The sequence below is a fragment of the Segetibacter sp. 3557_3 genome, from assembly GCF_004354985.1.
In the GTDB taxonomy this organism is placed as follows: domain Bacteria; phylum Bacteroidota; class Bacteroidia; order Chitinophagales; family Chitinophagaceae; genus Segetibacter.
In genome coordinates, this window is the sequence record NZ_SMSK01000011.1 from 115,344 (window position 1) to 173,014 (window position 57,671).

Annotated in this window: 48 protein-coding genes (2 of these 48 cut by a window edge); 25 read left to right on the plus strand and 23 right to left on the minus strand. The window is 44.9% G+C overall.

Features of this window, described 5'->3' with window-relative positions:
• From nrfD to EXU57_RS16240, 12 genes are all read left to right on the plus strand, one after another.
• Positions 1 to 927: the 3' portion of an NrfD/PsrC family molybdoenzyme membrane anchor subunit gene (nrfD, locus tag EXU57_RS16185; RefSeq protein WP_133269273.1), read on the plus strand. 558 nt of this gene lie to the left of the window's left edge; 927 of the gene's 1,485 nt are visible here — the last part of the coding sequence; its start codon lies beyond the left edge, outside the window; its stop codon occupies positions 925 to 927.
• Positions 928 to 1,022: 95 nt separating this feature from the next.
• Positions 1,023 to 1,613: a DUF3341 domain-containing protein gene (locus tag EXU57_RS16190; RefSeq protein WP_133269274.1), complete on the plus strand. Its 591-nt coding sequence runs from the start codon at positions 1,023 to 1,025 to the stop codon at positions 1,611 to 1,613.
• A 20-nt stretch (positions 1,614 to 1,633) separates the two neighbouring features.
• Positions 1,634 to 2,329 (plus strand): c-type cytochrome, encoded by a 696-nt coding sequence (locus EXU57_RS25175; RefSeq protein ID WP_165958176.1) that lies wholly within the window; start codon positions 1,634 to 1,636, stop codon positions 2,327 to 2,329.
• Positions 2,330 to 2,367: 38 nt separating this feature from the next.
• Entirely contained in the window at positions 2,368 to 3,603 is a 1,236-nt protein-coding gene (locus EXU57_RS16200) for a quinol:cytochrome C oxidoreductase (protein WP_133269276.1), read from the plus strand.
• Positions 3,604 to 3,645: 42 nt separating this feature from the next.
• Positions 3,646 to 4,764, plus strand: a complete 1,119-nt coding sequence (locus EXU57_RS16205; protein WP_133269277.1) for a cytochrome c oxidase subunit II — start codon at positions 3,646 to 3,648, stop codon at positions 4,762 to 4,764.
• 54 nt (positions 4,765 to 4,818) lie between these two features.
• The gene (locus EXU57_RS16210; protein ID WP_133269278.1) at positions 4,819 to 6,642 is read left to right on the plus strand and encodes a cbb3-type cytochrome c oxidase subunit I; all 1,824 of its coding nucleotides are present in this window, start codon (positions 4,819 to 4,821) and stop codon (positions 6,640 to 6,642) included.
• Positions 6,643 to 6,736: 94 nt separating this feature from the next.
• Complete coding sequence (gene cyoE / locus EXU57_RS16215) at positions 6,737 to 7,633, plus strand: heme o synthase (RefSeq protein WP_243745624.1); 897 nt, start codon at positions 6,737 to 6,739, stop codon at positions 7,631 to 7,633.
• A 47-nt stretch (positions 7,634 to 7,680) separates the two neighbouring features.
• A complete protein-coding gene (locus tag EXU57_RS16220) occupies positions 7,681 to 8,259 on the plus strand; it encodes a heme-copper oxidase subunit III (protein ID WP_243745625.1) in 579 nt (192 codons plus the stop codon).
• Between the two features lie 86 nt (positions 8,260 to 8,345).
• The gene (locus tag EXU57_RS16225) at positions 8,346 to 9,020 is read left to right on the plus strand and encodes a cytochrome c oxidase subunit 3 (RefSeq protein ID WP_133269279.1); all 675 of its coding nucleotides are present in this window, start codon (positions 8,346 to 8,348) and stop codon (positions 9,018 to 9,020) included.
• Between the two features lie 35 nt (positions 9,021 to 9,055).
• Complete coding sequence (locus tag EXU57_RS16230) at positions 9,056 to 9,481, plus strand: cytochrome C oxidase subunit IV family protein (RefSeq protein WP_133269280.1); 426 nt, start codon at positions 9,056 to 9,058, stop codon at positions 9,479 to 9,481.
• 78 nt (positions 9,482 to 9,559) lie between these two features.
• On the plus strand, positions 9,560 to 10,282 hold the full coding sequence (locus tag EXU57_RS16235) for an SCO family protein (RefSeq protein WP_133269281.1): 723 nt from the start codon (positions 9,560 to 9,562) through the stop codon (positions 10,280 to 10,282).
• Positions 10,283 to 10,289: 7 nt separating this feature from the next.
• Positions 10,290 to 10,844 carry a DUF420 domain-containing protein gene (locus tag EXU57_RS16240; RefSeq protein ID WP_133269282.1) on the plus strand — a complete coding sequence of 185 codons (555 nt, stop codon included), beginning with the start codon at positions 10,290 to 10,292 and terminating at the stop codon, positions 10,842 to 10,844.
• A gap of 55 nt (positions 10,845 to 10,899) precedes the next feature.
• Here EXU57_RS16240 and EXU57_RS16245 read toward each other — a convergent pair whose 3' ends face one another.
• The 3 genes from EXU57_RS16245 to trmB form a co-directional block, all read right to left on the minus strand.
• On the minus strand, positions 10,900 to 11,298 hold the full coding sequence (locus EXU57_RS16245; protein ID WP_133269283.1) for an MGMT family protein: 399 nt from the start codon (positions 11,296 to 11,298) through the stop codon (positions 10,900 to 10,902).
• A gap of 203 nt (positions 11,299 to 11,501) precedes the next feature.
• Positions 11,502 to 11,711 (minus strand): DUF5522 domain-containing protein, encoded by a 210-nt coding sequence (locus EXU57_RS16250; protein ID WP_133269284.1) that lies wholly within the window; start codon positions 11,709 to 11,711, stop codon positions 11,502 to 11,504.
• Positions 11,689 to 12,402, minus strand: a complete 714-nt coding sequence (trmB, locus tag EXU57_RS16255) for a tRNA (guanosine(46)-N7)-methyltransferase TrmB (RefSeq protein WP_133269285.1) — start codon at positions 12,400 to 12,402, stop codon at positions 11,689 to 11,691. Before trmB ends, EXU57_RS16250 begins: the two co-directional genes overlap by 23 nt.
• Positions 12,403 to 12,545: 143 nt before the next feature.
• On the opposite strand from trmB, the gene EXU57_RS16260 reads away from it, so the two are divergent.
• The gene (locus tag EXU57_RS16260) at positions 12,546 to 13,544 is read left to right on the plus strand and encodes an aldo/keto reductase (RefSeq protein ID WP_133269286.1); all 999 of its coding nucleotides are present in this window, start codon (positions 12,546 to 12,548) and stop codon (positions 13,542 to 13,544) included.
• Here EXU57_RS16260 and EXU57_RS16265 read toward each other — a convergent pair.
• From EXU57_RS16265 to EXU57_RS16275, 3 genes are all read right to left on the minus strand, one after another.
• On the minus strand, positions 13,541 to 14,935 hold the full coding sequence (locus tag EXU57_RS16265; RefSeq protein WP_133269287.1) for a sialate O-acetylesterase: 1,395 nt from the start codon (positions 14,933 to 14,935) through the stop codon (positions 13,541 to 13,543). The genes EXU57_RS16260 and EXU57_RS16265 overlap by 4 nt on opposite strands.
• A 449-nt stretch (positions 14,936 to 15,384) precedes the next feature.
• A complete protein-coding gene (locus tag EXU57_RS16270; protein WP_133269288.1) occupies positions 15,385 to 17,556 on the minus strand; it encodes a TonB-dependent receptor domain-containing protein in 2,172 nt (723 codons plus the stop codon).
• Positions 17,557 to 17,836: 280 nt separating this feature from the next.
• Positions 17,837 to 18,124, minus strand: a complete 288-nt coding sequence (locus tag EXU57_RS16275) for a hypothetical protein (protein ID WP_133269289.1) — start codon at positions 18,122 to 18,124, stop codon at positions 17,837 to 17,839.
• 526 nt (positions 18,125 to 18,650) lie between these two features.
• On the opposite strand from EXU57_RS16275, the gene EXU57_RS16280 reads away from it, so the two are divergent.
• Positions 18,651 to 19,118 carry an Lrp/AsnC ligand binding domain-containing protein gene (locus tag EXU57_RS16280; protein ID WP_133269290.1) on the plus strand — a complete coding sequence of 156 codons (468 nt, stop codon included), beginning with the start codon at positions 18,651 to 18,653 and terminating at the stop codon, positions 19,116 to 19,118.
• A 339-nt stretch (positions 19,119 to 19,457) separates the two neighbouring features.
• On the opposite strand, the gene EXU57_RS16285 is transcribed toward EXU57_RS16280, so the two are convergent.
• The 3 genes from EXU57_RS16285 to EXU57_RS16295 form a co-directional block, all read right to left on the minus strand.
• Positions 19,458 to 20,606 (minus strand): glycosyltransferase, encoded by a 1,149-nt coding sequence (locus tag EXU57_RS16285; RefSeq protein ID WP_133269291.1) that lies wholly within the window; start codon positions 20,604 to 20,606, stop codon positions 19,458 to 19,460.
• A 162-nt stretch (positions 20,607 to 20,768) separates the two neighbouring features.
• The gene (locus EXU57_RS16290) at positions 20,769 to 21,581 is read right to left on the minus strand and encodes an alpha/beta fold hydrolase (RefSeq protein ID WP_133269292.1); all 813 of its coding nucleotides are present in this window, start codon (positions 21,579 to 21,581) and stop codon (positions 20,769 to 20,771) included.
• Between the two features lie 370 nt (positions 21,582 to 21,951).
• Positions 21,952 to 22,983: a radical SAM/SPASM domain-containing protein gene (locus tag EXU57_RS16295; RefSeq protein ID WP_207955504.1), complete on the minus strand. Its 1,032-nt coding sequence runs from the start codon at positions 22,981 to 22,983 to the stop codon at positions 21,952 to 21,954.
• 136 nt (positions 22,984 to 23,119) lie between these two features.
• On the opposite strand from EXU57_RS16295, the gene EXU57_RS16300 reads away from it, so the two are divergent.
• From EXU57_RS16300 to EXU57_RS16310, 3 genes are all read left to right on the plus strand, one after another.
• Positions 23,120 to 23,647 (plus strand): hypothetical protein, encoded by a 528-nt coding sequence (locus EXU57_RS16300; protein WP_133269293.1) that lies wholly within the window; start codon positions 23,120 to 23,122, stop codon positions 23,645 to 23,647.
• Between the two features lie 326 nt (positions 23,648 to 23,973).
• Positions 23,974 to 24,753, plus strand: a complete 780-nt coding sequence (locus EXU57_RS16305) for a glycoside hydrolase family 25 protein (protein ID WP_133269294.1) — start codon at positions 23,974 to 23,976, stop codon at positions 24,751 to 24,753.
• A gap of 51 nt (positions 24,754 to 24,804) precedes the next feature.
• On the plus strand, positions 24,805 to 25,035 hold the full coding sequence (locus EXU57_RS16310) for a hypothetical protein (protein WP_133269295.1): 231 nt from the start codon (positions 24,805 to 24,807) through the stop codon (positions 25,033 to 25,035).
• 26 nt (positions 25,036 to 25,061) lie between these two features.
• Here the strand turns inward: EXU57_RS16310 and EXU57_RS16315 are convergent, their stop codons facing one another.
• Both EXU57_RS16315 and EXU57_RS16320 read right to left on the minus strand, forming a co-directional pair.
• Positions 25,062 to 25,967, minus strand: a complete 906-nt coding sequence (locus EXU57_RS16315) for a prohibitin family protein (RefSeq protein WP_133269296.1) — start codon at positions 25,965 to 25,967, stop codon at positions 25,062 to 25,064.
• A 131-nt stretch (positions 25,968 to 26,098) separates the two neighbouring features.
• Positions 26,099 to 27,088 carry an aspartate-semialdehyde dehydrogenase gene (locus EXU57_RS16320; protein ID WP_133269297.1) on the minus strand — a complete coding sequence of 330 codons (990 nt, stop codon included), beginning with the start codon at positions 27,086 to 27,088 and terminating at the stop codon, positions 26,099 to 26,101.
• Positions 27,089 to 27,560: 472 nt separating this feature from the next.
• On the opposite strand from EXU57_RS16320, the gene EXU57_RS16325 reads away from it, so the two are divergent.
• Positions 27,561 to 30,170: a lamin tail domain-containing protein gene (locus EXU57_RS16325; protein WP_133269298.1), complete on the plus strand. Its 2,610-nt coding sequence runs from the start codon at positions 27,561 to 27,563 to the stop codon at positions 30,168 to 30,170.
• 109 nt (positions 30,171 to 30,279) lie between these two features.
• Here EXU57_RS16325 and EXU57_RS16330 read toward each other — a convergent pair whose 3' ends face one another.
• The 4 genes from EXU57_RS16330 to EXU57_RS16345 form a co-directional block, all read right to left on the minus strand.
• The gene (locus tag EXU57_RS16330; RefSeq protein ID WP_133269299.1) at positions 30,280 to 31,203 is read right to left on the minus strand and encodes a PfkB family carbohydrate kinase; all 924 of its coding nucleotides are present in this window, start codon (positions 31,201 to 31,203) and stop codon (positions 30,280 to 30,282) included.
• Between the two features lie 417 nt (positions 31,204 to 31,620).
• A complete protein-coding gene (locus EXU57_RS16335; RefSeq protein ID WP_133269300.1) occupies positions 31,621 to 33,078 on the minus strand; it encodes a RagB/SusD family nutrient uptake outer membrane protein in 1,458 nt (485 codons plus the stop codon).
• A 19-nt stretch (positions 33,079 to 33,097) separates the two neighbouring features.
• Positions 33,098 to 36,283 carry a SusC/RagA family TonB-linked outer membrane protein gene (locus EXU57_RS16340; RefSeq protein ID WP_133269301.1) on the minus strand — a complete coding sequence of 1,062 codons (3,186 nt, stop codon included), beginning with the start codon at positions 36,281 to 36,283 and terminating at the stop codon, positions 33,098 to 33,100.
• A 185-nt stretch (positions 36,284 to 36,468) separates the two neighbouring features.
• Positions 36,469 to 38,814 carry an efflux RND transporter permease subunit gene (locus EXU57_RS16345; protein ID WP_133269302.1) on the minus strand — a complete coding sequence of 782 codons (2,346 nt, stop codon included), beginning with the start codon at positions 38,812 to 38,814 and terminating at the stop codon, positions 36,469 to 36,471.
• Positions 38,815 to 39,295: 481 nt separating this feature from the next.
• Between EXU57_RS16345 and EXU57_RS16350 the strand changes: the two genes are divergently transcribed.
• From EXU57_RS16350 to purH, 3 genes are all read left to right on the plus strand, one after another.
• Entirely contained in the window at positions 39,296 to 40,489 is a 1,194-nt protein-coding gene (locus EXU57_RS16350; RefSeq protein WP_243745626.1) for an ATP-grasp domain-containing protein, read from the plus strand.
• A gap of 262 nt (positions 40,490 to 40,751) precedes the next feature.
• The gene (locus EXU57_RS16355) at positions 40,752 to 42,842 is read left to right on the plus strand and encodes a ComEC/Rec2 family competence protein (RefSeq protein ID WP_133269303.1); all 2,091 of its coding nucleotides are present in this window, start codon (positions 40,752 to 40,754) and stop codon (positions 42,840 to 42,842) included.
• 70 nt (positions 42,843 to 42,912) lie between these two features.
• Entirely contained in the window at positions 42,913 to 44,448 is a 1,536-nt protein-coding gene (gene purH / locus EXU57_RS16360) for a bifunctional phosphoribosylaminoimidazolecarboxamide formyltransferase/IMP cyclohydrolase (RefSeq protein ID WP_133269304.1), read from the plus strand.
• A gap of 202 nt (positions 44,449 to 44,650) precedes the next feature.
• Here the strand turns inward: purH and EXU57_RS16365 are convergent, their stop codons facing one another.
• The 7 genes from EXU57_RS16365 to mutY form a co-directional block, all read right to left on the minus strand.
• Positions 44,651 to 45,964 (minus strand): polysaccharide deacetylase family protein, encoded by a 1,314-nt coding sequence (locus EXU57_RS16365; protein WP_133269305.1) that lies wholly within the window; start codon positions 45,962 to 45,964, stop codon positions 44,651 to 44,653.
• 6 nt (positions 45,965 to 45,970) lie between these two features.
• On the minus strand, positions 45,971 to 47,350 hold the full coding sequence (locus EXU57_RS16370) for a LutB/LldF family L-lactate oxidation iron-sulfur protein (RefSeq protein WP_133269306.1): 1,380 nt from the start codon (positions 47,348 to 47,350) through the stop codon (positions 45,971 to 45,973).
• 163 nt (positions 47,351 to 47,513) lie between these two features.
• The gene (locus EXU57_RS16375; RefSeq protein ID WP_133269307.1) at positions 47,514 to 48,104 is read right to left on the minus strand and encodes a DUF3109 family protein; all 591 of its coding nucleotides are present in this window, start codon (positions 48,102 to 48,104) and stop codon (positions 47,514 to 47,516) included.
• A gap of 421 nt (positions 48,105 to 48,525) precedes the next feature.
• On the minus strand, positions 48,526 to 49,161 hold the full coding sequence (gene gldD / locus EXU57_RS16380) for a gliding motility lipoprotein GldD (protein WP_133269308.1): 636 nt from the start codon (positions 49,159 to 49,161) through the stop codon (positions 48,526 to 48,528).
• The gene (gldE, locus tag EXU57_RS16385; RefSeq protein WP_133269309.1) at positions 49,158 to 50,498 is read right to left on the minus strand and encodes a gliding motility-associated protein GldE; all 1,341 of its coding nucleotides are present in this window, start codon (positions 50,496 to 50,498) and stop codon (positions 49,158 to 49,160) included. Before gldE ends, gldD begins: the two co-directional genes overlap by 4 nt.
• 80 nt (positions 50,499 to 50,578) lie before the next feature.
• A complete protein-coding gene (locus EXU57_RS16390; RefSeq protein ID WP_133269310.1) occupies positions 50,579 to 51,013 on the minus strand; it encodes a single-stranded DNA-binding protein in 435 nt (144 codons plus the stop codon).
• 242 nt (positions 51,014 to 51,255) lie between these two features.
• Entirely contained in the window at positions 51,256 to 52,323 is a 1,068-nt protein-coding gene (gene mutY, locus EXU57_RS16395; RefSeq protein WP_243745627.1) for an A/G-specific adenine glycosylase, read from the minus strand.
• A 241-nt stretch (positions 52,324 to 52,564) separates the two neighbouring features.
• Between mutY and EXU57_RS16400 the strand changes: the two genes are divergently transcribed.
• From EXU57_RS16400 to EXU57_RS16410, 3 genes are all read left to right on the plus strand, one after another.
• Positions 52,565 to 52,855, plus strand: a complete 291-nt coding sequence (locus EXU57_RS16400) for an HU family DNA-binding protein (protein ID WP_133269312.1) — start codon at positions 52,565 to 52,567, stop codon at positions 52,853 to 52,855.
• 21 nt (positions 52,856 to 52,876) lie between these two features.
• Positions 52,877 to 53,722 (plus strand): tetratricopeptide repeat protein, encoded by an 846-nt coding sequence (locus tag EXU57_RS16405; RefSeq protein WP_243745628.1) that lies wholly within the window; start codon positions 52,877 to 52,879, stop codon positions 53,720 to 53,722.
• A 327-nt stretch (positions 53,723 to 54,049) separates the two neighbouring features.
• On the plus strand, positions 54,050 to 55,603 hold the full coding sequence (locus tag EXU57_RS16410) for an Rne/Rng family ribonuclease (RefSeq protein WP_133269313.1): 1,554 nt from the start codon (positions 54,050 to 54,052) through the stop codon (positions 55,601 to 55,603).
• A gap of 175 nt (positions 55,604 to 55,778) precedes the next feature.
• Here EXU57_RS16410 and EXU57_RS16415 read toward each other — a convergent pair whose 3' ends face one another.
• Positions 55,779 to 56,468, minus strand: coding sequence for a zinc metallopeptidase (locus EXU57_RS16415; protein ID WP_133269314.1), 690 nt, complete (start codon positions 56,466 to 56,468; stop codon positions 55,779 to 55,781).
• Positions 56,469 to 57,000: 532 nt separating this feature from the next.
• Between EXU57_RS16415 and radA the strand changes: the two genes are divergently transcribed.
• Positions 57,001 to 57,671, plus strand: the 5' end (the start) of a protein-coding gene (gene radA / locus EXU57_RS16420; protein ID WP_133269315.1) for a DNA repair protein RadA. Its footprint extends 706 nt past the window's final position; 671 of the gene's 1,377 nt are visible here — the first part of the coding sequence; the start codon lies at positions 57,001 to 57,003; the stop codon falls past the right edge of the window.

The following is a 57,671-nucleotide window of genomic DNA, read 5'->3' on the forward strand; positions in this document are numbered from 1 at the left end:
ATGGCAACAGTAAGGGATCGTGCTAAAACAAAACTTCGCAAACTTTTATACGGTATTGCATCATTTGGCTGGACAGGTAGTACAAAACACTGGCAACGTCATGAAAGCTTATCGCTTGTACTGGCTGGTTTAAGTACACCACTTGTACTATCGGTGCACACCATTGTATCCTTCGACTTTGCCACTTCGGTTATTCCCGGATGGCACACCACCATCTTCCCTCCTTACTTTGTTGCGGGTGCAATCTTCTCCGGTTTTGCAATGGTGCAAACACTGCTGATCATTGTAAGAAAGGTACTGTCATTGCAGGAGTATATTACGGTTGGTCACATTGAAGCGATGAACAAGGTTATCGTGTTAACAGGTACGATCGTAGGTTGTGCATACCTTACTGAGCTCTTCGTAGCATGGTATAGTGCCAACGATTACGAACAATATGCATTCTTCTACAGTCGTGGTAATATCTTCAGTCCATACGGTTGGAGTTACTATGGAATGATGTTCTGTAACGTGGTTTCGCCACAGTTGTTCTGGTCTCAGAAGCTCAGGAGAAACATTGCCTTCACATTCTTTATGAGCGTTCTCATAAACATTGGTATGTGGTTCGAGCGTTTCGTGATCATCGTTACTTCGCTCTACCGCGATTACCTGCCTAGCAGCTGGCCCTATTACTATAGTCCAACCATTTGGGAAATCGGATTTTACCTCGGTACGTTCGGGTTGTTCTTTACCTGTTTCTTCCTGTTCTCCAAATACTTCCCGGTTATTGCGGTAGCAGAGATCAAACATGTTCTTAAAACCTCAGGTGAAAACTACAAGGCTAAGGTTACTCCAATTGAAGAGTTGCCGGCAAGCGAATTTGCACATGAGTATGCTCATGTGGCACAGCCGGAACATGGCAGGGCCTCTTCGGGAATGGAGCATTGATCCCCCGTTGTGTAACATTACCAGGAATAAAGCTCTCCGGAGCATAACTGAATAAAGGGAGCCTCTTCGGGGGTAACCGGTCAAAGCTTAAAATTATGGCAAGAAAAAAATTTGTAGTTGGAAGTTTCGATGATGAGGAGGTTTTGTTTCCGGCAGTAAAGAAGATGCGGAACGCCGGCTATAAGATACACGATGTGTATACCCCCTTTCCAGTGCATGGTCTCGACCACGCTATTGGTCAACGCGAAACAAGCCTACATACCGCAGGTTTTATCTATGGTGCTACAGGTACCATCACTGCGCTTTCCTGTATGAGCTGGATCTTCACTGCCGACTGGCCTTTAAATATCGGTGGAAAGCCCCATTTGCCATTACCTGCTTTTATTCCAATCATCTTCGAAACCACGGTTTTGTTTTCAGCAGTGGGCATGGTACTCACATTTTGTTACCTCTGTCAATTGGCGCCTTTTGTAAAAAAGCACCATTTTCACCCACGTGCTACCGACGACTTGTTCGTGATGGTAATTGAGTGTACATCTAAAACAAATGTTGAGGACCTTAAGGGTTTTATGGCAAGTACAGGGGCGGTTGAAGTAAATGAACAAAACGTAGAGGCCGGCTGGTGGCTTGGCAGGTACGATAAGGATCAGAAATTGTATGCTGACGAAAGTGCTGCTATTGCCTAATGAACTTTAAGATCAAGAAAATGAAGAAACTATTTATAATAAGCCTTTTTTCCTCTGCTGTTGTGCTTTTTGGTTGCGAAACCTACCAACGTAAGCCGGCCAGGCAATATATGCCGGACATGGGTGCGAGCCGGGCTTATGAGACCTATTCTCAAAACGGCCGGCCAGAAAACCAGAATTTCAATTACAACAACATGCCGGTTTCTGGTACAGTCAACAGGGGTGAGGAACTACCTTATCACCTGGGTAACGACAGCGCGGGTTATAGCATGAGCGCTACAGTTACAAATCCGCTTAAGCCGGTTACCGGTAAGGATAGCATAGAAACACAGCGTCTTTATATGATCAACTGTGCTATATGCCACGGATCAAAACTTGATGGTAACGGACCATTGTATGCCAGCGGTAAATACCCGGCCAAACCTGCTACCCTTGTTGGTGATGCGAACATTGAGAAACTTAGTGAAGGCACCATTTTTCACGTTCAGACATATGGTAAAAACCTGATGGGCAGTTATGCTTCACAGCTCACCCGCAAACAGCGGTGGATGATTGCGAACTATATCAAGCAAATGCAGGCAGCAGGTAAAGGCAGTAATGCTACAGGAAGCGAGACGGCCGCTACCGATACTTCAGCAACAGGTACAGGCGGAGGAGCAGCTACAGGTACCGGCACAGGAGCAGCAACGGGCACAACCACAGGTGGGGGTAGATAACTTATACGAAAAACTAACGGCAAACAAAATTTTCTACAATGGCATCTATAAGAGGGCAATTTGAAGTAACGGGACGAATGAGAACCTGGTCTATGGGATTGATAGCAGTGGGACTGCTTGCATTTCTTATAGGTCTTTTCACCCGCGGCTTTAGCTCAAATGCTGAGGAGCAGGGCGTGTTTTGGGGAACTGTTCTTTACAACAGCGTGTTCTTCATGTTGGTTTGTAATGCAAGCATGTTTTTTATCTGTGTAACTACACTAGCACATGGTGGTTGGCAGGTGGCGTTTCGCCGGGTTCCGGAAGCGATTTCAGCTGTTGTACCCATTTTTGGAACAATAGCAGCAGTTGTGTTGTTATACATTGTATTCGGTGTTGGACATGGCGGGCATCACCATCCGGTCTATCATTGGCTCACACGTGGTGACGACCAGATATTGGCTGAAAAGAAGGGGTTTCTTAATGCACCATTTTTTGTGATCTGGACTTTGTTGTCGATTGGTTTGTGGAGTTACCTGGGTGCACGCATGCGGAAGTTGTCGAGAGAGTCTGATGAAGGCAGCATGACGCTTGAACAAGGTAAACGCTGGATCTGGAGAAATACCGTTATGGCGTCCTTGTTTACCGTGTGGTTTGGTTTAACAGTTGGTTCGACTGTACCGTGGCTGTGGATGATGAGTATAGATGCGCACTGGTATAGCACCATGTACAGTTGGTATACATTTGCAAGTTCTTTTGTTTCGGGTGTTGCGTTGATAGCACTTTGGGTAATATTCCTGAAGAACAGGGGTCTGCTCGAATATGTTACTGAGGAGCACCTTCATGATCTCGGTAAGTTCATGTTCGCGTTTTCAATATTTTGGACCTACCTCTGGTTTTCTCAGTATATGTTGATTTGGTATAGCAATATGCCGGAAGAGACCATATACTTTAAACACAGGGTGCAGGGAGCCTGGAGGGGCGTGTTTTTCTTCAATTTAATCGTGAACTTCGTCTGTCCTTTGCTAATTTTGATGAAGCGTTCAACCAAGCGGAATTATACGCTTATGACCTTTATGGCGGTACTGATTTTATTTGGTCACTGGATCGATTTCATGCAGATGGTAATGGGAAGTGTGTCTAAAGATCACCTGACGTTAAGCTGGCTCGACTTCGGTATTCTTGCCCTCTACATTGGAATGATTATCCTTTTTGTAGGCAAAGCACTTACCAAAGCGCCATTGGTTGCAAAGAACCACCCTTACCTGAAAGAGAGCATCATACATCATACATAGAGAACGGACGGGATTGTATTTAGTAAGAAAATTTAAGAAGTAATGTCACTTTATTTTACCATCGCAGCAGTCATTCTACTTTTTGTGATCATTTTCCAGATTGCAAAAGCGAGTGAGTATGTTGATATATTGAAGGGAGAAGAGCGGTCGCGTAAGCACAACAATAAGATCAATGGTTTCCTGATGATCGTTTTCCTGGTGCTAGGGCTCATCGGTGTATATTATTGCCATGAGATATTGAAAGGAAGGTTACTGGGGGAGAGTGCTTCGGTTGAAGGTGAAAAGGTAGACTCGATGATGAACCTGACCATCATTGTGACCGGTATCGTGTTTTTTATTACGCAAATACTTTTATTCTGGTTTTCTTACAAGTACCAGGAGAAAGAGAACCGGAAAGCCTTCTTCTTCCCGCACAACAATCGTCTTGAAGTAATCTGGACCGTTATTCCAACCATTGTTCTCACCGTTCTTGTGATTATCGGTTTACGTAACTGGTTTTTGTTTACCGGCGATGCCCCTCAAAACGCAATGGTTGTTGAGGTTACGGGTAAGCAATTTGGCTGGATCTATCGCTACCCGGGTAAGGATAATGAATTTGGTAAGAAGTATTTTCGCAACATCGACGATGCAACAAACTGGGTCGGTCTTGTTTGGGCAGATAATGCCGAAATGAATCAAAAGGCTGATCCTGCTGCGAAAGATGATATCGTGCTTCAGCAAACGATGTACGTCGTGAAGAACAAGCCGGTTAAACTGGTTATCGGTTCGCGTGATGTAATTCACGATGTTGGTCTTCCTCACTTCAGGCTGAAAATGGATGCTGTTCCTGGTATTCCAACATCGCTTTGGTTCACACCTAAGTTTACTACCGCAGAAATGCAGAAGAGTTCAGGTAATCCAAACTTTGAATACGAGATTGCTTGCGACCAGATTTGTGGAAACAACCACTTTGCCATGAAAGGCATCATCAGGGTTGTAACCCAGGAAGAGTTTGATGTTTGGCTGGCGCAGCAAAAGCCGCTTTACTTAACTGCTTTCCCCGATAATAACCCGGCTACTGTGCCTGGATCCCCGGCAACAAACCCGGCGGGAGCTGCACCTGCGGATAGTGCTAAAAATGCAACGGCAGTAACCATGGTTTCAAACGAAAGAAAAAACTAAAAGAATCCAAACAATTGTTTTTGCCCGGCGGTTTAAACAAATAAATAAATTGGTATGAATAACGAAGGAGTTATAGGCACACAAACGGATGTAGGACACGTTCATGCTGCTCACCACGATCATGATGGCGATCATCATCATCACCACGAAACTTTTATTTCCAAGTACATCTTTAGTATGGATCACAAGATGATCGCTAAGCAATTCCTGATTACCGGAATGGTTTGGGCTATCATCGGTGGATTAATGTCGGTATTGTTCCGGATGCAATTGGGTTACCCCGGGGAGTCTTTTCCAATATTGGAGACCCTGCTTGGTAAATGGGCCAAAGGCGGTACAATCACTCCCGAAGCATATTATGCATTGGTAACAACCCACGGAACCGTGTTGGTGTTTTTTGTACTGACAGCAGGTTTAAGTGGAACTTTTGCAAACTTTCTCATCCCGCTTCAAATTGGTGCAAGGGATATGGCTTCACCCTTTATGAATATGCTTAGCTACTGGTTCTTCTTTGCAGCAGGTGTAGTTATGTTGTCTTCAATCTTTGTTGAAACTGGTCCATTTAGCGGAGGTTGGACAGCCTATCCACCGTTAAGCGCACTCGGATCGGCTTCTCCCGGATCTAAGACCGGTATGGACCTGTGGCTGATTAGTATGGCCCTGTTTGTAGTGAGCAGTTTGTTGGGTGGTTTGAATTACATAGCTACAATCCTTAACATGCGTACCAAAGGTATGAGTATGACCAGGTTGCCGCTTACCATCTGGGCCCTGTTCTTTACTGCAATCCTTGGTGTATTATCTTTCCCGGTATTGTTATCAGGATTTATCCTCCTGATCTTCGATCGTAACTTTGGTACCAGCTTTTACTTAAGCGATATATTTATTCAGGGTGTGGGTGCTTTACCTAACGAGGGTGGAAGTGCTATTCTTTACCAGCACTTGTTCTGGTTCCTGGGTCACCCCGAGGTATACATCATCATCCTGCCAGCGATGGGTATTGTGTCGGAGGTAATGAGTACCAACGCCCGTAAGCCGATCTTCGGTTACATGGCGATGCTTGGTTCCCTCTTTGCTATTGCTGTTCTTGCGTTTGTGGTTTGGGCGCATCATATGTTCGTATCTGGTCTCAATCCGTTTCTTGGCTCCTTCTTCGTACTCCTTACCTTGTTGATCGCGGTACCTAGTGCAATTAAGGTGTTCAACTGGTTAACGACGTTGTGGCGCGGTAATCTTCGCTTTACTGCAGGAATGCTTTATTCCATTGGGTTTGTAAGCATGTTTATTTCGGGAGGTCTAACGGGTATCTTCCTTGGAAACTCTGCCCTTGACATTCATCTTCACGATACTTACTTCATCATTGCCCACTTCCATATCGTAATGGGTGTAGCTGGTATATTCGGGATGTATGCTGGTATCTATCATTGGTTTCCTAAGATGTTTGGCCGTTATCTGAACAATACCCTGTCTTATATCCACTTTTGGGTTACACTTGCCGGTGCTTACCTTATCTTCTGGCCAATGCACTACGAAGGTTTGGCGGGTATGCCGAGAAGGTATTATGACTATTCCAACTGGGAAAGCTTCAAGCAGTTTGTTGGCCTTAACCAGTTTATTACGATCGTAGCCATTATCGTATTTGCAACACAGTTATTGTTCTTGTTCAACTTCTTCTATTCTATGTATAAGGGTAGAAAAGTGACTTCGCAAAATCCGTGGGGTTCTAACACACTTGAGTGGACCACACCAATCAATCCAGGTCACGGAAACTGGGTGGGTGAAATTCCGGAAGTTCACCGTTGGGCTTACGACTACGGTAAAGATGGTCATGATTACATTTCACAAACAACACCGGTTGGGGCTGACGAGAGTAGACACTAAATTTGTCTGTTTTGCCTTCGGGTTAAGGCAGCTATCATACTCAATGCCCTGAATATTCGGGGCATTGTTTTTAAAAAAGGGTACTTGGTTTTTTATGATGAGTACATCAGAACATATCTCAACGAGTTATAGGGTTGCTGCCAAGGTGAAGGATTACTTTCAGCTCATTAAGTTCACACTTAGTTTTACTGTAGTATTTTCCTGTGTTGTTTGTTACCTGTTGGCTCCCAATGTTGAGTATAATCTTAAGATGGTCATCCTGTTGTTTGTGGCAGGTATGCTCATTACAGGCAGTGCAAATGCAATCAACCAGGCGGTAGAGAAAGATACTGATGCAATGATGAAGCGTACTTCCAAACGCCCGGTTGCGGAAGGAAGAATGACGCAGCAGGAAGCATATGCGTTTGCCCTGATTGCAGGGTTGCTTGGGGTTTTGATGATGTGGAAATTCTTCAATTTCTCTTCAGCATTGTTATCAGCACTAAGTCTTTTTCTCTATGCTTACATCTATACTCCGTTAAAAAAGATCAACTCAATTGCGGTGTTGGTCGGTGCCTTTCCCGGAGCTCTTCCCTGCCTTATCGGTTGGGTGGCCGGTACAGATTCGTTTAGCGCAGGGGGATGGATCCTTTTTGCAATGCAATTCCTGTGGCAGTTCCCACACTTCTGGGCAATTGCTTGGGTTGCACACGGCGATTATAGTAAAGCCGGATTCAAATTACTGCCTGCTGATAAGGGCCCCAACAAGTTCACTGCCCTACAGGCGGTGATCTATTCGTTGATAATGTTGCCGGTAGGACTGTTACCCTATTACGCAAACATGTCAGGAATTGTAAGTTTATGGATCGTTGTAGCATGTAACCTGTTTATGGTTATTCAATGCATCCGGCTGTTAATGAATATGGACATCAAGTCGGCCAGGCGTGTGATGTTCAGCAGTTATATCTATCTGCCTATTGTACTCCTGGCATTGTTGGCAGATAAAGCTTAAAGACAGGCAGCCCGGTTTGAAAGCCTGTCACAATTAACCTTGTTGAAATGATGGCAACTTATAGTGATCAAAGAAAAAGAATTCATCCCCACAAATTTACCATGTGGGTGGCACTCGGAAGTATTGTAATGATGTTTGCGGGTTTAACGAGTGCTTATGTCGTAAAACGAAATCAGAGCAATTGGCTGGAATTCGATTTACCTATTGTTTTCTGGTACTCTACTGCTGCAATACTTGCGAGCAGCCTTAGTATTTACCTTGCGGGTCAGGCGTTTAATGCACGGGAAATGCGCCGGTATCGTTTGCTAATGTCGGTAACAGTTGTGCTTGGGTTGGTATTTACTGCTTTGCAACTCGTAGGATTTTCGCATATCGGCGAAAATGGCATCAAGCTGATCGGTACCAACAGTAATCCTGCCGCATCGTTCCTGGCGGTACTAACTGGTGTACACATTTTACACGTGCTTGGCGGGGTAGTTGCACTCGTAATTATGTACATACGGGCGTACACTGCCAAGCAAAAGACATACAGCAGCATTTCGCTCGAAATTGTAAGTACCTATTGGCATTTTGTTGATGTGCTCTGGATTTACCTGTTCATATTTTTTCACGTGGTACAGGTATAACCGAAATAATACAAACTATTTCATGTTGGACGGATAGAAATTGAACGTCATCAAATAAATTTGCATACCAAACTTAAACAGCACAAATGGCAACAACAGCAATCACAACGGATACCAAATGGTGGGGTGGGGGAAAGAGCCCTTTTAATGTAGAGTACGGAAAATTAATGATGTGGTATTTTTTAATGAGTGATGCCTTCACATTTGGGGCTTTTCTGATTGCTTACGGTACAATTCGGTTTAGTAGCACAGGATGGCCTGATCCAAACGAAGTTTTTCAATCCTTCCCGGGTTTAGGTAGCGGGTTGCCGTTGATGTTCGTGAGTTTGATGACTTTTATCCTGATCATTAGCTCAGTTACCATGGTGCTTGCTGTACGTGCAGGACATGAAAGAAACAAAGCAGCTGTTGTAAAATATCTTTTCTGGACAATTATCGGAGGTATTGCCTTCCTGAGTTGCCAGGCATGGGAATGGCACCATCTTCATGAAGAAGGTGCATGGTGGGGACGTAATCCGTTTGTTAACCAGGACGGAACCGCATCTTCAACCAACTTTACCAACTTCTTTTTTACCATCACCGGTTTTCATGGTTTCCACGTTTTCTCAGGTGTTGTCATCAATATTATTATGTTGATCATGGCAATGACTGATACCTTTGAAAGGAGAGGTCACTACCTGATGATTGAGAAGGCCGGTCTTTACTGGCACTTTGTTGACCTAGTTTGGGTATTCGTGTTCACTTGTTTTTACCTTATTTAATCAAAACCAATTCTGCAACATTTCAATTAAAGTATATGGAACATCAAATGGCACATAGCGATCACGATTCGGCGAACAAAAACGAGGTGCGGAATGTAACTATCATACTCTCTGTGCTTACCATAGTGGAGCTTGCATTGGGTTTCCTGATGTATAAATCGTTTAATGACCCTGGATTTATGCGTTCGGCGATCAAAGGCATAATCATCATCCTGATGTTGGCTAAGGCGTTTTATATTGTTTCTTACTTTATGCACCTTGGACACGAATTGCGGAATATGATTATGACGATCGTAGTGCCTCTGGGTCTTTTCTTTTGGTTTATCATCGCGTTTCTATATGATGGTCATACGTACAAAGTGAGCAGGTTAACTTATGACAAATACAAAGCTGAAAGCGCTAATGTTAAGCAGCCGGCGATAGAGAAAAACGAAGAAAAACGATCAGAAACTGGACATTGATTTTTACCATACAAGATTGTAAATAAGTTAAACCATCGCGGGTGCGATGGTTTTTTTTAAATAAAGAGGAGTACTGAAATGTCGAAGAATGCCGTGCTGGCGCTTATGGTTGCCCTACTCGTGCCGGTTATATGTTATTGGCTGGTGAAATGGAGGAGTGAAGCTGATATTATAATGCCCCGGAGATATTATATGGACTCGGTGGTAGAGAAGTCTACAGACGGAAAAACCAGCAGTGATACGGTATGGCACAAAACCGCTAACGTAACATTGGTAAACCAGTTGGGTGATACTGTTAGCCTTTATGACATACAGGGAAAAGTAATCGTAGCTGATTTTATTTTCACAAGGTGTCCCAACATCTGCCCTGCGTTAACCCGGAACATGGCAAAGCTGCAGCAGTCCTTTTCGCATTACAACGAGGGACGCAAGGTTATCGACTCATCAATTGTTCGCTTTGTTTCTTTCACCATCGATCCCGAACGAGACTCTGTGAGGGCGCTAAAGAATTACGCGGACAAGTTTGGTGTGGACCACGATAACTGGTGGATGCTTACCGGACCTAAAAAGACGATTTACGACTTTGCACTTAATGAGTTGAAGATGGCAGTGGTTGATGGCGAAGGGGTTGATACGTCATTTATACACACGCAAAAGTTTGTTTTGTTGGATAGGGAATATGTAGTTCGCGGGTATTATGATGGTTTGGATACTACTTCCCTCGCCCGGCTTGCTTCCGATGTTGGATTGTTGATGTTAGAAAAGGATAGAAAGAAGAAAAGAAATTTGTTCAGAAAGTAACTTAGTTATGCCGGAAAGTTTTCCATTACCCTCCCTGTTACGTAATGATAAAAAGGCCTACTGGCTGATCGGGATTTTCTCGGTGGTTGTATTTGCAGTTATTGTTGCGCTTGGCCGTTACAAACTTGATGTAGACTTAGGCTTTGATGTACACATTTTTGCAGCGGTGAATGCAGTGATCAATTCGATGGTGGCAATCTTGCTGGTATGCGCTTTAGTTTCCGTAAAGCAGCGTAAATACCAGTTACACAAACAGCTGATGTTTGCCGCGTTGTTCTTATCCATAGTTTTCCTCGTCTTTTACATCAGCCATCACCTGCTCGCCCCCGAAACAAAGTTTGGTGGTACCGGAACCATTCGGCTGATCTATTTCCTTATCTTAATCACCCACATTTTTCTGGCTGCGATTATTCTCCCTTTTATCCTGCTGACAGCATACCGTGCGCTTACGGGCGAGTACGGTGCTCATACCAGGATAGCCCGCTATACCCTTCCGCTATGGCTTTATGTGGCCGTATCCGGACCTATAGTTTACCTTATGATTAAGCCTTATTATAACTAATAAGTGACCTTCAAATGTTTTAAGATGGACTGGTTTTATCTAAATTTAGGGGAGATCAAAGTTCAACTGCGGGGTCCCAGAAATGGGTCTCAAACTCCTGAATGGTTTCATCTTTTACAATCAAGCCCTCTTTTTCAAGCAACTCCTGCATAAGTTCAGGTGGGGTAAAATGGGCCTTACCGCTCAACATGCCGTTCCGGTTAACAACCCGGTGCGCGGGTACCTTCGGACTTATATTGAAGCTGGCGTTCATGGCCCAACCAACCATGCGTGCTGATGATCCGGTACCCAGGTAGCGCGCAATTGCTCCATAAGAAGTAACCCGGCCGAATGGAATTTGCCGGACTACATCCCAGACATTCTGAAAAAAGGAGTATTGCGCTGATCCGTCATTTACCGGAATGCTTCGTGGCGTGGTCCCTGTTTGTTTTGGTGGTCGAGGCACTTTTTTCATGACGCCATAATTGTTTTATAAGGAACCCCGTTTCCCGGATGGTTTAAGCGTTAGCTCAGTATAGCGATACAAGTATAAGTGAGTGACACCCGTCCGAACCGGTTCATCCGGGCGGGCAACGATGTTGAAGCAAGATTTACTGCCGGTCACCAAAAAATCTAACAGGTGGTGTGATTGCCTTAGGCATGCAATAACATGGTGCTTTAATCACGCGGTTTTTGCTGTTCGCCTTCGCTTTTATTATTGTTTGCAATCAGCAACGTTCTCCGTGGTTCGTTGACATTTATATAGTCAAAGGGGCAGTGTTTACATCCATTACCGCAGCAATAACCGCGATCCAGGTGGTAACTGCGGGTAAACACCATGCGGCCATCAGGATTGAAATAGTAATCAGTTTGTTTCAGCAGACTCATTTTGGATAACCAGTTGTTTTAATACATCATCCTTTGCCACAGGCAAGGATCCATCAAGACTGAACCTAATGTAAAATATTCGACTACTTTTTGCGATATCCAGGCCCTCATAGTGTGTCTTTATCGCAAGTTCGTTACTGACCGGGCCGGATGCATAAACGTTGGCTGACTTGTGGACGATCTCAAGACCATACAGTTCTGCTACCTGTAATGTAAAATCATAGAGATCAGGGCTATCCGTTTTCAGGTTTATGGTGCCATTTGTTGCAAGAATCTGCTGGTAAAGCCTCAGGAACCGGGGATGGGTGAGTCTCTTTTTGGCCCGGGAAACCCGTAGCTGGGGGTCGGGAAACGTGATCCAGATTTCGCTGACTTCACCAGGCTTGAAGTATTCATTTATTCTTTCAACCTGGCTTCTCAAAAAACCAACATTTTTCAAACCTTCTTCGATAGCAGTCTTTGCCCCCTTCCACATCCTGTTGCCTTTTATGTCGACACCGATAAAATTTCTATTGGGGTAGAGCCGGCCCAAACCAACGGCATATTCTCCTTTTCCACAGGCCAGCTCGAGCGTGACAGGATTTGGATTGCCGAAAAATGCGTCCCATTTCCCCTGCATATTTTCAGGATATTCAAACACGTTTGGAAACGATTTAAGTTCAGCAAAACGTTTTAATTTCTTTTGAGCCATACCCTGCAAAAATAGCACAATATGTAAACGGGCAATCAGCCCTCGCTGGTATGACCAATTGCATAAACTTGCAGCAGCAAAGCATGTGCGAGTCGGAGACAGCGTGTTAATTGATATATTTATACGCAAATAACCTGTTGACTATGGCTTACCGTGCTTCGGAGAACAGATACCAATCCATGCAGTACCGTCGTTGTGGACTTAGCGGCGTGATGCTGCCTGCAATTTCCCTTGGGCTTTGGCAAAATTTCGGCGAAGTAGATACACCCGCAAATTGCAGGGATATCGTGACTACTGCTTTCGATAACGGCATCACCCATTTTGATCTGGCAAACAATTATGGCCCACCGCCTGGTGCAGCCGAATTAACGTTCGGAAGAATTTTGAATGATGATCTTTTACCTTACCGGGACGAACTGATCATTTCTACCAAAGCGGGTTATAAGATGTGGGAAGGACCATATGGTGATTGGGGTTCTAAAAAATACCTCATGGCCAGCCTCAACCAAAGTTTAAAAAGAATGGGTTTGGAGTATGTAGATATTTTTTATCATCATCGTCCGGACCCCAATACGCCCTTGGAAGAAACCATGAGTGCACTGGACCTCGCAGTAAGGCAAGGCAAGGCGCTATATGCAGGCATTTCGAACTACGGCCCCAACGAAGCGAAAGCAGCAATACAGATGTTGAAGCAGATGGGAACACCCTGCCTTATTCACCAGCCAAAATATTCTATGTTCGTTCGCGATGTAGAACACGGGTTGCTTGACGAATTAGAGAACGCCGGGGTTGGCTGTATTGCCTTTTCAACACTTGCACAGGGCCTGCTTACCAATAAGTACCTCGATGGCATACCGGCAGACTCAAGAGCCGGCCGTTCACTGCCGAATGGTGCGATAACCAGCGACAAGATCGATGCCGCGACAGTGGACAAGGTTCGGGAGCTGAATGAGGTTGCCATTAGCCGTAACCAAACGCTGGCGCAAATGGCGCTCGCATGGATCCTGAAAGATAGCCGGATCACGTCTGTAATCCTTGGTGCAAGTCGTCCCGAACAGGTGACCGATGCAATTGCCTGCTTAAGAAATTCGGATTTTGACCATGACCAGCTACAACGTATTGAGTCAATACTTGCTGATTAGTTTTTTACTACTATTTGTGTGTAATGTTGGGTATTTCCAATCAATTGGAGCATATACATACCTGCAGGAATAGCGCCTGTGCCCAGGCTGGTATAAAGAATACCTCCGGTATGCCGGAGCGTAATCGTCTGCAGCACTTGGCCCTTCATCGATAGCAAGCGGATCGTGTATGTTCCGGCTGGTAGGTCAGGCACCTTCATATTCAGCTCTTTACCACCAACAGGATTCGGAAACACCGCCATTTTACCACCAGCGTTGGTAAAATTGACCTGTACGGTTTTACTGTATAGCGACTGTCCGGAAACGAGGGTTGCTTTTACCCGGTAATAATTCGACCCTGCAGCTGGTAACTGATGGACCCACTGGAATGCGCTTGTTTCCCCGGCTTTTACAAAGTTTGTGGCATCTGTTGCATGTTCAACCTGGAAGCTGGTAAGGCGGTTGTTTAGTGTATCGACGGCCCAGTTCAATTGAACAGTATTGTTTTTGACCGATGCTGCAAATCCGGTAAACCCCATTGGTAGCGTACTATTCTCCCCTAGCAGACGATATAAATCCAAACCAAATTGAATTTGACCGGTAGCGTTATAATGAACCCAGTCCTGTAACGGGTAATTATCGGTATTTACCAGGTCTGTTTTGTTGGAAGGATTGGCGCAGTAAGTTTCCTGTGCGGCCCTCACCAGGTCGCGAAACGGGTAAGCAGTGGGCGCATATATTTTGCCTAAAATTTTTTTGTAGTTATTACGTGGGAAATGATACGTCTCCGCGAGGTCGCGCCAAAGATTGTCAAATGAGTCAAAGAAATAGCCCAAGTTTTCGAGATAGCGGCTTGCATCGGCATAAGTAAGCGCATCGTCTTCTCCCTGCATCCATATAAGACCCTGAAGATGGAGCCGGTAACCGTTTGCTGCCGCCTGTGAAGCAGCCAGTTTTAACCATTGCGTAAGCTGTTGCCATCGTACACCTGCTTCCCAGAGGTATTGTCCGGGCTGGGGAGGTCTCCAGTCGCCGGCGAGCGTTGTGCCGCCCTGGCCTTGTTTATAAACCATCCGCTGTTGGGGACTTTGGTTTTGGAGACTTTTCATCAGTGAAGCTTCGGGTCCAAACTGGGTTGAGTCGGCAAAGTTCTCACATCGCGTATTTTTACCTACCACCAGTGGCTCCCAGTTTGCTGAGTAACCTCCCACACCGGGGTTCCAGATTAAGGTGTTTGGAACCGCTCCGCCGAAAGCAGCATGCTGGCTGGCATTCATACCGGTGGCAGGTGTCCAGCCGGTATTCGATTGACCCAATATGATATAAAAGGAAACGTTTTGGTTTTGTGCATTCACCAAAGGCGCATAAACGTATAATAAAATGGCTATAATGCCGGGTATTAACTTCTTCATACTTGTATAACTTGTTTGTACTTACGTTTTTAAGTTGCGCCAAAATAGAGTGCTTAACCTAAAAATGCAATCAGGGTTATACCAGTACACAGTTTTATAAGGTCAACTGCTGAAATCAGGGTATGAGTTGGAATGTAGTTGTTGGAACCCGATGGTTGAAGGCCCAATGCGTTAGATATACGGGTGAATTGATTGAATGTGAATAACTACAAAAAAAAAACTTCATAGTATTATTACTATTGTAAAAGTATTTTTACGATATTTATCTCGGTTTTTCATAGAATATTGGATTAAACGGGGCTGGATTTTTATCCTGGCCCTTTTTTTATGCCTGAAAGTATCCCAACCCAGGTTACAATGTCTTGTAAATACGTACAGAAACCTTACTCCGGCAACCGGGCGCCATACTCCCCTTCATGGTATTTTAAGAAGTTTTCCCCGGCAGTTGCTTACAGTTTCACTTTGATCCCCCCATTTACAACAAAGCCTTCGGTATGTGTCCAGATTTCATCGAATGTGGGGTTATTGTGTAATCCACTGGCAACTGCCTTATAGCGGCTCTGGCGGGTATCGGTAAAGTTTTCGAAGTTGATGTACAAAGAAAACTTGTTGAAGATTTTTTCTGCCATAAAGCCGAACACCGAAAAAGGAACTGTTTGGCTGCCATCGCTCAGGTATTGTCTGCCCGTGAAGTATCCCTCCAACCCCAGTTTGAGTTTGCCTTCTCTTTCATAGATGAGAGCGCTGTTTAGCTTGGTTCGGGGTACAAGCGGTAAGTATTGATTCAGGGTGCGGTATTTTCCTTTAGCATCTGTTAGTGTATACCCCAGGAATAGTTTGAAGTTTTCCCTAAAGATGATACGTGCATTGGTTTCGAAACCTGCACTAACAACGGGATCGCTGGCGTTTGCAAAACTATAGTTCCAGCCGGTATTGCCTGTTAATACGAGGGGATCATTGATGAGGGTGTAAAAGAACATATGGTTTAAAGAAAAGCTGAGATTTTCACCTATCTCAGTCTTGAAGTTGATGTCGGCTGTTCCACCATAACTCTTTTCTGATCTCACGTTATCTAGTTGCAGAACCTGGCGGTACTGTAAGGTTTCCGTTTCCTGGGTAAACAACGTTGGCGTTTTATATCCCATCCCTGCTCCAATACGCGATGACCACTTTTCATTATAATTAAACAATACAGATATCCGAGGTAGAACAAAATATTCGTTATTGGAATAGACCCTATTAGTATAGTTCACATCATCAAGCCGCAGCCCGGCCTCTACTTTTACATGTTCATTCAGGTCACGGGTGTACTGGGCATATACTCCCGCTGTAGTCGTCTTAATATCCCTTGCAGTGGGGTTAAGCTTCTCCTTGAATTTATTGATTAAGAGGTTGGCCCCCAGAACAAAAACCTGTTTGCCCGTACCTGCTACATACGAAATGTCTGTGAAAGCAGTATGATCAACCCCGGAAAACCGGTATGCAGGAAGGTCTATGCTGCGATCAAAAATGCTAAAGCTTTGTTTTGCAACCACTCGTTTGTTTTCACCTAACCTGCTCTCCAGATCGAAGGTGCTGATGTTGCGGAGCGTCTTGTTTCTTTCGAAATATTGGTGGTCCTGATCTGCCTTCTCGCGGATTACGACGATATCACCGCCGGTTCTGCTGCCCCGGGTAAAACTGTTTCCGATAGCGATTGTCGTATGCTCCCCGGGGTATAGGAATAACTTTGGGTGAATGGTAAATTCATCAGAAATCGGTACTTCGGTAAAATCATCTTTGTCGACATCATAGGGATTTTGATGATTATATAAGCCGAGCACCGTAAAGCCTGCTTTTTTGCCCCGGCCTGAGACAAAGGCACCAACATTACTTTGGCCGATATTTGATTGATTTAAGATAAAGCTGTACTCCGGGGTAAGTTTTGGTGTTTTTGAAATGAAGTTTACAACTCCGGCAATGGCACCTCCGCCAAACAAGGTTGAAGCAGGACCTTTGATGATTTCAACTTGTTTCAGATCCAGCGGTGGGATCTCTAATACACTAAGTCCGCTGGAGAAATTTCCAAAGTTCGCAAAGCCGTCTTTGAGCAGTTGCGTATACCTGCCATCCAATCCTTGTATCCTGATATTGGCATTACCCGTTGTAGCCGATGTTTGCTGTACCTGTATGCCGGTGCTTTCATGAAGGATCATGGCCACGTTCGCGGGACGCATATTGGTTTTTTCATCGATCTCTTCCAGCTCAATGGTCTCTACCCGGGTAGGTGTATTAAGAATGGTTCTACTGGTGCGTGTTGATTGCACAATAACTTCTTCCAGTTCCTCTTCAGCTCCTTCCAGGACGATAACGAGACCGTGTGCCGATAAGGGAACCGTTATCCGGGTTTCTTTCTCCTGGTAACCCACCGACGATGTTGTTAAAGTGTACCTGCCATTTGAAGACAAATACAACATTGCAAAACCGGTACTGTCGCTTACTGCACCTTTGCCACTGCCTTTCACAATAACAGTCGCCAGGAGTGGTACATTAGCTTCATTAACTACTTTAATCCTGAGTTGTTGTTGTGCATAAGAACAGGTGCCTGCAAGTATTAAGGTTAAGAAGAACAGTAAGCGCATAGTTGAAAGCGAAATTTTGGGTGAATAAACTGCACCAAATCACCGGACCTGATGGTGTGCTATGCAACAAGCCGTTTGCTCATTACAACAATGCAACAAGATAGGTCAGCGCCCGACATTCCATTCGCATCGGTGCAATCTTTCTTTCCTGCCAGTTGATCCAAGCCCCAATTTGACTATGGTACTTTCTTTCCTATACTGCTTAAGCAATAACGCCTATCGTTCGCTGCTGATATGGAGATACCAGGGTCTGAAACTTGGGAGTTCCATGGCGCCAGGCTTAGCTACAGCAGTTGGGACCACAGCAGGCAGCTTTTTGTACCGCGGGCTTAACCGCAAAAACGGTGATACTATAAATACCTGTACCCGATTGTTCAAATGCACTTATTTCTTCCTGCGATAAGTACCGGCTCAAGATGTCACCTGGTATTGCAATCGGTTTTGACTTTTGAACGGTGATGTCGGTGAACCCATTGTTTTTGATTAATTGGAGGTACTCGCTTTGCTGTATGGCGCCCGCTACACAACCTGCATACATCTCTGCCGCCTGTTGTATTTTTTCCGGCAATTCACCCGATAAAACAATATCCGAAATACTAAAGGAAGATCCGAAGCCGTAATAACAGGTAAACGATAAGGGAAGGATCTGATTGGATTTTCAGAAACAAAACAAAACAGTTGTATGAGAATCCGAATAGCATATAGGCGGTAAACGAAAACGCCCTTCACAATTGTTACAATTATGAAGGGCGTTTATCAGCTGTAGGGGGAGGGGTCGAACCTCCACGAGGCAGTTAGCTGTAGCGCAAAGTTCAGTGGTCGACCCTGGTCGCTTTAATATTGCTATTAGAGCGGCTCTACACTACGTTTATCCTGTGATCCTCACCCCCGAGACAAGAGGGCATGTCTGCCAAAAGTTTCATCACCCCACAGTATCCAGGCCTTGTGCCTGTTTGAATGATTTGATAATGCAATATTAAAGCAAATGGCCGTTATGTTGCAAATCTATCAAGATAAATTTTTAAAGTTTCGAAATTTTCCAAATATTTGCTTTAAGTCTTAGAGACCATGTAACAATAATAACTTATCGGGCAATGAAATTAAATCTTGACAAACTGGATTACCAGATCATCTATGAGATGATGGAAACCGCTGAAATTTCTTATGCCGACCTGGGCAAAAAGCTATTTGTTTCCGGTGGTACCATCCATGTAAGGATAAAAAAGTTACAGGAAGCAGGTATAGTAAAAGGTACAAGAATGAACGTCGACTTAAAAGCGCTTGGTTACGATGTCATTGCATTTATCGGCATCTATCTTGAGAAAAGTTCGCTGTACGACAGCGTTTTGAAGGAATTGCACAAAATTCCGCAAATCGTCCGGTTGAACTACACTACCGGTAATTACAGCATGTTTGCTGAGATCGTTTGTAAGGATATCAACCAGCTACGTTATGTTTTGCACGATGAGCTTCAGAAGATCAGGGGGATAGAAAGAACGGAAACATTCATTTCCCTACAGGAGAGTTTCAACCGAAACGTAGTCGTTACCGACCAGGGTTGATGTTTAAATAAAAATCTTACCCTTGAAATTGAGTATGTAGCGTAGAAGTGGATATTTATGGAGGAAGGATGTTTGTTTTAAACCGCGCTGGCAGTTTTACAATAGTATGGACATCCTGATACCGGGGATCTTTGTTTTAGTGTTTTTGAAAAGTGAATGCATGTGCCGAAATCATACTCACCATTCCTGGCGTAGTGCCAGTACGGGATTGTGCGTGATAATATCCCGGTTTTCTTCGGCCGGTGACCAACAACCGGGTTGAGGTTTCGTACACCAGGCAAAAACGGAGGCCTGCTCCAACTAGAACTGCGGATGGATGTTGAGACGTTTGGGCTGTTCCTATTTTACCGTCCTGCCTTTCCACTGGTACGTTCCAAATTTGCCCAGCCAGCCCGCAATTACCGTATATAAAATGTGAAAAGGCTGCATCACAGGAAACCACCACAACATGCTCCGTTCATTAAAAAATCTTGCAACAGGTAGCATAAACCGGAGTTCAATAATCGTTTTACACACGATCAACAGGAGCCAATACCAGATTGCAACAGGAACCCAAAGTGCAAGTATTGGCAGTAATACCAGCGACAAATTAAAAAGGTATACCGAAACCAGAACCCAGAAGATGCGTTTGTCCTCATAACTTTCTGCTTTACTTGCCCAGCGAATCCTTTGGTTTAGAAAGCTGGTCCAGTCTGGCATTGGCAGGGTTTCCGTAATTACTTCGTCGGAAAGCAGGAATCTCACCTGCCTGGGATGTTTTAAGAAGATCTTATGCATCAACAACATGTCGTCCCCACTTGCAATATCATCTATCCCTGCAAACTTCCCTGCCTCATTGAAAACGGCTTTGCTATAAGCCAGGTTGGCGCCATTGCACATACTGTGAAAACGATTGTTTACCGAAGCTGCAGTAATGCCCTGAAGGCTTATGAAATCAAGACACTGGAAAATCGAGATAAACGAACCCGTATTGGTAAACTTAACAGGTGCAGCAATAAACACCGCGTTGCGTTCCTTCCTGAAGCCATCAAAAGATCGCAACCAGTTCGGGCGTACTTTACAGTCTGCATCCGTGGTAACGATCCAATCTCCCGCGGCTTTTTCTATTGCCAACTCGATGGCTTTTTTTTTATAGGAGTTCAATTTACCGGCAGGCAAAAGCTCTTCGAGATTGAAGAGGCGAAGGTTTGTATGCCGTTGTTGGTATTGCACGATGATTTCAGCAGTACGATCAGTACTATGGTCATCGATGACAATCACTTCGTAAAGGTCTGGCGGGTAGTTCTGCGTTAAAACAGACTCCAGGCACGCGCCAATCTGTTCCTCTTCATTGCGGGCGGGAATAATGATGGAAAATGAAGTAGTTGGTTTTATGCCTTTGTTTACAGCAAAAGGCTTAACCTCCAGGAACCAGCGACGATAGTTCTCAATTAGGGTTGCATAACCACCAAGAAGTAGTGCGATCAGTAGTAACAGTAGCCAGGTCATTCAAAGCAAAGAAAACAACTATTGATCATTCAAGTTCGTTAAGTTGAGCAGTTTGTTAAATTGATCTGCCCCTTTGTACTTCGCTGTAAAAGGTAAAGCAACGGTTTGCCAGAAGATTAACCCGGTTGAGATCCGGGAAATCGCTTAAGTAAAGGATTTTGACTAGTCATTAAACAGTTCTGCAATAACGGGAGTGTGCCATTCACGCAATAGGTCATGCCCTGCTTCAATAATCTTCACGCTTGCATATTGTTCGATCTTTTTCAGGAAGTGCTGGCCGCTGGCATAGTGGATAATTCGGTCGAAGCTGCCAAACAGCATTCGCACTTTGATATCATGTTTTGGGATAACCTTCTTCAGCCGGTACAACTGAGGCTTGAAGTTTTTCATGATCCGCCATCTACGATACAAGGCTATTCGCTGAGGTTTATCTTCGAAATAATAGTCAACAAAACTTGCAAGGTTCTTGGTGATTACCCGGCTTTTTTCAAGTAAGTGTACCATGCTAAGAAACCAGCCCGGGTGATGCACGGTATAGTCGAAAAGCCTGCTGCCTGCCCATGTTTGGGTTGTAAACCATAACCACGATTTATACTTCAGGCCATCAGGGGCAAGCAAAACCACCCTTTCGATTTCATCAGGGAGCATTTGGGTAAGGTGCAAAGCAATACGACCACCCATACTAAAACCAAGAAGCGATATCTTATGGCCTTCTTTATTTAAGCTCCGCCTGATACCTTGTACAATCTGAACGAGGTCATCCGGTTCAAAATCAGGGTGATCCCATTTAGTAAAACCGTGGAAAGGAGCGTCCAGTGCTACAATCGTATACCGGGTACCTAAAGCCTTGGCGAGGAAACCAAACGTATAACTGTCGCGTCCATAGCCATGAAAGCAAAACAGCAATTTTGGCCCGTTGCCAAAAACGCGGTAGTGAAATGAAGATGTATTATGTGTAAAAAATCGATCCTGCATTAAAGCGTTATGTTATCGGCCCACATTAACAAAAGATGTGCCCCAACTATTTTCCATAACAGGCACCAGGCACTTCCTTTAGCAATAATACAATGGGTTTTCGCCTTTACAAGAAAAGACCTGGGCGAAGGCATTTCCCTGTTACTGCAATCTAGGCCTGAGCCCGTAATGCATCAAAGCAGCTTGTATACTTGAAAATGATAAACGATTTTCAGGGAACCCGCTTCAAAAATGTAAACCACAGCTAATGAGGTGAGCGGCCATAGGAACGATTAGGTAGATGAACTAACCTGCCTAAAGCAATCTAAACGAGGCGGATCAACCGCAGCTTTGATTGTCCTAAGCGACTCAGCTGTTTAAAAGATTGTTATTAATCTTCCCAAACCTTCAGCCCTTCGCTACAATTTGCACAGATGTCGATATTCTGCCTGCTTGTCATGATTTCTTTTCGAAACTGTTTATAGTTGTCGTTGTTCCAAACCTCTTTAAAAGTTTGCACCTGCAGGTTTCCCAACTGATGGCTTGCATCTTTGTCGAAACAGCAGGGTACGACAAGTCCGTCCCATGATATTACATTTCCCTGCCACAGTTTCCAGCAGTGATTGCCCATACCGCTCTTCGACTTCATCTTGCCATTCTTACCCTTTCGATAACGACTGTACTTTTCAATACTCGGAATAAGTTGGTTCGGGTCATTTTCGTAATCATAAACCTGGGCGGTTTTAAACCGAACCTGGTCGACACCAACCTCTTTTGCAAGTTGTTTAATGTCTTCAATCTGGTGTTCGTTATGTTTTACTACCAGGAATTGGAAGAACACAAATGGCGTTTTGCTGTTCAGTTCCTTCTTCCACTTTACAATGTTCTTTGCGCCCTCGATTACTTTTTCAAGTTTCCCTCCCACGCGGTACTGCTTATAGGTATCCTGGGTAGTGCCATCAATAGAAATAATCAGCCGGTCAAGACCGCTCTCAACGGTTTTTTTTGCATTTGCATCATTAAGATAATGGGCATTGGTGCTTGTAGCTGTATAGATCCCTTTGTCAGAAGCATACTTAACCATGTCGAGAAAATCCGGGTTGAGGTAAGGTTCACCCTGAAAGTAGAAAATAAGGTAGGTGAGTTCTTTATGGATATCATCAATCGTGCGACGAAAGAAGTCCTGTTTGAGCATCCCGGTTGGCCGGGTAAAGGCGCGTAAGCCACTGGGGCATTCCGGGCACCTGAGGTTACAGGACGTTGTGGGCTCAAAAGAAACAGAGATTGGATAACCCCACTGGATGGGTTTACCAAGCAGCCTGCTCAAACGGTAACTCGACAATACTTTCAAGGCATTCCATGCTCTTGCCGGGGTAAGCTTTGAGATATAATTGAGGCTATCGTTTAAGTTGAAATACATCATAAGAACGGTAAAATTAAGCTTCCCTGATTACAATATTGGTTTGGGACGATCTTAGGCGGCAAATTCCTCACCAATGTTCATTTCGGCCGGCTTGTATAATGTCAAATAGGGTATTTTTGTCATTCAACCGTTTATTATGGCCATCGATACCAAACAACTGGAATTAAACATCAACCTTCATGCGCTCCAGCCGGGTTTTCTTAATTCTGAGTTGCATTATGTAATCGCTTCTGCTGAGAATAATTTCCGCTTTGCGGGTCTGGACGATGAGCCGGCGGTCGATGAAGAAAAGTTCTACTGCTTTCTAACCGAAGAAGAACTTTTTATTCCGGCAGGCAATATGACCCTTCCCGAAAGTTATGTTTTGCGAAAGGAACCCGCTTACCCTGTCGTGCAAACAGCAGAAGATTTCGAGTCCATCATCGCCAACTTGCCAAAACGCGGAGTTGCCAAAGCAATCCGGAAGTTCTCAACTGCAGACATTGAGGAGCTTCGAACCCGGTTAACCGAAAAATATGGAACACTGGATTGCCATGTCGTAAAAAGCGGGGAAGGTCAGCACCTGTTGTTTGTAATCAATACCATTATCGACATCTCGATTGCTGCAAACATGGTTTACTTCCGGTACCGTAACCAGTTTGGCGACGAGCACCCGCTTGTCTAACCCCAGGCCAAAGCATTTGCAATTCTTTTTTGGGCGCGCCGTGTCTCTCGTGAGCGAGCTGCTATCTGGGGTTATCGTGCTATCCAGGCGCAAGGCTGTTTCTGCGTAACTAATTTATGGCGAGCTAAGCACCATTTGTGCTTTCCGTGCCATCCGTGTGCTAAACCCATCTGTGCCCATCCGCGTCATCTGTGTGCCAACTTTTTCCATCCGTGCACATCAGTGTGACGCCCTCTCCATCTGTGCACATCCTGTAATTTTCAGTTACCATTCACACAGAATTGGTCATATTTGTTGTACATAGGTGTCTATGTTGTGTTCCTGATATGGCTACCCGAAGAAAAAAGACGAAATCAAGGCGGGCATTGTGGCTGATTGTGCCTTTGCTGTTAATCGCCGTTACAAGTACAGTTTACGTATGGTATACCTTCTTCAGGGTCAAGCAGGCCAGGTTTGCGAGGTACCCTGCCTTTGGCATAGACCTTCCAGTTAATTACGAAATCCATGGTATTGATGTAAGCAAATACCAGAGTTACGTTTACTGGCCGGCCGTGAAAAAAATGAAGGTTAAGGATGTTCAGATTGGCTTCACCTTTATCAAGGCAACAGAAGGATTGGGTAATGTAGACAAACAATTCCGCCGGAATTGGGCGCTTGCTGGCGAAGCCGGGCTACCTCGTGGCGCATATCACTTTTTCATTTGTCGTAAAAGCGGTAAGGCGCAGGCGAGGAACTTTATCAATACGGTTAAATTATCACGCGGCGATCTGCCCCCCGTTTTAGATGTTGAACAATTGTTTGGGGTAAAGCCGGAGAAAATGCGCAAAGAAGTTAAGGACTGGCTTACAATGGTAGAGCAACACTACAAGGTGAAACCCATTATTTACACCTATGTAAATTTTTACAGCACCTATATGGGGACGGAATTTAACGACTACCCGCTTTGGGTTGCCCATTACCACGAAAAAAACAGGCCGAGAATCAACCGCCCATGGATATTCTGGCAACACAGCGAACGTGGCCGTGTAAATGGAATTACCAGTAGGGTAGACTTCAATGTTTTTAATGGAGATCGTTCCGACTTCGAGAATTTATTAATCCCGTGATCTAAACTTTAGCCCCACCAGGTTAGTTATATTACTCAAACAAACAATCACATGGAACCTGAAGCGCTTAACTTTTTGAAACGTATAGGCAAATCGCTTGGCATCGGGTTGGTGTGGTTGTGTATTACCGTAACCGCAGCATTAAAAAATGACAATGCTTTTCCCGATAATGGCATCCGGCTGGCAAATGTTTTGTTTTACTTATGGCTTGTCGTAAGCGTAATCATCATGGTAAGGATCTTCCAAAAATTATGGACGGCCGATGACATCGAGCAGGAATGACCATCGATCCGGCAATTCCTTTTATGCTATGGATTTTTTCCGTCGATTATTAAGGGGGTTTTATTTCCCATGATAATCACCTTGGCGTTTTGCGAAGTGGCAATTTCCTTTAAGGCTTTAATTTGTTCATATTGCAATTGGTTATCCGTTAGGCCCGTATTAATGATCCGCTGGTAATCAGCAATACCCTGTGCTTCCACACGTTTCCGTTCTGCTTCCTGGGTTTCTTTCTGTAGTACAAATTGCATTTTCTGCGCTTCCTGCTCAGCATTAATTTTTTCTTCGATTGCAGCTTTAACTTTATTAGGCAGGGTAATATTCCTGATCAGCAATTGTTCTACTTCCAGGCCGCGTTTGCTAAAGTTATCTGCTATCGTTTTAAAGATACGGGTTTGAAATTCATCACGTTTAGTGCTGTACAAGTCGATGGCAGTATAGTAAACTGCATTATCCCTTATCTTGGTCCGGGTAACCGGCCTTACTATTTTATCGCGAAAATCATAGCCTGTTTCCCTAACCAGCTTAGGTGCGTCGTTTGCCTGCACCCGGTACAAAACGGTAAGGTCAATAATAACTTCAAGACCATCCGATGTAAGCACCCGAATAGCATCATCCCCGGTATTGTCTCCTTCATCGCGAACACTGCTCATTGTGTAATTTTGGGTTCTCACGTCCAGTTGTTGCACCTCCATTACCGGGTTAACCAGGTGTAGCCCGCTCCTGAGCACGTCGTTTTGCACTTTGCCGAAAAGTGATTTGATACCTATCTCACCCGCATCAATCTGGATCACAGAAGATACTAAGATGCCAATTACAATCATTGCAAGTCCAACCAATCGAACTATTCCCCGGTAACCGGGCAAAGGCGCATTCATTTTCCGTAACGATGCAGCTGCAAAAAACACAATTACACCGAGTATGATAAGTAGCATTTTCAGGGTTTATGTTGCTAAAGATAACATATCGCAGCACCTTTATGTTTATGTTTCTGCACCAGGCCGGGCTACCACAAAACAAAAGAGGCGCCCACCGGGCACCTCTTACACAATTGTTGTTGGCTGAATTAAAGCAGGTGATTTGCAACACAGTACTCCGCGATCTGTACGGCATTTGTTGCTGCACCTTTCCGCAGGTTATCACTAACGATCCACATGTTTAGCGTATTAGGTTGTGTTTCATCCCTGCGCAGCCTGCCTACAAATACATCGTCTTTTTCGTGTGCCCAAAGTGGCATAGGGTAAGTTTGGCTCGACGGGTCATCTTGTAAAACAATGCCTGGTGAGGAACTCAAAAGGTCTTTAACATCCTGCATCTCAAATTCATTGGCGAATTCCACGTTTACACTTTCACTGTGTCCGCCCATAACCGGGATACGGACTGTTGTAGCAGTCACTTTTATCGAGTCGTCGCGCATGATCTTTTTCGTTTCATTCACCATTTTCATCTCCTCTTTGGTATAGCCATTCTCCATAAAAACATCAATCTGCGGAATAACATTTAAGTCAATCGGGTACTTGTAAGCCATTTCACCCGAAACATTTTTTCGCTCGTTCATCAATTGATCCACGGCTTTCACCCCTGTTCCGGTAACACTCTGGTAGGTGCTTGCGATAACACGTCTTACACCATATTTCTTGTGCAACGGATTTAATGCAACAACCATTTGTATGGTCGAGCAATTTGGGTTTGCAATAATTTTATCTTCTCTTGTCAGCGCATCTGCATTAATCTCGGGAACCACCAATTTTTTAGAAGGATCCATTCTCCAGGCGCTTGAATTGTCTATCACAGTAATACCTGCAGCTGCAAATTTCGGTGCCCACTCAAGTGAGGTGTTGCCGCCGGCTGAAAACAACGCTACATCTGGTTTGGCTGCAATGGCATCGGTCATACTTACTACTTTATACTTCTGACCTTTGTATTCCACTTCTTTACCCACTGATCTTTCCGAAGCAACGGGAACGAGTTCCGTTACGGGGAAATTTCTTTCCGCCAGTACCTGTAACATTTTTGTGCCCACCAGGCCGGTGGCGCCAACTACTGCAACTTTCATTGTTTTTGGTTTTATGGTTTAGTTTATGAACTCTTTTTTTTGGACCCGGCTGATGCGCTTTTTTCAACAGCCGTTGCGTCGCACTCTTGTACAATTATTCTTTGCGCAACGAGTGAATGTACTTTCATTCAATTGTTGCCAAACAACACCCTTACTGCAAACAGCTTGTAGAACCTTATTGATTGTTACAGTAATGGGTGCAGTGAAAACAATTCGGAGCACAAAAAAAGCCTTCCGTTGAGGGAAGGCCTTATATGCTTTAATTATAGAAAACGCAGGCAACTTCCCCTAAGGAAAATGTTTCTTAATGCGTTTAATATAAATGGTAGTTGTGCTCATCTGTTGCGAATGTAATTGCAAAATTATCTGCAACCAAAAAATATTTCCGGCAACGATTGCGAAAACGGCTTGCGCATTATGAATTAAGAAGTGGAATGAATATCTTATTCCCACTGTTTAATCGCCGGAACCAATGAAAACATCCGTTGTAATTATTTTGTTTCTATTGTACCTTATTCCGGCAAAATCACAATTTACCGACCACTTCAACGACGGTGATTTTACCAGCAATCCCACCTGGAATGCAAACCCGGCCGACTTTGTCATTAACGGAACGTTTCAATTACAAAGCAATAACACCAATGCAAACAGCACTTTCCAGATTAATACGTTAAATCAACTTGCAACCGAAACTGAATGGGAGATGTTTGTTGCATACGCTTTTAACCCATCGTCAGCAAACTATGTGGATGTTTACCTTACTGCTTCCAGCGCCGACCTTGGCAGTACCGCAAACAGGGGTTATTTCGTTAGAATCGGCAACACCGATGATGAAGTTAGCTTGTACCGCAAAGATCAAAATGGAAACATTACCCGGCTTATTGATGGCGCAAATGGCTTGCTAAACAGCAGCAACATCAGTTTAAAGTTCAAGGTGATCCGCAATGCCGGAAACGAATTCAGTTTGTACACCGATATCACGGGCACAGGAAATAATTACACAATTGAGGGCAGTGCAACCGACAGCACTCACCAGGCATCCACGTACTTTGGAATGGTAGTTCGCCAGAGTACAGGCAGCTTTTTTCAACGGCATTTTTTCGACGACATCCAGGTAAAACCCTATGTGCCCGATATTGTTCCGCCGTTTATCTTAAACGTTATTAGCACATCACGCAACAGTGTCGACATATTGTTTTCCGAAGCACTTGATCCTGCCACGGCGCAAACGCCCGCCTGTTATGCGGCAGGCAGCTCATCTATGCCAGTTACTGCATCGCGCGATCAACTTAACGCGGCACTTATACACCTGGTTTTTGCAACCTCTTTCACTAGTGGCGCAACCACCGTTCTCACGGTAAACGGCTTAAAGGACCTTGCCGGAAATACACTCGTAACCGGCACTTCAACCTTCGTATACTACGAACCTCGCCGGTACGACGTGGTAATCCACGAAGTATTACCAGATCCTACTCCTGTGGTAGGTTTGCCCGATGCAGCCTTCATTGAACTTAGGAATACGAGCCCCTATCCAATTAACCTGCAAGGTTGGAAAATACGATCCGGAACAACAACAAGCGGCAACTTTCCTGCTTATTCCTTGAAGCCGGACAGCTTTGTAATCATTACCTCAACAACCGCGGTAAGTAAGTACCATTCCTATGGTCCGGCATTGGGACTTGTCTCCTTTCCTTCGCTTGCTTCTTCAGCTGGAGGCCTTGTTCTTATGACAAAGGAAGACCTGACCATGCACGCCATCAGTTACGACCAGCAATGGTTTCAAAATCCAGTTAAAAGCAATGGTGGCTGGTCGCTTGAGATGATCGATCCAAAGAACCCCTGTACCGGTGCAGGAAACTGGAGGGCAAGCACCGACAGCCGGGGTGGAACACCCGGTGCCAGGAATACTGTAGAAGCCACAAATGCAGATGTACGCCCGCCGAAACTGCTTCAGGCAACCGCAGCCGACTCATTAAGCATACAGCTGCTCTTTGATGAACCATTGGACAGCGCTAATGCGTCGGTGATTGCAAATTACCTGTTAGATGAGGGCGTTGGGCTAGCCGTTTCAGCCGAACCGATTGGTCCCCTTTTTACCAGTGTAACAATAAAGCTGGCAAAACCCATGGTACGCGAAAAAAGGTACACCATAACCGTAAATAACGTGACCGACTGCAGCGCTAATCCATTATCCGGATCAGGCATGGTAAGCGTAGGATTGCCCTCCGTTGCAGATACCATGGATGTGGTGGTAAACGAAGTATTGTTCAACCCGAAGGCTGGCGGCCACGACTTTGTTGAGATATACAACAGGAGTAAAAAGATCATCGACATCAAAGACCTGTATATTGCCGGCAGGGCAACTTCTAATGGAGCCCTTGCGGGGCTAAAACAATTGCAGCCGCAAAGCAGGTTATTCTTTCCGGGTGAATTCCTGTGCATCAGCGAAGATGGGGATGCTGTCAAAAGGGATTATGCAACAACGAACCCCAATCAATTTGTCGACATTGCAACGATGCCATCATACCCCGATGCAAATGGTACCGTTGTACTGTTGAACAACCAGGGAACGATCATTGATGAGTTTAGTTATGACGAAAAGTGGCATTTTGATCTGCTTAATAATACAGAAGGGATATCACTAGAAAGAATAGATTATAACGCTGCTACTCGCCTGAGAAGCAATTGGTTTTCTGCTGCCGCAACAAGCGGTTACGCTACACCCGCTTACCAAAATTCACAGTACCGCGCCGATCTTAGCCCGCCCGGCAACCTAAGCATAGAACCCAAAGTTTTTTCGCCCGACCAGGACGGAACCGATGATTTTACAACGATAAAGATTGTTATGGGAGAGCCGGGTTATATGGCCAATATTAAGGTGTTCGATGCATCTGGCAGGCTGGTAAAGGTGATTGCTGCTAATGCGCTGTTGTCAGCATCGGCTTCTTTCAGGTGGGACGGCCTGAACGACAAGATGAAAAAGGTTCCTGTAGGTGCTTATGTTCTGCTGGCCGAAGTTTTTAACCTTAATGGAAAAAAGAAAGCCTTTAAAAACGCGATTGTTGTTGCCTCAAAGTTCTGACTGACCATTGCTGTAAAGCATCACTTAGCATTGCATCCGGCAGCTGTATTTAGGGTAACATAAAAAAAGGCCGCACATTCGTACGGCCCCTCAAAGTTTGTATTAGTGCTTAAACGAGATCAATATCAAAATTTACAAGTTGTACAAACTCTTCAAGACGGGCATCCACCTCTTCTTTAGTTATTTCTGTAAGCCGTTGCGTACCGAATTTTTCAACACAAAAACTCGCGAGGGCTGAACCCATGATAATAGCTGTTTTCATGTTTTCAAACGAAATGTCTTTTGTACGTGCGATGTGCCCGATGAAGCCGCCGGCAAACGTGTCGCCCGCGCCTGTTGGATCGAATACATCTTCAAGCGGTAGCGCCGGGGCAAAAAACACATGGTTTTGATGGAACAGCAAAGCACCGTGTTCACCCTTTTTGATGATGAGGAATTTCGGTCCCATCGTTAGTATTTTGTTTGCCGCTTTAACCAGGCTGTATTCGCCGCTGAGTTCTCTTGCTTCGCTATCGTTTACGAGCAATACATCAACCATGGTAAGCAGGTCCTTCAGGTCGTCAAGCGCGATCTCCATCCAAAAGTTCATCGTATCCATTACGATCAGTTTTGGCCGCGTTTTCATTTGCATGATCACGCTTTTTTGTAATGCCGGGGCAAGATTTCCAAGCATTACAAATTCGCAATCCTGGTAGCTATCGGGTACAACAGGCTGAAAATTTTCGAGGACATTAAGTTGGGTATCGAGGGTATCCCTGGTGTTCATATCCATGTGGTACCTGCCTGACCAGAAAAAGGTTTTTTCATCCTTTTTGATTTGTACACCTTCCATATCAACACCACGTGCTATAAGTGCGTCAAGCTCAGACTGTGGAAAATCCCCTCCCACTACGGAGATCTGTTTTATAGGTGTGGTAAAGTTTGATGCACTCCAGGCGATATAAGTACCGGCTCCACCGATGATCTTATCCGACTTACCAAACGGCGTTTCAATGGCATCAAAGGCCATAGAGCCAACAACAAGTAACGACATACTATTTGAAAGTTTAAAATTGAAAGTGGGTTTGCTGACGAGTAAGTATTGTGTGTACAACCTTTATGGCCATCGGGGTGCGAAGCTAAAGTATTTTAAGTAAGCCGAAAAACGCGATCATACATGAGCAGCGGGAATGAATACCAACCTCTACATCGGCTTGGGTAGACTTAGCTGAACCGCCGCGTTTTTGAATAGAACTTAATTGCCCGGCATCGTGAGTCAACCCTCGTGTTAAGGTAATTGCTGCTATAAAAAACTGCCGATGAACCGAGCCCGTCCGAATGGATCGCCGGGCGGACGTGGAACGATGATGCCCAAAGTGTTTCAGCCGACCACCAAAAAAAACCTGCAATACGGCACTAAAACAAAAAAGCCGGTCTGAACGACCGGCCTTTGTTGCTGTGTGAATGGGTTTTAATACCCGGGATTTTGCACCACGGATTTATTGACCAGGATCTCAGAAAGCGGAATGGGCCAGATATATTGTGAATCGGTAGGTGCAATCGCCGGAACAGTGCCTTTTGCCGGAAGTGGGGCATTAAGGCGGGTAAGGTCCATTGAACGGAATCCTTCGCCTAGTAACTCAATCCTTCTTTCGGTAAGTATCACGTTGATAAGCTCAGCCTGGGTAGCCGGGCTAAACGGGGTAGCCGGATCGGAGCGTTGGTGCACCGCGTTAACCAGCTGAAGTGCCCTTGCATTAACACCGGCATTGGTACGGGCGAGCGCCTCGGCAAGGTTTAGCAGCACTTCAGCATACCTGATAACAGGTACGTAGTCGGTATTTGCTGTCCATTTGCGTAACCACGTTTTGGTGCCGATAACTTGTACGAAAGAGGTTCTTCGTTTATCTGTGGCACTCCATGCCGGGTTCGCCAATATACCGGCTCCGGCGGTGTTAAGGCTGAAATCGCCATTACCGCCTGCTGCACCAGGGCTATAATATTGGTTAAGGCTATTTTGGGTACCTGGCAGGTTGTTGGTGGTAAACGGCATCGAAAATATGTTCTCCAGGGTTTGTCCGCCGGCACCAAATACAAGCGTAACATCTGGTTCAAGCTTGTGCTGCACACCGGTGGCGGCAACAAATGGACCCGCAGCCGAAACGATTTTGTTAGCCTCGGTTACCACATCAGCATATTGGCCCATATGCAGGTAGATGCGCGTTTTATACGCAATAGCGGTGTTCCGGTGTGCCCGTGTAACATTCAGGCTTGTTGTGGAGTAGTTTAAGGGAAGGTTAGCTTCAGCAAAATTCAGGTCTTCCAGTATCAGCGTATACACCTCAGCTACCGTTGACCTTGCCTTATTGTTGTTGCCAAGCGTCGACTGCGGTTCGGTATATATAATCACCCCGGGGTTACTCCCGTTTCCGTCGGTGTATGGCCGGGCATACAGGTTTACGAGTGAATGGTACATCAGAGCCCGAAGAAACCGGGCTTCACCGCGGTATTGGTTTTTCAATACATCGCTTACCGGTGCATTTTCGAGACCCTTCAACACGGTATTGATCCTGTTGATGGCCTGGTAACCGGCGTTCCATAAGTTTTGTACTTCATTGGTACTTGACTGCAGTGTAAAGTTCCAGGTTTGCAGGTTTGTTACTCCGTTAGCGGTTTCATTAATGAATTCTTCGCCCCGAATATCCTGGTAAACCGGGTACCGGCCGGCGTAAATTTGTCCAATCGAAGGGGACGCAGGTCCGCCCTTTGCGGCCGCATACATGCCATTAACCTGGAGGAGAATGCGCTCTGGTGTGGAGAAAGCCAATGACTCGTCGATATCGGTTTGTGGTAGCAGGTTGAGCTGGTCTTTGTTACAGGAGAACAGGGCACCAATCAGCAGAAGAAGTACCGTTATGTTGATTTTCATGTGATAAGAGATTTAAGGGTTAGAAGCCAATGTTTATTCCCAGGTTAATGGTACGGGCGAGTGGGGCTGCGTTCCTGTCAACACTTGGAGCACTGTTCACCACTTGTTCACCACCAGTGTTGGCAGCTCCGTTGTTGCTTTGAATTTCGGGATCGAAACCAGAATACTTGGTAATAGTAAACGCATTTAACACGGAAGCATATAACCTTACGTTGTTAAGTCCTGCGCGGTCTACAAGTGTTTTGGGGAAGGTATAACCAAGCGATATGTTGCGACCTTTTATAAAATCTCCTTTTTCAACATTGTTCGATATTACCATACTCGAGCCGTTAGAAACGTTATCGCCGAATACCACTTTAGGCCACATGGCGTTTTCGCCCGCTTTTGTCCAACGATTTAGTGCGTCCTTTGCATTGTTCCAGTTCCGGTTGTCGTGCAAACCCGCTTTACTGCCATTATATACATAGTTGCCCCCGCTGAAATACAGCAGGATGTTCAAATCGAAGCCGCGGTACCTGAATGTATTATCAAATCCACCGAAGTACTTTGGAAGTGCGGGGCCGATCACCCTTGCGTCGGTGGCCTGGTTTGCCGGTCTTGAATTTGCTTCGGTGTCAACCCTGGTCCAGCGGCTTGCCGACGCAGCTGCATGATTATATTGAACCCTGGTACCATCATTTAACACAAAAATCCGTCTGCCATTAGCAGGATTAACCCCTTCGGTGGGTACAGCATAAAAGCTTCCGAGAGACTCCCCAACCCGGATGAGTGAAGGAGATTCAAGTCCGCCGGTGGCGACCAATACGTCGGCGTTGTTGTTTGATAGTGTCAGCACCTCATTTTTGAGGGTAGTGATGTTGAAGTTGGATGTCCAGCTAAACTCTTTTGATGACACGATTGTGCCATTCAACGTAAGTTCAAAGCCTTTGTTCACCATGCTACCCACGTTGGTTAACAACGAATTCGCCGGAACATTGGTAGGGGTAGGGATACCGCGTGAAGGAGCCTGGGGCTCAAATAACACCAGGTCAGTGATGTCGTTTTTATAATAGGCAAATTCAACAGATAGCCTGTTTTTTAGAAGGCCTGCGTTGAAACCTATATCAAGCTTCTTACTTTTCTCCCAGGTAAGATTAGCATTAGAGGCCTGGTTAAAGAAAACGGTAGCATTAGCACCATAGAGGCCGGTGCTATATAAACCCTGGTAAGCGTAATCGCCTATACCGGCAAAGTTGCCGACCATACCGTAACTACCCCTGAAGCGCAATGAATTGACCACATTTCCAAGAGCCGAGTTTTTCCAAAATTCCTCTTCCGATACGGCCCAACCGGCTGATCCGCCATAGAAAGTTCCCCATTTGTTTGAAAATGCAGAATAGCCATCTCTTCTGAGGTTTGCAGACAGGAGGTATTTCTTTTTGTAATCATAATTTATCCGGCCAAAATACGACTGCAGGAAGTTTTCTGACAATTGTGGAATAAACGGAGAAGCCGGCAGTGTCATGTCTACAAATCCGCCCTGGAATTCGTTAAAGAAAGGGTCCGCAAGGTTTCTGCGGTCAGCTCCCCAACGGTCGGTTTTAGTGTACTGTTGCTCTGCACCCAGCAGGATATTAAGGCCATGGTCATCCATAATACGGGTATCATATGTTAATGTATTGGACCAGTTCCAGCGCCGCGGCCGCTGCAAAGTATTTTGAGCTCCCCCCGCAAATTGCTGGCCGTCACCATGCAGTGCATTACGGAAGTCCTCGTTTACTACCGACAGGTTATCTATCCCATAGAGCGATCTAAAACTAAGGCCCCTGAATAATCTTACCTGTCCATATACATTTGCAAGTACCCTATCGCTCTTTGAGACGAAACGATTGAGGTCGAGCAACATCACCGGATTGCTAAAAGTCACGGCCGAAATGTTATTGCCTTGTCCGATCGTATTATTGCCACTGATGTTATAAGAGCCGTCGGCATTCAATGGACCGACGTTTGGCGCAAGGCCAAAAGCAAGACGCGCCGCACCGGATGTATTAAAAGCCGCACCGGTAGACCCGGTGTTAAGGCCTTCGTTTTCGGAGTTGGTATAGTTGAAAGTTCCACCAAAAGTCAGCCAGTCGTTCACTTTATGATCTAGTGTAAAGCGGCCGGTTAGTCTTTTAAAGCTATTATTCTTAAACATACCTTCCTGGTTGGTAAAGCCCGTCGAAAAATAATAGTTTGTTTTATCGTTCGCCCCGGAAATGCTAACGGTATGGTTGTGCGAGAAACCCGTACGGTAAATGTGGTCGTACCAACGGGTATCTACCAACTTGCCCGCCGCGTCATTCATAGTATAGAACCCCCTTGTTGTTCCGTTTGCCGGTGTTCCGGCATTCGCGAGGCCTTCGTTTTTCAGGTCGGTAAATTCCTGGGCATTCAGCACTTCGATTAGGTTGTACGGGTTGGTCCAGCCGGTCCATGCTTCATAATTGACCCGTGCGCGACCCTGACGACCTTTTTTAGTGGTAATGATTAATACCCCGGCAGACGCCCTTGAGCCATAGATAGCAGCAGCTGAAGCGTCCTTTAGGACCTCCACACTTTCGATGTCGGATGGGTTGATATCGCCCAACAGGTTGTTGGCTGAAGAACCGCTACCCACGTCCCCGGTGAAAGAAGGTACACCATCAATTACAACCAATGGATAGGAGCTGAGGGAAATAGAGTTAACACCACGCACCCTGATCACGGGCGCATTACCAAGCACCCCGTTGGGAATGGAGATGTTTACGCCCGCAGCCCGGCCCGACAATCCTTGCTCAAAGCTTTGTATCGGCTGATCGCGCAACTTACTGCCACTGATCTGGGCAATATTACCGGTAAGTTCTGTACGTCTTTGGGTGCCATATCCCACTACGACCACTTCTTCGAGGTTCCTGTCCGACGATGCCATGGTAACAGCAAGTTCGGTTCTGTCGCCAATGGTAACAGCCTGAGGGGCATAGTTCAGGGATGAAAAATCAATTACTCTTGATGTTGGTGACACCGCGATAGAGAAAGTTCCGTTCGCATCGGTTACCGTACCTGAGCCACCCCTCACAACAACCGAAACGTTTGTTATAGGGTTGCCTTTATCGTCTACTACCCGCCCCGTTATCCGGCGGGTTTGAGCGTAAAGTTGCGCCAGCAAGAGCATCAGGAGTGTAAGCAGGGTTAAGCTTTTTCGCATACTTGTTTTTTTAGGTGAACAATTTAAGTATGACAAAAGGTGCCGTAATAATGCTGTAACACCGCGCCGAAATTTTACAAAAGGCAGAATTTAATGAATGAAGGAAAATAACCTACGAAATGTAGATTATTTGTGCATAGGGTTTGCTTCAGAAAGCAGGGTAAAATATTGATTCCCAATTCAGGTTACTGATGCAATGGGGGTTGTTGATCCCCAATCGGCATCGGTGTTGCCCTTTTCCTGCGACCAAGCAGGAGCAGGAGCACCGGCAACAGCACCAGGTTTGTAATGGTGCCCACAACCAAAGTGAGTGAGGTGAGCCATCCAAGCGCCTTTGTGCCACCAAATCCGCTGAAACAAAAAATTACAAACCCGGCAATCAGAACAAGACTGGTATAAATAATACTAATTCCGGTATGACGAATGGTTTCAATCAGGGTTGGTTCAACCTCGTACCCGTTTTCAGGAAGCTCCTGCTTATAATTGATCAGGAACCGGATGGTGACGTCTATCGCAATTCCAAGTGCAACGCTAAATACCAAAACGGTTGATGGTTTTAATGCGATACCGGCCCAGCCCATAACGCCTGCAGTAATTACCAGTGGCACAACGTTGGGTATGAGGGAGCACACCAGTATTTTAAACGATTTGAACAGGTAAAGCATACAAAGTGCGATGAGCAGAAAGGCCCAAAGCACACTTTCTTTAAGTCCGTTAATAATAAAACGGCTTCCTTCCAGGAATGTCACTGTTGCTCCTGTAAACTGAACACGGTACGCGCTGGTGTCAAATATTTGCTTTGCATGCGTTTCCAGGCTATCGAGAATAACCGGTAATTGTAGGCTTCCTACGTCCTTCATGTTTACGCTGATCCGGGCATACTGCTGGCTCGTGTCGATAAATCCTTTTACTACACGGTTGATACCTGTATTTGCGCTGTCTGCTTTTCTCAACAGCGGGGTAAGGCTGGGAATGGTTATCGGCAGCGTATAGCTCATACTGTCGCCATCGTAGTAAGCCTGGTTTCCAAACTTCAGTGCTTCCACAAGGCTTAGGGGGCGAGCTATGTTTGGATTTGTACTGATGTATTGCGAGAACTCATCCATCAGTTGGAATGTTTCAAGGTTGATGTTCCTGCGGGCTTTGGTATCCACCATTATCTCGAGCGGCATCACACCTTTAAAGTTGCTTTCAAACCATTTCAGGTCGGTATAGATTTTATTTGTTTTTGGAAGATCATCTACGATATATCCTTCGCTTTTCAACCTAAATATGCCAACCATGGCAACCGCCGTTACCACCAGCGTTATCCCGTAAACCCAGCCTTTATGGTGAAGTGTCCATCGTTCAACGTGTTCAAGGGCGCGTATCAGCAGCTTGTTGTCGAGATATTTCAACTCCCTGGGCCTGGGAGGGGGCAGGTAACTTAAAACAGCGGGTATAAATATGAGCGAGATAACAAACAGCAACATGATGTTAATGCCCGCCACTGCGCCAAATTCTTTCAGCAGGGCACTCTTTGTAAGTGCAAAAACCGCAAATCCGATGGCGGCTGCGATATTACAAAAAAGGGTAACAATACCCATTCGCCCCACCATGGTCACCAGCGCCGAATTTTTTTCACCCGTTTCGCGGTATGAACTGTGGTATTTGTTCAGGAAGTAAATACAGTTGGGAACCCCGATGACAACAATGAGTGGTGGTATCAGGGCAGTCAGCAGAGTGATTTTATAGCCAAAAAGTACCATGAGTGCCAGGCTCCAGATCACACCCATGATCACCACGAGCAAACTCATGATAACCGCACTTGCTGAACGGAAGAAGAGTAACAAAGTGATGGCCGAAAGTATCAGTGAACCAATCAGGAACCAGCGCATTTCCGCTTTTATCAGGTCGCCAACGGTGGTTCGGATAAAGGGCAGGCCACTCGCGTGCAACTCCAGACCAGTAGCACTTTCAAATTTTTGCACCTGCTGCATAATATCAGCAACTACCCCGGAGCGGGCTTTGCTGTTCATCATTTCCTTGTTTACATTGATACCGGTCAGGTAAGCTTTTGTATCAGGGTTATATAGTAATCCGCGATAGAATGGCAGGTTTTCAAAAACTGCACGGCTGCTATCCAGTTGAGCCTGGGTGGTAATTGTATCGTTGAAGATCCGCACCGGAACAAGTTTAGATCCATCTGGTCCCTTTGTAATGGTTACCGCATCAGGTATACTCAGAATGCTTTCAACACCTTTAACCGTTTTCAGGTCCCTCTGAAGTTGCCGGAAAGCATTAAATGTGCTCAGCTCATAGTAATTGGTCGCATTCAGGCCAATCACCAGCACATTGCCGTCGCCCCCAAACCGCTGTTTAAATTGTTCGTATTCCTGGTATTTGATGTTGTCTGTAGGGATTGCCCGGGTAAATTCGTAGCTCAGCTGAACCTTACTTGCAAAGTAGGTCATGATGCCGGTGGCAATAAAAAGCAGGATTAAGAGAGGAAGCCGATTTTTTAAGATCCATTTTCCCAGGCTATACCACATATCAGGTTTTGCATTTAAACATTAGTAAGTACAACAAGGTGGTGTTCTTCGACTCTTCAAAGTGTCTCTTCCCGAAAATCAGGGCCTGGCCCCAAAGTATTGCACGGTCGCACTTCCGTCCAAAAGGTTAAGTTAGGAGCCTGCACGGTGGAGCTGTGAAAGCGGGAAGCAATAACCTTAGCTGAATAGTCCAAAATCAACAACTTGCATCCGAATGGGCAAAGAAAAGGATTCTAAACAACAGCCACTCGTAATTCGGCGATTTAACAACTCTAAACGGCAGAACCCCATATTCCTGCATTTTAAATGCCACATAGCAAAACAATTGCAGAATTAGCTGACGAAATTCCGAGTCGGTGGGTAGACAATCATGCGGGACTTCCCGGGATTGTTTTCCGTTTAACTGCGGTATTTAGTCCTGGCCGTCAAAAAATAACTTATGAAATACTGCGGTACCCTTACTTTTGCGCAATTTTAGCCCATGAACCAGTCGCTTTCTTCAAATGAATCAGTAAGGTCTGAAAAGAAAAAAATTATTGTCCTGGGTAGCGGCCCAAACCGCATCGGCCAGGGTATTGAGTTTGATTATTGTTGTGTTCACGGCCTGCTTGCCATAAAGGAGTGTGGATATGAGGCGATAATGATCAACTGTAATCCTGAAACCGTCAGCACCGACTTTGATATTGCCGATAAGCTTTACTTTGAACCCGTATACTGGGAACACCTTTGGGAGATTATCGAGTTTGAGAAACCTGAAGGTGTAATCGTACAGCTTGGTGGACAAACTGCACTGAAACTTGCAAAAAAGCTGACTGAAAAGGGGATTAAGATCATCGGTACCTCTTTTGACGATATGGACATCGCAGAAGATCGCGGCCGCTTTAGTGATCGCCTTAAAGAACTGGAAATTCCCTACCCGCAATACGGAACCGCGCATACCGCCGACGAAGCCATCGAAGTTGCCAACCAGGTTGGTTATCCCGTGCTCGTCAGGCCAAGTTATGTATTGGGTGGGCAAAGAATGCGGATCGTGATTAATGACGATGAGGTAGAAACAGCTGTTATTAGCCTGCTTAAACACCTGCCAGGCAATACTGTTTTGATCGACCACTTCCTGGATCGTTGCCAGGAAGCTGAGGTAGATGCCATTTTCGACGGCGAAGACTTTCACGTTATGGGTGTGATGGAGCATATTGAGCCCGCTGGTATCCACAGCGGCGATAGTAATGCCGTGCTGCCTGCCTTTAACCTGACCCCATTGGTGATTACAACCATGGAATACTATTCTGAAAAGATTGCCCGGGCACTAAATATTCGCGGCTTAATCAACATACAATTTGCAATCAAAGACGGTAAGGTTTTTGTGATCGAAGCAAACCCAAGAGCCTCACGTACAACTCCCTTTATTGCAAAAGCTTACCAGATACCTTACCTGAATATTGCCACCAAGGTTATGTTAGGTGCTGCCAAACTTCGCGACTTTAAATTCGAGAAGAAACTTGAAGGTTTCGCCATCAAAGAACCGGTGTTTAGCTTCGACAAATTCCCCGGCGTAAGTAAGGAACTCGGGCCTGAAATGAAAAGTACCGGTGAAGCCATCCGCTTTATCAAAGATCTGAGAGATCCTTATTTCCGGATGCTTTACAAGGAACGCAGCATGCACCTTAGCCGCTAAGTAGTAAGGTTTTGTTGGCGTACAGGTTATGTATTATCATTATAAGTTCCTATTTTTCTAAGGCATGCTCCTAAGACATGCCAGCTTATGCACCAACATCAGTGTCGCCCCTTAATGCAAATTATGCACGGGCGATTTCGTTTGCGTACGTTAGCTCAGTTCTTTTTAAAGCTGCTGAGTCCGGGTGGGCAATGCTCCTTTGCTGCTTCCCTTGCTGTTCAACATCGATTATTTGTTTTGCTGATTGCAATTGCAACCATCCATGGCGTATAAACCCCCATACGTATGGAAGCAATTACCACTGCTAAGGGTACTTTTACCCTTGACACTGGGTATAATCCTCCAGTTCTATTATCCGCTTCAAATTTATTTTCTTTATGTTGCCGCAGGTGTGCTCTTTGCCGCAAACATCCTCTTTTACCTGCTTCCCGCTTACCTCAGATTTTCTTTCCGCTGGCTACAGGGCCTCTTTCTGCAGTTGGTTTTCCTGGTTGCAGGCGGCATCCTGGTGCACCACCAGGATGTACGCAATCACCCCATGTGGGTTGGGAACCATTACGAACAGGGGAATGCTTTGCTGGTCCGGCTAAACGAGCCGCTGGTTTCTAAACCGCGTACATATAAGGCGAATTGTAGCATTATAGCTGTCCGGCACAAAACACATTGGAAAGCTGTAAAAGGGAACCTACTTGTTTACCTTAGGAAAGAACACAGCATCCCTGGTCTCGGGTACGGATCAAATCTGGTGTTGACGAAACAACCCGGGCCAGTCGCGAACTCCGGCAACCCTGGTGCTTTTGACTACCAGCAATATTGCGCCTTTCAGGGCATTTTTCACCAGGTGTTTCTCAATTCCGGGGAATACAGCATCACCTCCATCGTATCTCCACATCCATTCCGGCAATGGTTGTTCCATATGAGAGATGCCGTAATTGCTGTAATACGGAAATATGTTCCGGGAGAGCGGGAGCAAGGCGTTGCCGAGGCTTTATTGATTGGCTACCGCGACGATCTTGACAAAGGTCTGCTCCAGGTTTACAGCAACACCGGGGTGGTACACATTATTGCGATCTCAGGTCTGCACCTGGGATTGATATATGCAATAATGGTCTGGCTCTTTCGCCCATTTAACCGGTTAAAGGGGGTCAAGTGGATCAAACCAGCAGTCATCATAGCTGTGCTTTGGACATTTAGCCTGCTTGCAGGTGCTTCGCCTTCTATCTTAAGAGCAGCAATCATGTTTACCGGCATAGTCATTGGCAACGTAATCAACCGAAGGTCATCTACCTATAATGCCTTGATTGTATCTGCCGTGCTTATGCTATGTTACAATCCGTATGTACTTTGGGATGTGGGCTTCCAATTGTCCTATGCTGCCGTGTTAAGTATTCTTGTGTTTAATCAATCGATTTACAATTGGCTGTATTTCCCCAACAAATTACTGGATACCGTTTGGAAGCTTAATGCAGTTACGATTTCGGCGCAGGTCTTAACATTCCCGGTTGTCCTGTTTTATTTCCAGCAGTTCCCTGTGTATTGTCTTATTACAAATTTTGTTGCAGTTCCCTTATCCGGGTGGATCTTATTCGGCGAACTGGCATTATTGATCTCGACGAAGCTTTTGCCTGCAGTAGCTCCCTGCTTGGGCGATACCTGTGGTGGCATGTTGACCTTTTTAAACGGTTTCGTTGAACGCATGGATGCACTTCCGTTTGCGGTATGGGCTCCACTTAAGCTGAACGTGGCGCAATGCATGTTGATGATGCTTTGTTTTGCTACGGCGGCGTACGCAATCATGCGAAAGAACAGGAGCAGCATAGTTGTTTCGCTGGTAGCTGCACTGTTATGTATTGCCCTGCGTTCAAAAGATATCGTCCTTCACCAAAACCAGCAAAAGCTGATTGTCTACAACATTCCGCATCATACAGGAGTCGACTTCATCATGGGTCGGTCTTACTGGAGTTTTGTCGACTCCACCATGGCTGCAGATCCATTCTTATGGCGCTTTCATCTAAAGCCATCAAGGGTACTCCACCGGGTGTTTCCCAAAACCGAACTACAGGGCTTGAGTACACTATACCCGTTTTTTATGTTCGGGAGTAAAAGAATACTAGTGGTCGATCAATCCTTTCATTTTACCTTCCCATCAAAGTTGGATGTAGACCTGATCATATTGGCAAAAAACCCGCGGGTACAAATACCGGAACTTCTGGAGCATTTCAATTGCAGGCAATTTGTGTCAGATGGCTCTAATAGCTTGTGGAAAATCAATCGATGGAAAAGAGACTGCGACCGCCTACATTTGCGCCACCATTCTACACCTGAAAAAGGTGCTTTTGTTTGGATGTTGTAGCACCGTCGAGTTTTTATTTTAATGCGCAACATTCCCCGATTGCATGCTGCTCAATCGTCAACTAATATAAATGAACAAGAAAATCAAGTCCGCACTCATCTCCGTTTTCTACAAAGATGGTATGGATACTATCGCCCGCCAACTGCATGGGTTAGGGGTCACCCTGTATTCAACAGGCGGAACCGAGAAATTTATCAGGGACCTCGGTATCCCGTGCATACCGGTGGAAAGCCTTACTACCTATCCTTCTATTCTGGGTGGCCGGGTAAAAACCCTGCACCCCGTGGTGTTTGGTGGTATCCTCGGCAGGAGGGCGGTTGAACAGGATGTAAAGGAAATGCAGGAGTATAACATACCCGAGATTGACCTGGTGATTGTAGACCTTTACCCTTTTGAAGAAACACTATCACAATTTGGCAAGGCAGCTGCGGATGATACATCAGCCCAGGCAGCAATTATCGAAAAAATAGATATTGGTGGTCCTTCTATGATAAGGGCTGCAGCCAAAAATTTTAGCGACCTGTTGGTGGTTGCGGCAAAAGAAGATTACGCCAGGCTCGAACAGTTACTTACGGAACAATCCGGTGAAACAAGCCTCGAGCAACGCCGTGCTTTTGCAGCCAAAGCCTTCGAGGTGGTGATGCATTACGACATTGCCATAAACAACTACTTCAATCCGGATACAGCGCTCCAAACCATAAACACCCAAACAAAACATGGCCTTCGCTACGGCGAAAACCCGCACCAGCAGGCAGTGTTTTATGGCAACCTTCATAAGGTATTCACCCAGTTGCACGGTAAGGAAATTTCTTACAATAACCTGGTAGACATAGACGCTGCTATCCAGTTAATCAGGGAGTTCAACGAAACAACTTTTGCCATAATCAAACACACCAATGTTTGCGGTATTGCAAGCCGCTCTACCATTCATGAAGCCTGGAACGTAGCGCTGGCCGGCGACCCGGAAAGTGCTTTTGGTGGGGTGCTGGTATGCAATGGCTCAATCGACAGAAACACAGCGGAAGCGATCAGCGAGATATTCTTTGAAGTATTAATTGCACAGCACTTCGATCCCGATGCATTTGAAATATTGAAGCGTAAGAAAAACCGAATCCTTCTTACCGCTCATCCACACCTGCTTGAACCTACCAAACAAGTTAAGTCGGTAGCGAATGGCTACCTTACACAGGATAATGATGAAGGCAATTTTGGCGAGTGGAAGGAAGTTGGCGGTAGGGAAACAACCGAAAGCGAAAGAGAAGATTTGTTATTTGCCAACCTTGTGAGCAAGCATCTAAAAAGTAATGCAATAGCCTTGGTTAAAAACAAACAACTCGTGGGCAAAGGCTGCGGGCAAACAAGCAGAATAGATGCTTTACGCCAGTCATTGGACAAGGCAAGGCAGTTTAATTTTGATCTCAATGGCGCTGTGCTTGCCTCAGATGCATTTTTTCCTTTTGCCGATTGTGTACAGATAGCTCATGCCGAGGGAATTCACGCCTTTATTCAACCGGGTGGATCTATACGGGATAAGGACAGCATAGATTATTGTGTTGAACATAAGCTCGCTATGGTATTTACCGGGTTGAGACATTTCAAGCACTAGGTTACTATTGCCTTTGTTAATCATGATCAACGGCTTACCCTAATGTGCTCAAGAGAGTTAATACGGTACAAGTGAGTGACACAACCGGAGCCACATCTTCTTTCTACTGCTGGTTCCAAAAAACTTTCTATAACAAAATACAAATGATGAACAGCTGCTTTTAACGGGCAGCTGTTTTCGTTTTACTAACATTATCCTGGACTCACGCATTTTTTTCGAAGTGGCTGATAAAGAATTCTTCATACATCTGCGACCATCCTGCAAACAACTTCTGATCGCCGAGTAAGTGATTATGGCAAATGGTGATCAGGTGTCCGGCAACAGACTTTGTTACATTGTAGTAATGCTCAAGTTCGTTTCTGGTTTCCGCTAGCGAATAACGCTGCTCGAAGTACGCGTTCGCATCCATCCAGCAGAAAGGAAAAAGCTTTAATGTAGTGGGTTGGTTTTGTTCAAGATCATACCAATAAAATGGCAGGCAGTACGATGCCCTGAAGCCATTGATGCTTCCGTACCCCATCGAATAATCACTCGTTAAACCTTGATTAATCAAGCAGCGATAGGTTTGTGGCATACTCAGCCGGATGTAATGCTGGCGGCTCGATGTAACCGGCCTCCCGGTCATGTTGTTAAGAACGTTCTTTTCTTGTGAAAGCAATCCGGAACGATCCCCGCTTTGCCACGATGGATGTATACCGATATCGTTTTGTTCGGCCAGTTTTTGAATTAGCTTTTTTAAAGACCGGCAACCTGGAGGAATGTTCTTGTCGTAGCCTTGTTGCGATTTCGCAAGTAAGGCGAAGTAGTGTGGTTTAAGTGTGTAGCGTTCGTGGAGCTGATCAAGCCATCCGAAGAGATCAAACGGATCCTGCTTTAAGCCCCTTAAAACACCAACCTGTTCGCTTATTTGGCCGAGATCCATCAGGAGTAGGGATCGAAGAAAGGCTCCCACGTTTTTTTGTATTCCCTTGCATTTGTACCGCCAGGCTATATCAATGTCGTAAGTGGGTGTAAAGCAAAAGGGCCTGGTATCAAAAACCAGTGAAGGGAAATGCTCGGTTAGTAACTGCCTAAGTTCCCTCAGCCATATGTTTACCAAAGGCTGACCAAGAAAGCCGCTCCTGTAAGCAAGGCTGTTTTCGTGTGCAAACCGTCCGTAACAATCTTTCTGATGCGGGAGGTATTCTTCGTAACGACTCAATAAATAAAATGCTGCAGCAAAGAGGTCAAACGGAATGGCTCCGTCTCCTGTTTTGAAAAACGCAGGGTGGCCACGCCACTCAAAAACATCAGGTGTTTGTTGCCGGATGCCGGTTTCGTAAAGCAAAACTGCCGGAACGATTTGCATCACTCCGGCAGTTGCTTCACCTTCACCATAATAAAGGCGTGCCCCTTTGTATTTAATAAATGCTTCCAGGTCGCTTGTTAAGGCGTATTCCAGTCCAACTCCTGGTAATAGTGTATCAACGATATAGGCCAACCTAGGGCTGTTTAAGGGCGCATAGATCAGCAGCATGTTCGTTTATGGTTTGGGAAAACGTTCTGCCCACATTTCATTAAACGTTTTCTTGCTAAAGTTAAGATCATGCCTATGGGTTGTCCATGCCGTAAACACCTTATTAATCATCCAGTTTTTCAGGCCCCCGTTGCCCATGTTCATCATTTTGCGATTTAGGCTTGCTTTCTTCCATACCTTCCAGGCAATGCGCTCACTCATGGGGCTCAGGCCAAATTCAACAGCCTCATGCCGGTTTTCGAGTAACAACTCGTGAATGTTAATACGAACCGGGCATACTTCGGTGCAGTTGCCGCAAAGCGAGGAAGCATTCGAAAGGTGCTTGTATTCCTCCATCTCGCGCATATGCGGGGTCACCACCATGCCAATCGGCCCGCTGTAAGTAGTTTCGAACGTATGACCGCCAATGTTTTTGTAAACCGGACAAGCATTCAGGCATGCACCGCAACGAATACAATATAGCGCTTCTCTTGTTTTTGGGTTTTTCAACAGGTTGGTGCGGCCATTATCCAGCAGGATCACATACATCTCATCAGGTCCATCTGTTTCTCCTGGCTGCCTTGGGCCGGTTATAATCGAATTATATACCGTAACCTTTTGCCCTGTTCCAAACGTTGCAAGCAGTGGCCAAAAAAGGGCAAGGTCGGTCAGCGAAGGAATAACTTTTTCGATGCCTACGATGGCAATATGGGTTTTTGGAAAGGCGCAGCTTAACCTGCCATTACCTTCGTTTTCGGTAAGTGCAATCCCTCCAATATCAGCGATGATAAAATTCGCCCCGGTTACGCCAACTTCAGCTTCTACATACTTTTTCCGGAGCTTCTCCCGGGCAACCAGCGTTAGTTGTTCAGGGGTTAAATTGGGTCGGGTTCCAAGTTTTTCAGCAAATAGTTTTGCAACGTCTTCCTTGCTTTTGTGCATTGCCGGGGTAACAATATGGTAAGGTGGTTCTCCATCCAGCTGCTGAATGTATTCGCCAAGGTCCGTCTCAACGCTTTCGATCCCGTTTTTTTCAAGAAATTCGTTCAGGTGAATTTCCTCAGTAACCATACTCTTACTCTTGACCAGCGTTTTACAATTCTTTTCTTTGCAGATCCGCTCAATCTCCTGCAAAGCCTGTTCGCTGTTTTCTGCCCAAATCACTTTTGCCCCCCGTCGGGTAATCTGCAATTCAAATTCAAGGAGGTGCTGATCAAGGGTTTCAATCGCACGCCACTTAATGTTTTTAGCTCTTTCACGAACCATCAAAACATCAGGAAACTGTTGTTTTCCCAGTGGTACCGATGCATTATACTTACTAATGTTGAAGTTGATCTTCCGCCTGTGTTCAAGGTCGCCTGCTTTAACCGTGCTTTTTGCTTTAAAAGATGCTGCAGTTTCATTCATTTTTCCAATCTTTTTCTTTTTACAAATCTGGGGTCAACAGTAGAACAAAGGATAATTTTTATGTACTTAGCATTGGTACATGGCCGGGCATCGTTGTGTCACTCACTTGTACCCCTGTGCTTTATTGGGCAATGTGCCCGAACGCCCATGAGCACAAGCCCGACTATTTAACTTTGGTATCGTTCATGTGTTTAGCCGTTGCTTCAAGGATAGCGTAGAATTCTTCACCATATTTTCGGGTTATGGCTTCTTTAAGGAAAACGTAGGTTGGCACCTTTAACTTCTTACCCAATTTACATGCGGCGGCACAAAGATCTTCCCGTGGTTCGTAGTTTACGAATTCTGTTTTGCCATCCCTGCTCTTTTTAAGCCTGATGGGGAACAAATGGCAGCTGATTGGTTTTTTCCAGTCGAGTTTGCCATCATTATAAGCTGCTTCTATACCACACTTAACGATCCCCGACGCATCGCGATACCCGTATGCACACATTTGTCCTTTTATCGTTGGTGTTACCCAGCCAAATTCCTGGTCGTATACGTATTTGCCCTGCCTTTCCACCTCTCGTCTACCTTCATCACTAAGATATGGTGCAATTACCGCATAATGTTCTATCAATTCATTTAGCTCTTTAACCTCCAGGGGTGCGCCGGCATCCCCGTCTTCGCAGCAGCCGCCTTTACACTTGTTGAGGTCGCAAACAAATTGAGCCTCGATCACGTCGTCACTTATCAGTTTATTGTCAATGGCTATCATAAATCACAAAAAGCCCGGAGGCCTGATTAGAAAGCGAAGGTAATTCTTAATTCAGCAGAACCGGTAGGCAAGCCACGAACTTTGCGACATTTACCACAACGATTACAACGTTGTTTGTTTGGGATTGTTTTATCTGAAAACAACAGATTTCTCACGCAATATTGTTGTGCCCTGGCACTAACTTGTTAATGCCTTATGCTCCCGGGGTTTGTAATGTAAGGGCCCGGGAGCTTTAGTTACGCGACGCACGACCACTATGGATTGGTTGACGAAAACGGCCAACTTTTTAGAAGAAGGAATGCATGTTTTTTGCAAGATTAAGTAATCGGTAGCTGGCCGGTTCCGGACTTTCTGAGTTGTACAGGAGATTACTTGCGTTACTAACATTCACCCATGATAAAAGCCGGGATATGGTTACTCACTACTTCCACTTAAAGGTATTTATCATATGTCTTACATCATCGAGCAGGAACCTATTGACAATCCCCAGCGAATCTTCGTTGGGAGCCGCATCAAAGTATAGGGCACCACGAAGAAAATGGCGGGTGCTGTCGGTAAGAAAAAATTGGTTTGCAGTCGCAACATTGCCACCTACCTTAAAGAAAAGCCCATGAACGTTGTTCGGAGTTGTGATCAATGAGTCATCAATCGAATAGGCTTTTACATTGTGTTTGTTGGTCATTGTAAAAGCGTCATTAACCAGTTTGTCAAATTGATTTGTCCCGATCTGCTTATAACTAACGTGTACTTTCCCGTTAAATTGGGGAAAGTCAATGTTGATCCACCAGGGGTTTTCAGTGGCTTCGTTAAAGAAGGAACTATCTTTTAACACCTTTGCATATACCGGGTACTCGAAGGAGTAGGGATAGCCTGGTTCGTTGAATTGCTGGTAAGCCTTCGTCGGAAAAGGGATTTTGAAATATCCTTTTGGCTTAGGAGTATAATCGCTATTACACGAGCTAAGGGAAGTTAGTAGTATTGTTGCAATAACAGGTACCCAAACGCTTTTGAGATAATTGTATAGATCGATTAGCTTTAAATTGGCAGGACTTCTCATTTTGTTTTTTGGGGTTGGATAGACACCTTAACTTTTTGGAGCCTGTTTTTTACAACCTCCATAACCGTAAACTCGAAGTCGCCCGATGGTACCACCTGGTTTGGTTGTGGTATCTCCCCGGCAATCTCAAGTACCAATCCAGCCAGTGAGTCGCTGCTTCCCCTCACGGTATCAAAGGTATCGGCTGCAAGCCCCATCAGCTTGCATACATCGTTGATCATCGTCTTACCCTCAAAAATAAAGTTCAGGTCGTCGATTTTCTTGTAAACAACATCATCCTCATCAAACTCATCCCGGATGTCGCCAATAATCTCTTCAAGGATATCTTCCAGTGTAACAATCCCACTTGTTCCGCCAAATTCATCTACCACCACAGCAAAGTGTATGCGTTTCGCCTGGAACTCCTTTAACAGGTCCTCGATCATCTTTTGTTCATGCACAAAATAGGGTAGGCGCATGATCTGGTGCCAGTCGAACTCCTCACGGTTATCCAGGTAGGGCAGCAGGTCTTTGGTATGCAGCATCCCAACCACTTCATCAAGGTCGTCTTTAAAAACAGGAAGGCGTGAATAGTGTAACTCTTCAATGGTCTTTACCAGGCCCTTGAAGGAGGTTTCATAAGGTATCCCACTCACATCCAGCCTGGCTTTCATAATCTGCTTTACCGTAATATTTCCAAACTTAACTATGCCCTTTAGAATATTCTTTTCTTTTTCCGACGCTGAATTGTCCGTCGTAAGGTCTATTGCGTGATCCAGTTCAGTTAAACTATAAGCACTGCCGGTTCTTCCGGCAAGTTTTCGCTCGATAAAATCGGACGTACCTACAAGCCGCTCGCTCATTCCCTTAAACAGGTACAGTATTCCTTCCACCAGTGGACCTGCATCTTTAGCAAAACGGATATTGTTTTGGGTTGCCATTACTTTGGGCATCACCTCACCGAACATAACCAGGATAAGGGTAACCGCTAAAACCTTGATCAGGAATTCCACCCAAAACAGGTGATTGTCCAGGAGTATCATCTCATCCATGATGAAGTTCGAGACAACCACAATCGCGATATTTACGAAGCTGTTTGCGATAAGTAACGATGCCAGCAGGATTTTAGGGTCTTCCAGCAGGTCAACGATGCGCTTATACCCAGGCTGCTGCTTGGTTTTAAGCATGTTGATGTCTTTGAAGCTCAGGGAAAAAAAGGCAACTTCTGCACCGGAAACAAAAAAAGAAATGACAATAAAAATGATCAGCAGAAAGATGAGGATGGTTGTTGCCTGAATGTTTATTGCAGTGGGAGACGCAGCAAATAGAAGATTAAAGATAACCGGGTGATGATCCAAAGCAGATGTTTATGATGATAAATCACGGGGTCCAAAACCAACCGCATTCTTGTTGCAAATATATATACTGAAGATTTGGATCAAAATGGTAAGTCTTCAGAAGGTTCGCCAATTGGTGGAACGTCGGCATTACCCATGTGTTCAGGATTTTCAAGATGTTCGCCGTGGTAACCATGAGCTTCCCCGCGTTTGTCGAGCATAATCAGGTTATCACCTACAACTTCTGTGGCGAACTTCTTGTTGCCTTCTTTATCCTCCCAGCTTCGGGTTCTTAAGCGTCCTTCAATATAAACCAAACTACCCTTGTGAAGGTACTTCTGTGCAAGATCAGCAAGACCTCTCCATAATACCACCGTATGCCATTCGGTTTGGGACACCAGTTTTCCGCCCCTGTCTTTGTAAGTTTCAGTAGTCGCCAGACTAAATTTTGCTACACCAATATTTCCTTCCAGGTACTGTACATCAGGATCTTTTCCAAGATTGCCGATTAGCATTACTCTGTTAACACCTCTCATGATACTCGTTTTTGTGAATCGTCTAATGATTGGTTAGCTTTTTAAAATTACCCCTTTTTGTAAAATAATTCAAGCTTTACGGAAAATTGTTGTAAATGCCCGCGCTCTCCTTTGCTATGCCGGAATTTCATTCCATTCAAACATAATGGAGCCTGGTAGTTTGTGAAAGTCGGATAAGCTCCCTCCTTTACCAGGCAAAGTTCTGCCGGTTCAGTTAGGTGGAGCATAGAACGGTGAACTTGCTAAAACAGGTGTTGGTGTACTGATTGTTGCTCCAGATATTCCCTGATACTCTTCGGAAACGCTACTTCATTCAGAGATTTGCGGGGAATTAACCTGAAGTCCTTTAAAGCATCAGGAATAGCTGCCAATTGGATAGCAATGAATTGGGTGTGAATAAGCTGGTGGGTAAGCTGTTGTCTGAAGGGGGAAGAGATATGGTCAATTTTGTAATCCGAAGTTCCAATTTGCTCGGACATGACCTGTTCGATTTTTGCAGCTTCCCAGGTTTCTGAAGTTCCGGTTTCTACAAGATAAAACTCAAAAAGGCTATTCCATATGTCTTTTTCTACCCGCTGTTTCACCAGAATACGATCACCACAGCTGAACGCGAAGTAGTTAAAAAACCGCGTACTTCGTTGCAGGACTTTCTCTTTTATCGGAAGTTTGTTCACCACCCCATGCTTAAACGCCTGGCAATGGATTGTCATAACACAGGTACTGCACAACGGGATTTTTGGCTTACAAACCGTGGCGCCAAAGTCCATAATCGCCTGGTTATAATCAGCGCTTCGCTGATGGTCAAGTAACTGGTTGGCCAGTGCGGTAAATACAAGCTTTCCACTACTGCTATCAATAGGGGTGTGATTTCCGAAATACCTTGCAAGTACCCGAAATACATTTCCATCTGCAACAGCATGGGGAAGGTCAAAAGCAAAAGAGCTAATTGCAGCGGCAGTATAGGGTCCTACGCCTTTTAATTGCAAAATATCTGCATAGGTAGATGGGAATGTTCCGTTAAAATCACTGACGATTTTCCTTGCGGTAGCAACAAGATTTCTGCAACGGGTATAATATCCAAGGCCCTCCCATAGCTTAAATACTGCTTCATCTTCTGCAGCTGCCAGTGCAAATATGTCAGGGTATGCTGATGTGAACCTTTCGTAATATACCCAACCCTGGTCTACCCTTGTTTGTTGCAGAATCACCTCACTAAGCCATATTTTATACGGATTTTTCTCGCCTTTCCACGGCATCTGCCGATGCGGAAATGTATCGTACCAGTGTAGCAAATTCCTTGTGAAATCCATTCTGATTATTTTAAAAAACCATATCTTATCTGTAGAATTATGTACACATTATAGATGTGAAATATGTTAAATATAAATTTGAACATTATTGGTAATCAATGGATAAAATATTTTAATTTTATTCTCATAACATACGAAATCACCTAATAACCAATCATATCCTTTCACTTTGCTCAATCTTAGTCCGCTTTTTGCGGTATGATAAGCAAGTTTAAGGTCTAATTCAAAAACTGGTAAAGCCATGCGAAAGTCAGATTTAATTAATCAAATTTCTGAGAAAACCGGAATTCCTAAGGTTGATGTGTTGGTAACACTAGAGACCATGTTCAAAGAAGTAAAAGAAAGTCTCGGTCAGGGAGAAAACATCTATATAAGAGGTTTCGGCAGCTTCATTACAAAAAAGAGAGCGGCAAAAATTGGAAGAAACATCAAGCGAAACGTAGCTGTTGAAATACCTGAACATTTTATTCCCGCTTTCAAACCTGCCAAAGAATTTGTCAGCGATGTCAAGACTAAGCGAAAGGAAGGTTAACTTTGCCGTTCAATCGGAAAAGTGAAAAAACAACAATGGATCGTTGTTAGCAGTGGATTGATCTTGCTGGCAATGTTATTTTTTTTTGGCAAAACTGTTCCCCCAAAGAAGCCTGAAGCAGTAGCTAGTGCAGAAACTGCACCTGCTGTTAAACCTATAGATTTCAACCAGCTCCTTCGCCACGCGAAGGAGAGGCTTACTCCTGCCCAGGTAGAGAAGGTAACCGGATATGAGAATCTGGTTACACGCGGGGACGTTAAAAATCAACAGTTATCCTCCTATCGTCTCCTCGCCGCCTTTTGGCGCGACACTGTTCGATTGTTTGAACCGTATGCTTTTTACACCGCAGAAGCAGCGAAATTGGAGAATTCTGAAAAAACCCTCACCTTTGCTGCCCATTTGTTTTTAACGAACTTAAAAACAGAAGCTGACCCAGCCATGCAAAACTGGCTTGCTACTAATGCAAAAACGCTTTTTGAACGTGCATTGGAAGTTAATCCGGCAAACGATAGCAGCAAAATTGGGTTAGGGGCCTGTTACATCTTTGGCAACATTTCGAGCAACCCAATGGAAGGTATTGCCCCCATTCGTGAAATTGTTGCACGGGATCCGGAAAATACTTTCGCCCAGTTCATTTTAGGGCTTGGAGGAGTTAAAAGCGGTCAGTTTGAAAAAGCAATTGAAAGATTTTTGATTGTAGTTAAAAAGGAACCAGGCAACCTTGAAGCTGCACTTAACCTGGCAGAAGCTTATGACCAACATGGTGATAAGGCAAATGCGATCAAATGGTACGAGTTTGTAAAAACCAAAGTACCAAATCCTGAGGCGAGAAAAGAACTCGATAACAGGATCAAAACACTAAAGTAATCTAGATTTAAAATAAAAATTTATTAAGTATGCCCTGCGGTAAGAAAAGAAAACGTCATAAGATAGCAACACATAAGCGAAAAAAGAGACTTAGAAAAAATCGTCATAAGAAGAGGAAATAATTGACCTCATCCTGTCATTAGCAATGCCGGAGTTACCTACTCCGGCATTTGCAACTTTCTGGTGCCCCACCAACCACTGTTTTGCAACTTTACTTTTACCTTATCTAATTTAAGTGGCAGGATATGACTGTGTTGGTATAACATAGTGCTGTTTTGGTTTATTCCGTTCCCGCTACGGAATTTGTGAATTATTAAAAGTTGCACATTGAACAAAGAATTAATCATTAATGCTACCCCGCAAGGGGTGGAAATAGCCCTGCTTGAAGAAAAGAAGCTTGTTGAAATACATAATGAAAAAACGGACGCCAGCTTTGGCGTAGGTGATCTATATCTTGGTAAAGTAAAAAAACTGATTCCCGGCCTTAATGCCGCTTTTGTAGACGTGGGATTTGAGAAAGATGCCTTTTTACACTACACAGATCTGAGTCCATATGCCAGGTCCATACTTAAGTTTACTCAACAATCTATAAACGATAAATCTGAGCAGGTATTCGACTTCAGCAAATTTGAAGTTGAACCCGAGATTGTAAAAACCGGCAAGATCAACGACGTATTGGGCGGCAAACCAAACGTGCTTGTACAAATACTGAAAGAGCCTATTGCAGCAAAAGGTCCAAGGTTAAGCTGTGAAATATCCCTTCCGGGGCGTTTTGTTGTGCTTACCCCATTCAACGATATTGTTGCCGTTTCCAAGAAAATACATAGTAGCGAAGAAAGAAAACGTTTGCAGAAGATTGTTGAAGCAATTAAAACCAAAAATTTTGGTGTTATTGTCAGAACAGCTGCTGAAGGTAAGAATACGGCAGAATTGCACGAAGACCTTACCGCCCTGGTTAATACCTGGAAATCAATTCAGAAGAACCTGAAGAATGCAGTTCCACCTTCCAAGATCCTTAGCGAGCAAACCAAGACCACCAGCATGTTACGGGATCTGCTTACCGAGGATTTCAACAAGATTGTTGTAAACGACCAGAACATCTTCAACGATACCCGAAACTATATTCAGAAAATTGCCCCTGAGAAAGCAGAGATTGTTTCGCATTATGCCAATGGTGTCGCCATATTTGACCATTTTGGAATTACCAAGCAGGTTAAATCTGCTTTCGGCAAAACGGTTAACCTTCCCAGTGGTGCTTACCTGATCATTGAACACACAGAAGCCCTACACGTAATTGATGTCAACAGCGGTTACAAAAGTGTTAGCAACAACCAGGAAGAAAATGCCTTTCAAACGAATGTTGAGGCAGCCGAAGAAATAGCACGCCAGTTACGGTTAAGGGATATTGGAGGGATTATCGTAGTCGACTTCATCGACATGAAACTTCCGGATAATAAAAAGAAGTTGCAGGATGTTATGGATGGCTTTATGCGGCCAGACAGGGCAAAACACGCGGTTCTTCCAATTTCCAAATTTGGTTTGATGCAGATCACCCGGCAGCGCATGCGACCGGAAGTAAATATCAATACTTCTGAAGTATGTCCCAGTTGTAACGGAACCGGTAAAATCACTTCAACCGTGCTGCTGGAAGATGAGATCGAAAAAAAACTGCTTTACCTGGTCACACACCAGCATAAGGACCTGACTTTATATGTACATCCGATTTTGTACTCACACTTGACAAAAGGCTGGTTGTTTTCTTCCATCCGGCATAAATGGAATCGCAAGTTCAACACCAAAATCAGGATTGCACCGAATACTAACTACAACATCACCGAGTTTCACTTTTTTGATAAAGATGATGAACAGATAAAGTTCTAAGTATTAGTCACGAGCGCTGATTGAAAGCGTTGTTTATAAATGTAAAAGACCACATGCTCACATGTGGTCTTTTACATTTTTTAGCTATCTCTTTCACCGAGCTTATTGCTGAGGTTCTGGCTTGCAGCCCCCCGGCTACAGGGTTAGATGAAGAGGTGTTTTCCCGCAGAAAGGATTAGTCGTCTCTGCGGCTACCGGAAAGGTAGATAAGAACATATTGTATCAGCGTTGCAAGAGATGCGATTGCGGCGACAACATAGGTCATTGCGGCCCACTTAAGTGCATCCTTTGCACCATCGGTTTCGGTACCAGTTGTAATCCTGGTGGTATTCAACCAGGCGAGCGCACGCCTGCTGGCATCAAATTCAACAGGCAAGGTAATAAATGCGAATATTGTTGTTAACGCAAAAAGGATGATTCCAATGAGCAGCAGGCCAGGGAATGAGTTAACCATAATGATACCCGCTAGTAATACCCACTGGATGATGTTACTGCTGAACTGTACAACAGGAACCAGGGTGCTCCTCATCTTGAGCCAGCTATAAGCGGTTGCATGTTGAACGGCATGCCCGCACTCATGGGCAGCAACTGCCGCAGCGGCAATACTTCGCTCACTGTAAACTTCAGGACTCAAGTTCACCGTTTTTGCAACAGGGTCATAATGATCCGACAGGTGCCCCGGAACCGATACCACCTGAACGTTGTAAATATTGTTCTCGCGAAGCATTCTTTCCGCAACTTCTTTGCCCGTAAGACCAGCCCTCAGGGGAACCGCAGCATATTTGGCAAACTTGCTTTTCAGCCGCATAGAAACAAGAAAGCTGATACCTACAAAAATGATCGATATTAGAAATATTGAATTCATAAAGGTCGTTTTAAGCTATCCAACAAACGATTTTCCAAAATCTTCCCCAAGCCGTTAAAAACCTGATAAACCGGGTCCAGGGACAGGATGTCTTTAAAAAAAGGCGCTTATTACCGGAAAGCCGTCAAGATGACCTGGTAAGATCAACAACCTGCTATTCGGCTGCTATTCACGCGTATTCTGCAGGTTTTTGTGTGGTGAAAGTTATTCACAGCATTAAAATTTAATTTTGATTTATGTACCAGATTTGTAATTTAGTGTCAGAATTTAATGGGTTAGTAAGTAAGGAAGGCCGGCAATAAAATGCCGGTCTTTTTTATTTGGTGAACTCTTTGAGCTGAGGCCGTTACTGTTTTCTACCGCATAACTCCGATCTGGGGTTTCAATTACTTTTCGTTTATCAAGCTTCCGGAATTTACCTCTTTTCTGCACTGGGCACATAAGATTTCTCAATCTGCCCTCTCCCCAGCCCTGCCTTTAGTATTAGCAGGCTGTTCAACAAGATTGATACGCCATCACTTAACTTTAGCCCATGAGTAAACTCAAGACTGCATATTTCTGCAGCAATTGCGGGCATGAGAGTGCTAAATGGGTAGGTAAGTGTCCGGCGTGTAACGAATGGAATACGTTTGTCGAAGAAGTTATTAGTAAAGGACCGGAAAAGGCAGATGGTTGGAAAGACTATTCAAATACACAGCGGGTAAGCAAAACAGTTCCCCTGAATAAAGTTACAACCACTGACCAGGGGCGAATTGAGACCAATGACGGAGAAATGAACAGGGTGCTGGGCGGTGGGATTGTTCCCGGAAGTATCGTTCTGGTAGCGGGTGAGCCCGGCATAGGTAAAAGCACACTCTTCCTGCAGGTTGGTTTAAGACTTAGCGAAGTTGTTACGCTGTATGTTAGCGGTGAGGAAAGCGAACAGCAGATCAAAATGCGTGCAGACCGGCTGAATGCCAAAAACGACAATTTCTACATTCTTACTGAAACATCAACGCAAACGATTTTTCAGGAAATAAAGAAGTTACGTCCACAACTGGTCATTGTAGACTCTATTCAAACTTTACAATCAAATTTTATCGAGTCTTCACCAGGAAGCGTTAGCCAAATCCGGGAATGTGCCGCTGAATTTCAGCGATTTGCGAAAGAAACAGATGTCCCGGTTTTCCTAATTGGTCATATTACAAAAGATGGATCGATTGC

What these genes read in the sequence shown, in the direction of transcription:
- EXU57_RS16190 (WP_133269274.1), top strand. Translation starts at nt 1,023, where the DNA reads ATGGCAAGAAAAAAATTTGTAGTTGGAAGTTTCGATGATGAGGAGGTT.
- EXU57_RS25175 (WP_165958176.1), top strand. Translation starts at nt 1,634, where the DNA reads ATGAAGAAACTATTTATAATAAGCCTTTTTTCCTCTGCTGTTGTGCTT.
- EXU57_RS16200 (WP_133269276.1), top strand. Translation starts at nt 2,368, where the DNA reads ATGGCATCTATAAGAGGGCAATTTGAAGTAACGGGACGAATGAGAACC.
- EXU57_RS16205 (WP_133269277.1), top strand. Translation starts at nt 3,646, where the DNA reads ATGTCACTTTATTTTACCATCGCAGCAGTCATTCTACTTTTTGTGATC.
- EXU57_RS16210 (WP_133269278.1), top strand. Translation starts at nt 4,819, where the DNA reads ATGAATAACGAAGGAGTTATAGGCACACAAACGGATGTAGGACACGTT.
- cyoE (WP_243745624.1), top strand. Translation starts at nt 6,737, where the DNA reads ATGATGAGTACATCAGAACATATCTCAACGAGTTATAGGGTTGCTGCC.
- EXU57_RS16220 (WP_243745625.1), top strand. Translation starts at nt 7,681, where the DNA reads ATGATGGCAACTTATAGTGATCAAAGAAAAAGAATTCATCCCCACAAA.
- EXU57_RS16225 (WP_133269279.1), top strand. Translation starts at nt 8,346, where the DNA reads ATGGCAACAACAGCAATCACAACGGATACCAAATGGTGGGGTGGGGGA.
- EXU57_RS16230 (WP_133269280.1), top strand. Translation starts at nt 9,056, where the DNA reads ATGGAACATCAAATGGCACATAGCGATCACGATTCGGCGAACAAAAAC.
- EXU57_RS16235 (WP_133269281.1), top strand. Translation starts at nt 9,560, where the DNA reads ATGTCGAAGAATGCCGTGCTGGCGCTTATGGTTGCCCTACTCGTGCCG.
- EXU57_RS16240 (WP_133269282.1), top strand. Translation starts at nt 10,290, where the DNA reads ATGCCGGAAAGTTTTCCATTACCCTCCCTGTTACGTAATGATAAAAAG.
- EXU57_RS16245 (WP_133269283.1), bottom strand. Translation starts at nt 11,298, where the DNA reads ATGAAAAAAGTGCCTCGACCACCAAAACAAACAGGGACCACGCCACGA.
- EXU57_RS16250 (WP_133269284.1), bottom strand. Translation starts at nt 11,711, where the DNA reads ATGAGTCTGCTGAAACAAACTGATTACTATTTCAATCCTGATGGCCGC.
- trmB (WP_133269285.1), bottom strand. Translation starts at nt 12,402, where the DNA reads ATGGCTCAAAAGAAATTAAAACGTTTTGCTGAACTTAAATCGTTTCCA.
- EXU57_RS16260 (WP_133269286.1), top strand. Translation starts at nt 12,546, where the DNA reads ATGGCTTACCGTGCTTCGGAGAACAGATACCAATCCATGCAGTACCGT.
- EXU57_RS16265 (WP_133269287.1), bottom strand. Translation starts at nt 14,935, where the DNA reads ATGAAGAAGTTAATACCCGGCATTATAGCCATTTTATTATACGTTTAT.
- EXU57_RS16270 (WP_133269288.1), bottom strand. Translation starts at nt 17,556, where the DNA reads ATGCGCTTACTGTTCTTCTTAACCTTAATACTTGCAGGCACCTGTTCT.
- EXU57_RS16280 (WP_133269290.1), top strand. Translation starts at nt 18,651, where the DNA reads ATGAAATTAAATCTTGACAAACTGGATTACCAGATCATCTATGAGATG.
- EXU57_RS16285 (WP_133269291.1), bottom strand. Translation starts at nt 20,606, where the DNA reads ATGACCTGGCTACTGTTACTACTGATCGCACTACTTCTTGGTGGTTAT.
- EXU57_RS16290 (WP_133269292.1), bottom strand. Translation starts at nt 21,581, where the DNA reads ATGCAGGATCGATTTTTTACACATAATACATCTTCATTTCACTACCGC.
- EXU57_RS16295 (WP_207955504.1), bottom strand. Translation starts at nt 22,983, where the DNA reads ATGATGTATTTCAACTTAAACGATAGCCTCAATTATATCTCAAAGCTT.
- EXU57_RS16300 (WP_133269293.1), top strand. Translation starts at nt 23,120, where the DNA reads ATGGCCATCGATACCAAACAACTGGAATTAAACATCAACCTTCATGCG.
- EXU57_RS16305 (WP_133269294.1), top strand. Translation starts at nt 23,974, where the DNA reads ATGGCTACCCGAAGAAAAAAGACGAAATCAAGGCGGGCATTGTGGCTG.
- EXU57_RS16310 (WP_133269295.1), top strand. Translation starts at nt 24,805, where the DNA reads ATGGAACCTGAAGCGCTTAACTTTTTGAAACGTATAGGCAAATCGCTT.
- EXU57_RS16315 (WP_133269296.1), bottom strand. Translation starts at nt 25,967, where the DNA reads ATGCTACTTATCATACTCGGTGTAATTGTGTTTTTTGCAGCTGCATCG.
- EXU57_RS16320 (WP_133269297.1), bottom strand. Translation starts at nt 27,088, where the DNA reads ATGAAAGTTGCAGTAGTTGGCGCCACCGGCCTGGTGGGCACAAAAATG.
- EXU57_RS16325 (WP_133269298.1), top strand. Translation starts at nt 27,561, where the DNA reads ATGAAAACATCCGTTGTAATTATTTTGTTTCTATTGTACCTTATTCCG.
- EXU57_RS16330 (WP_133269299.1), bottom strand. Translation starts at nt 31,203, where the DNA reads ATGTCGTTACTTGTTGTTGGCTCTATGGCCTTTGATGCCATTGAAACG.
- EXU57_RS16335 (WP_133269300.1), bottom strand. Translation starts at nt 33,078, where the DNA reads ATGAAAATCAACATAACGGTACTTCTTCTGCTGATTGGTGCCCTGTTC.
- EXU57_RS16340 (WP_133269301.1), bottom strand. Translation starts at nt 36,283, where the DNA reads ATGCGAAAAAGCTTAACCCTGCTTACACTCCTGATGCTCTTGCTGGCG.
- EXU57_RS16345 (WP_133269302.1), bottom strand. Translation starts at nt 38,814, where the DNA reads ATGTGGTATAGCCTGGGAAAATGGATCTTAAAAAATCGGCTTCCTCTC.
- EXU57_RS16350 (WP_243745626.1), top strand. Translation starts at nt 39,296, where the DNA reads ATGAACCAGTCGCTTTCTTCAAATGAATCAGTAAGGTCTGAAAAGAAA.
- EXU57_RS16355 (WP_133269303.1), top strand. Translation starts at nt 40,752, where the DNA reads ATGGCGTATAAACCCCCATACGTATGGAAGCAATTACCACTGCTAAGG.
- purH (WP_133269304.1), top strand. Translation starts at nt 42,913, where the DNA reads ATGAACAAGAAAATCAAGTCCGCACTCATCTCCGTTTTCTACAAAGAT.
- EXU57_RS16365 (WP_133269305.1), bottom strand. Translation starts at nt 45,964, where the DNA reads ATGCTGCTGATCTATGCGCCCTTAAACAGCCCTAGGTTGGCCTATATC.
- EXU57_RS16370 (WP_133269306.1), bottom strand. Translation starts at nt 47,350, where the DNA reads ATGAATGAAACTGCAGCATCTTTTAAAGCAAAAAGCACGGTTAAAGCA.
- EXU57_RS16375 (WP_133269307.1), bottom strand. Translation starts at nt 48,104, where the DNA reads ATGATAGCCATTGACAATAAACTGATAAGTGACGACGTGATCGAGGCT.
- gldD (WP_133269308.1), bottom strand. Translation starts at nt 49,161, where the DNA reads ATGAGAAGTCCTGCCAATTTAAAGCTAATCGATCTATACAATTATCTC.
- EXU57_RS16390 (WP_133269310.1), bottom strand. Translation starts at nt 51,013, where the DNA reads ATGAGAGGTGTTAACAGAGTAATGCTAATCGGCAATCTTGGAAAAGAT.
- mutY (WP_243745627.1), bottom strand. Translation starts at nt 52,323, where the DNA reads ATGGATTTCACAAGGAATTTGCTACACTGGTACGATACATTTCCGCAT.
- EXU57_RS16400 (WP_133269312.1), top strand. Translation starts at nt 52,565, where the DNA reads ATGCGAAAGTCAGATTTAATTAATCAAATTTCTGAGAAAACCGGAATT.
- EXU57_RS16415 (WP_133269314.1), bottom strand. Translation starts at nt 56,468, where the DNA reads ATGAATTCAATATTTCTAATATCGATCATTTTTGTAGGTATCAGCTTT.